This window comes from Maribacter corallii (assembly GCF_047345415.1).
Taxonomy (GTDB): Bacteria; Bacteroidota; Bacteroidia; order Flavobacteriales; family Flavobacteriaceae; genus Maribacter_C.
On record NZ_JBLFEP010000002.1, the window covers coordinates 979,251 to 1,036,921 of the forward strand.

The following is a 57,671-nucleotide window of genomic DNA, read 5'->3' on the forward strand; positions in this document are numbered from 1 at the left end:
ATTCTTTGGTAGGCGTGGAAGGTCATACCGTAATTTTTTTTGAACCACCTTCGGACAATTTCCGGACTCACCTTATTTTGGCGAAGTCTGAAATCCGAGATTTTTTCTTTTGGATGGTTTTTTACCAATTCCATTGCAATTTCCACTTGTTTGGGAGCTTGGTTGGCGTTTTGGGTGGGTTTGCAGATTTTACAGGGTCGGTAACCATGAGCTAAGGCCTCTTTGAACGAAGTATAAAATTCAACATTTTCCAATTTTGGTTTTCTTGCTCTACAAGTTGCGATACAGAAAACCGCTGTGGTTTTTACACCTACAAAGAAAATACCAACAAAACTTTGCTCTCTGTTTAACAGAGCAGCGTAATAGGTTTCTATTTTTTTCTTTTCTGTAATGCGCATTCTAAAAGATCGATTTAAATGAGTTGTCAGTTAGAACGGTTTTTGTGATTTTTTCAAGACTAGAATACATCTTATCAAATAAGAAATTGCCCATGCTTATTCGCTTTACACCTGATTTTTTCAAAGTTTCGAAGGATGGAAGGTTTGGCATGCACATTACATTTATAGGCAAATTAGTTGAACTTACAATTTCTTCAATATCGTCTTTTTTCTCAATACAAGGTGTGAAAATTCCATCTGCACCTGCATTTCCGTATAATTTGATTCGTTTTTTTGTTTCGACGATTACGTTCGGATGGCCTAATAAAAATGTGTCGGTTCTTACATTGATGAACATATTTACATTTGCTTTTTCAAGAAGTTGTCGTACTTCTGAAAGTGTCTGAGCGAATTCATTTTTGTTTAGCAAAGTTCTTTTCTTTACGACAACGCTATCTTCGATATTTATTCCAACCACTCCTAGATCTGCCAAGCGTTTAATATTGTCCGAGATTTTTTTTGGTAGACGGCTGTAACCAGATTCCAAGTCCACGGATAAGGGTACTTTAGAAACTGACGAGATTTTTTTCACAAAGTATTCCAATTCAGAAAACCTCATTTCTTCTCCGTCGTTGTATCCAAGAACACTAGCAATAGCAGCGCTCGAAGTACCAATAGCTTGAACGTTTAATTTTTCTGCAAGTTTGGTGCTCGCCACGTCCCAGACATTGCAAATTAGTAACGGACTATTTTGATGGTGTAGGGTTTTAAATTCCATTTTTCAGTTAAGATTTAGTGATATGTTAAGTATTGTTCTTGTATTCAAACTGATTTTTTTTTGATTGTATGCAACTCCAACACACAATGGAAGTCCAATGGAACCCCAATCGAAACTATAGTTGAGAAAAAAGCATAGTCCGGTTGTGTAGGTAAAGGAATCTGAATCCAACAACTGTTTGGGAACATACGTTACCTCTCCGAACCAATTGGTGTGCAATTTCCAATTACCTCCTAATTCTTTTGTTTTCAGGGTTGTTCCAAAGAAGGTGTAAAATCCATAAACATTGTTGTTATCTATGAACGTTGCAAGTTCGATAAATCTGGATTTGCGCGAAAGTCCAGCTCCTATTGATATAACTGGACTATAGGCTATTTCATTTTGGTTGAAGTTATAGTTGACGACTTGGGGCGTACGTAAAAATAAATTAGATTTTAGTTCCTGCCCAGTTCCAACAATCGGTAGTGGAGCCAGTAAAATGGTCACTAGTACTTTTTTGTATGATTTCATGACGCAAATGAACGCTTATGAAATCCCCTTCGCAACCGAAAACTTGACGACTATTTTTTCAGCTTGAACATAACTACTAGTCTACGGAAAGTAGGTCGGGTAACGAAGCTAAAGCTTATTGTCGGCCTTCCGGCAAGGTAGGTTTTATAATTACTTTTATTTTTTAATTGCAAGCTTACGGCAGTGTTCTCAAGAACTTTCATTGTTAAAAATTGAAATCACATGACTAAATCCAAAAGATTTGGCGGACTTTGCAAACATGCCCAGTCCATTAAATTTAACACTTTATGCCCTATTTGCTATAGGTATTGTTGGTAATTGTTTTTTAGTCAATCGGTTTTTCTTTTTGTAAAAGGGATCATCATAGGTGTTTTCTTCATATATGCTAAATACTTAGATTTAAAATTTGATTTTAAATCTTTTTCCTCGTATAGAGCTCCAATGAAGAAATACACAGTCAGAAGAACAGCGAATACCAAATGTGTTGCTGACATCACTGGTGTAGACCATAGTCCTATAATGCCACCTAAGTACAACGGATGCCTAGTATATTTATAAAACGAAACCACTTTAAATTCTAATTCAGTATATGGTTTATTTACTAATTCTAAATAGGTTTGTCGTAGACCAAATAAATCAAAATGATTGATTAGAAAAGTACTTACAAACAAAATTACCCAACCTAAAAAAAATAAAACGTACATAGTATAAAATAGAATACTTCCTTCTTCAATTGTCCATATGTTACCACCAATTGGTTCCCAGTTCCATATAAGAACAAAGAGCAAAATACCCGCTTGTAGTACATAGGTACTTCTTTCTATGGGTCTTGGAAGAACTTTAGTAATCCAATTTTTAAATGATTTCCTAGCCATTATGCTATGTGGTACTGCAAAAAGTAATACAAGTGCAAGATTTTTTAAAAGCGCATAATAAAATGGGACCTCAGGATTTCTGTCGATTGATATTTCCGGAATTAAATGACTTATCGATAAAATCCAAAATAATAGGGAAGCAAAACCAATACAATAACAGATAATTGAGTAGACGAACATGAATAGCTTTTTCATAATATTTAGTTGAATTAATAATGACTCAAAATTCAATTAAATAAGCGACTACAAATTTGCTGAGCTGTCCTAAAAATATTCTCTAAAGCTCAAAAGTAACCTATGAACTGGCATTTAGTTTCCTAAACTGATTTGGGGGGAACTTGTATTTTTCTTTAAAGGTTCGAATAAAATGAGATGTATTCTTAAATCCACTATCATAACAAATTTCATTGATGTTCAATTGGGTGTTAATGAGTAGCATCTTACTGTAGGTAAGCCTTCTATTAATGAGCCACTTTGATGGTGAGGTTTCAAAACACTTTTTGAAATCTCTCTTAAAACTTGAAAGACTTCGCCCCGATAGTTTTGCAAAAGCTTCGATTGGAAGATCATATTGAAAGTTAGCATTCATAATATTTTCAATACTAGCCTTCTTTTGATTTGAAATCTCGAGCAATAAATTTTTAAATGAGCTATTGTCTTTATTAAGGGTGATATTGTAAATCAATTCTTTGAATTTTAGCTCCACAAGTTCAGCCGGAATAGCTTCATTCATTGTCAGATATTGTAAAATACTCTGTATTAAAATCTGGAACGAATTGTTGGTCTTAATTTTTAAAATGCCATCTTCTATAACTTTGTCTTGAGAAGCTCTTGATGTTAAATGATTTTGCAAAGTAAATTTTCTGATGAACTCATCATTCATAAAAAAAAGCATAACGCAATAGTCTTCTTCAAGATATTGCTTTGTAGCATACACCCCTTTTTTAACAAATAGTGTATCACCTGCAGTAAGACCATAGGTCTGTTTAGGAGTTATCCAATCTTTACGACCGCTAATAACGTATGTGATTAAGTGAGATTTAGTCCATAGTTGAAACTTTTCAACATTTAACGGGCATTTATATTCCACCAAAAGAAAGTCATTTCCAATATGCTTATTGAATTTGGGATGCTTTTTGAAAAAATCATATACATCTATAGTCATAATCTTTCGAAAATATTCTAGCTCAATATATGTATATAAACTATTGAATTCAATATCATATTTTTCTATTTCAATTGGGTTTACGGGAGTGTTAGAATAAATTGAAATTATTCACCGTGTTGGCGGTAGTTTTTATTCTATTCATAAGCCTTTTTTTTCGAATCTTTCTTTTTCCCTTTAGTAATAGGTCCAAGTCACTGGTATTTGCCATTCTATCGGGAATAATTATAGATTCTTCTTTTTTTAAAACTATTTCCATATATGTAAAATCGGTAAAAGGAGGTCCATCCCCGTAAGACTCAAATAGTTTTAAATGTCCAATCTCCGATGTTAGAATTTCTTTTTTATTTGTTCCGTCTTCAACAGTTAGTTTAGGAGTCTCTTTGTCCAGAATAATTGTTTTATTTCCGGCCTCTATTTGATATGCTTGACGATAAGCCACAATTCTAATTAATATAGCCAAAATGAAAATAAAAGGAGATACGCCCAATAATAATTTCCAAAGTTGATTTTGATTCCCTTGAATTCCTATTGCAAGTATAAAAGCTAAAATTCCACCCAAGCATATAGCACTTATTATCCAAAACCATGTGTCTGTATGCTTTTTGTATTTAAAATATTGGGTTTTCATATATGTTCGTTAATATACATTGTTTACAAAAGTTATAGATTAGAGTTTGCACTAAATTGGTTTTAGTACACCTTTCTTATAATTTTTAAAATGATTTCGTAAAAACTAGGGGTGTACCTGTACTGTAAAGGTTTTTTTGTACCATTGTTCAGAACCGCTTGAATGCTTAAGTAATTTAAAGACCCCATTGTATTTAAGACTTTATGGAGGAGTGTTTGATTTACCTATTCGCAGTTGATCGCAACTGTTTTCTTTTTTTTGCAGTCGAAGGTAATCTCTTTTACCAAAATTAGGATGCTTTAAAAACATTGTGATTCTGTACCCATGCAATAAAAAAAGGCTCCCGATTTCTCGAAAGCCCTTTATTTGCTAGTAGCGGGGACTGGACTCGAACCAGCGACCTTCGGGTTATGAGCCCGACGAGCTACCTACTGCTCTACCCCGCGATGTATGTTTACCGGTGCATCGCTACACCTTATTTATTTCACTTGTTTTGCAACTTCAGGCCATAACCCTGACGAAATAAAAACACGCTACTATTTGTAACGGGCGACAAATATACAACGGTTTCTTGGTTTAATCAATACTTGTGCAAATAATATTTCTTCGCATGCCGCTTCTAGAAAACCTGAAAATCCATACCTTCGAAATCATGGAAATACTCAATACTATTCTAGCGAAGGCCAATGACTTTGCGAATTGGCCGATGTTTGTCTTGTTGATAGGGGGTGGACTTTTTCTGGCCTTTTATTCAAAATTGCTGCCGTACCGCTTCTTTGGTCATGCCATTGCAATTGTCAGGGGAAAATATGACGATAAAAATGCGAAAGGTGATGTTAGTTCTCTACAAGCCCTATCAGCGGCAGTGGCTGCCACGGTAGGTTTGGGCAATATTTCGGGAGTGGCATTGGCAATTCATAGAGGTGGCCCGGGCGTTGTTTTTTGGATATGGATGACCGCCCTTATTGGCATGTGTATTAAATTTTATTCCGGTAGTTTGTCCATTATGTTCCGCGGAGAAGATTCGGAGGGCAAGCTGCAGGGTGGACCAATGTTCTATATTACGCAAGGATTGGGTAAAAAATGGAAACCCTTGGCCACATTTTTCTGTATAGCCGGCATGTTCGGATTTTTAGGGGTATTCACAGCAAATCAGTTTACCGAGACCTTTGTGAATGTCATCAAGCCATCCGAAACTTTTTTTCAGATGAGTGAGTTTAACTGGAAACTCACCATTGGTATAGTTCTCGCTATAATTACATCTTTCGTTATTTTCGGCGGGTTGTCAAAAATTGCAAAAGTTGCGACAGCTATTGTTCCGGCGATGGTCATGATCTATTTGGGGGCAGTAATTTTGGTCATGGTAATGAATTCATCGCAAGTGCTACCTTCGTTGAAACTGATTTTTTCAGAAGCTTGGAATTTTAATACTATCATTACCGGAGGTTTTTGGGGCCTGGTCATCGTCGGGGTGAAAAGGGCGATGTTCTCCAATGAGGCCGGTTTGGGTAGTGCCCCTATGTATCATGGACAATCAAAAAATGACGAGCCCATTCGTGAGGGGTTGGTTTCTATGCTGGGCCCTTTTATCGATACCATTCTGGTGTGTACATTTACAGCAATAGTAATAATCTTAAGTGGAGCATATTTAGAAGATACCGATGGCATTGTCATGACGTTAAGTGCTTTTAGAACTACATTATTCGGCTATGGAGATTATTTGTTAATGATTATCGTAGCGGCTTTTGCACTGTCCACCCTCTTTACGTATTCATACTATGGCGTCAAGTGTCTTTCTTTTTTGACCAACGCCAAAATTGGGAAATATTATAACCATTATTTCGTAATAACCATTGTTTTGGCTGCCGTGGTATCTTTGGATTTCGTTACCTATTTGATTGATTTATCCTATGCTTTAATGGTGATTCCGAATATGATAGCGGTATTGTTGCTGGCCCCTAAAGTCAATGTGGCTGCCAAGACCTATTTTGCCAAATTGAAAAAGTCGTCTTGATGACATTTTGTTTTCCTTTCGATATATAGGAAAACAACATCATGGGAAAACCAAATTTGAAGCTTTTTACAATACTGTGCATTACAGTGTTGATTTCTTGTACTAAAGACGATGGCCCTGAAACGAACGCTAATGATCTGCAAGCGGTCCAGGCCCAGTTTTGCAATAACTTTCAAGGCCCGGCCGCCGCGTATTGGAACATGTCCAACGGTGTTTTCTTGCCCCTACCTGAATTTCCGATTATCAAGAACCCGGGCGGGCGTATTACGAACGACCAACAGCCCTTATTAAGTTTGTCCTATCCCGTAGGATATCGGGGTTTTCAGATCATAGACGCCCAGACCGCCACATTAGGATTGGATATTCTCAGAAACGATAACGCCGTTTTCTTCCGATGGGTTCCTGTTTCGACCTCTTTTGGGCTGACCGACTTTGATCAGATCATTGCGCGCGAGATCAATACCATGTTTGCCGTATTGGGCTATGATCCCAATAATGGTTTTGAGGCCGAATGTCGCCGAAGCGTAAATCAACCCTTCGAAGGATTATTGGTGAATTTTAACGCACGTCTGTTGCGCTTTGGAAATTTTACCGCCATTGTATGGGTACGTTCGATACTTGTACCGGGTCTGGGATCTGTTAATTCGGCCATCCAGATCGCTGCGGCACCGACTGCCGAATTTGATGCACGTACCTTGGATACCTTTTTACCCTTCAATTTTCAATTGCACGTACGGCCCGATGGTGGTGGTTTTGTCGATAACGATGGCGATGGCTCCCCGGCACATTTAGACCCTGATGATAATGACCCCAACGTACGTGGAACATAGTCTGAGTTAGTAGTTAGTTGCAGTTGCAAAGGCCTCCCTTTAACCAGTGGAGGCCTTTTTGTTATAGAACAAAAGACCTATAACTGAAACTAGGGCCAGAGCTCCTAACCACCAGAACCAATTGCCCGAACTTGACAATTCAATCGGTGCGGTATCTCCCATTAGTATAAGTCCTGCCCAATATTGTGGGTGTAACGTTCTGCCTTCGGCGACGGCCAAATAATCGAGCTTGGCTTTACGAAGGGCTTCATCCTTGGGTAGTCCCTCTTCCAAATAGTTGTAGAAAAACGTCAAGATTTCTGTACTTGATTGCTCATCGATCTGCCAAAGGCTGGTCAAAATACTCTCGCTACCCGCATAGTTGAAGGCATGGGCCAATGAAATCATTCCCTCTCCCGGTTGATAGGTGGGTTTCCCGGTTTCGCAAGCGGTCAAAATCGCCAAATTTGAATTCAGATTCTGATTGTAGATTTCATAGGTATATAGATAGTTGTCATTGATATTCGTCGAATCCGAGACGTTTTTTGCAAAGACCAAACGTGAAAGTTCGGGACTGATATTATTCGATTCCGCATGGGTGCCGATATGGATGATTTTGTGTTCTTTGGCCTTTTCGGTGAATAGTTGTTTTGAAGCTTTTACATTGAGAAATGAGGTACCATCGTATTTTTTTGAAAATCGTTCGGCAATCTCTGAAATAAAGGGTTGAGGGAGTAATGTCAGGTATGTTTTGTCTAAATCTATAGAGTCGGAAATGGCCAAGGCGTACTCGTTTTTCATTCGCTTGTCAAATGCAGGGGCGAATGCGATAAAATCATTTTCATAGCGAACGGGAGCTCTTTTTTCATCCAATAACAACAGACTGTAGTTGTACGAAATAGAATATGTTGCCATCAAAATTTGTTGGGCCAAAGTTTCGAAGGAGCTTACCTCTTCAGGGCTGAGTAATTCAAAGCTGAGATTGAACAATTCCCTATCTGGAAATATGAGAAGTTTGTTTGTTGAAATATAGGGTTCTAACGGTTTCCAGAGTTGGTTGTATAAGTGATTGGAAGCTCTAGAAAAAATGGAGAGGTTTTGATTGAGATCTGATAGCTCATCGATTTTACGGCTAAGATTTTCCGCGGAAAGTGGCACTAGTTTTTCCAACTTGGAATCTGCCACATAAGCATAAAGCTGTTCGGAAATAAAAAGAAATCGAATTAAAGTGGTGTTTTTCGGGATTTGCTCTTTCAAATTAGCAAGCGGAATGGATATGGTAGCGTATCGCATTTCATAGTACTTGGGATGCGATATTTTTAACGAATCTAGAAAAAGATTCCATGTATGGATGTTTTTTAAATAAGTGGTGTCATTATCGATTTTGGCATTCACTTTTTCACGAAGATAGTTTTCGCGTTGTGCGATTTCCTTCCCAATATGAAATGATGATGTGTTTTGCGATAGATGTAACCGAGAACGAATTTTGGTGTAAATCGATGACTCGTGAAAAGTGAGAATGTTTTTTAAATAATTCGAATTTGGGTTTAGCTGGTGTAACTCAAGATTGATTTTCTTGCCAAAATCAAAGACGTTCTCATGGTCTTGAATAAGACTGCCAACATCATTTTGATTGATACGCAAAGCTTTGCTTTGCTCTAACATGCGAATTGCTTTGTCCAATTGTTTGGAGAGTTTTTTGAGCGATGTCTCGTTTTGTTCGTCGTTCAAGAAGTATATCGCCTTGGTATTCATCGCGATCATTTGCGCTTTGAACATATTCGCTACGCCATTGGAAGTATCTTGGTCTAAAAAATCTTGTGTAGCCGTTTCGACATAGGCGTAATCTTTTAAAATATCACCTGCTTTGGCTTTTGTATATAGTACGGCATCTACGAGCCTACCACTTTCCGAGGCACCTGTATGGGCATTTTCCAATATGCGAATGGCGTCATGTCCTTTTCCAATGTGCGCATAACTAAGCGCAAGGTTCATCATACCGAACAGCCGATCACTGCTAAATGCTTTTTCCTGTGCTTGGCGATGAAATTCATCGCCAAGGGTATAGTATTTTGCCGCCTCGGCATAGTTCTTTTTGCCGTAAAGGGCCCCTCCTAAGATGGTAAAAAGATTGGCTTTTAATAAGGCGTTTTCCCCTTCCATTTGGGCAAGTGAGGCTTCCGCTTCCTTGCAGAGGGCTATAGCGGATTCAAAATCTTTGTTCAAATTTTTTGCTTCCGCTAAGAGGGTGATGGCGGAAAAATACTCCAATAAATGTGGTTCAAAAGTGGCCTTTGCATGATTATAGGCCAAGTTGGATATCCTCTCGCACATCGCATAGTCCCCGGTCTGCTCATATAAAGAGACCAGATTGCGGTAAGCCAACGATAAGTTGCGTTGCGAACGATAGCGTAGCGGATGTTTTTTTTCGGTCCTTAAGAACTTGTTGTTTAAATGAATACAGTCTACTGCGAGGGTCATGGCCTCTTCATATTTGTTTTGACTCTGCTTTAAAAGCACCATATTCGCCTTGACGGCCGCAGGAAAATACAATTGGTTTTCACTGTTGCTTTCCATGACGTCTATTTTAAGGAGCGCTTGATTATAGTAAAAAAGTGCACTATCGGGTTTTGATGTGAGGTACATCAGTGCTCCCATATAATTTAAAACACGTGGTGCGATCTTGAATTTCATTTCTGGGTTCGCCTGTAACTTTTGATGGGCTTTTCTAGTGTTTTCTTCGAACGTAACAATGTTTCCCGAACGTAATCCGTACTCTCCTAAGTAATACAAAACTTCGGTCAGCATTTCTTGATTGTTTAGGGGTACCGCATATGACTTGGCGATGCTGGCGATTTCAAACGCTTTGTTGGCATTTCCCTTTTCATTATAAAGCTTTGATATGGCCAGATGGGAATGAAATAGTGCTTCTTTGGAACGGGATTTCAGTTTAATTTCTTGAAACATATCCAGAGCTCTCGGAAACGATTTTTGAGGGTGGGTCGTGAGTTCGATTTTGCCCAACCAATAGACCACTTTTGCAAGTGCATTATAATCGTTCCGCAATTTTGCCTGCGCTATTCGTGCATCAATCCGCATTTGGGCCTTTTGAATACTGTCTTGAATGACAAGTTGACTGATTTCACTGTTGAATTGGGTAGCTTCGTTTTGAGCATTTCCCACAAGGTGAAAACCCACAAGGAAGAAAACAAATACTATTTTAAATACCCTGTACATTATTGATTTTGAAGTAGCGTTTGAGAGAGCTCTTTGGCTTTCTTGAGGTCACTTGACTCCAAGAAGTCAATTGCTTTTTTTCGATTCCCTGATTTCAAATGAATCAAACCCAAGTAGTAATAGGCTTCCATTTCAAAATGGGTGCCTTTTGTTTGGATGGTATTTTCGAAAAAGGGAGTGGCTGTATTCGTGCTTCTATTGCCCAAGTGGGCCGAGCCCATAAAATAATTCAACGTATCGTTTGTAGGTTTTTTTTCAAGCAATTTTCCCCATTTCTCGATGGCAATATCGTAATGGCCTTGTTTGTAATCTACCATGGCCTCATAAAATTCGTAGTTGTCATTCGAGCCCATTACGGTAGGTAAACCGGGGTCTTGTGTATAGTAATCATCGAATAGTCGTTCGTTAGGGGCGGTGCGATTGAAAAACCAAAAACCGCCTACGGACAGTAAAAGGAGTACAGTAGCAGCAATACGGAAATTGAACTTTCTTTTGGGACCGTTCAGCTGCCGTACGGGAACGCCATCCTCATCCATGTTCTGATGAAATTCTTGGAGTTTGGCACGCATTCCGGCTTCTTCTACGGTGTGAAACAGTGCTTTGAACGTATCGAATTCGTTCTGAAGATCCTGGTCTTCGATCATCTTGGTCTCAAAAGCCCCTCTTTCTTCAACGGTCATTTGCCCAAGAAGATAGCGCTCAAACAATTCTTGTCGTTCTTCTGATATGTATTTGGGGTACTTATCCATTATTTTTTATTTCCAAGGTCAACTTCCGCAACTTTTCCATACAGCGGTACTTTTGATTTCTTGCAGAGGCCGAAGCCAAATTCAACGTTCGTGCGATAGCATCCATTGACTTTCGTTCAAAATAGAACAGGTTCAATAGTACTTTACAATTTTCACCCAATTGCGCCAAGGCTTGTTGCATTGCCTTTCTTTTGGTTTCTTCTTCGCTTTCATCCAATCCGCTAGTGTCATCCGCCGTAACGGATTTCAGTAGGTCAGGGCCCGACTTCTTTTTTTTGTATTCGGCCGAGCGCAGGTAGTCCGTCCATTTATTTTGGGCTATACGATACAAATAGGCTTCTACATTGGAATCTTCGGCCAATTTGTTGGCCTTGATGTTTTTCCAACACGCGATAAAAGCATCTTGAAAAATATCTTTTGCCTGGGTTTCATTGCCATTATTCTTTAAAACATAAATCTTTATTTTAGGAAATACACGCACATAAATTCCCTCTAAAACGTTGGTATTGTTTTTTCGAAAACCCTGAACGAGCTGCTGGTTGGTTTGTTCTTGTGTATTCCCCATACTCTTGAAAGTACAGGGAATTTACAGATTTTCATTCGGTTATAAAATTTTCTCTATCTAACTCCTTTTTATGTCGATTAAATTCATCATTTAATTAAAAATGGGAGTAATCGCTATGGTTACCGGCTCTATGGTTACTGAATTCACGAATTCTTGGGCCTTGGCTTCAGCTTGCCCCTCATTACAGCTGTTGAAAATTCGAATACTGCCTACGCCCGTGGTAAAGCTCAAAAGTCCGTCACCGAGGTCTCCAACATTCAATGTGATTTCATCATTCACCAGTCCATTGCTTCGGGTAATGATTCCTTTATATCCTATGGCACCATCGACCGCTTCGAATGCGGCTCGGTATGGTACAGGGCTGAACGCTTGAAAACCGATATCATTGGGACAGGTCGAATCGGGGATTTCCCTGAAATTGGGCTGCCTTTCAAAAGGTACTGTAAATGATTCACAGGTTTTGATATTGTTGACGGTCATTTTGTCGCGCCCTGCTTCGGTAAGTACCCCTGTCATTTTGTTTCTGAAATATAGCACTACCGTGACGGTCTCGGGGTTGTTGCCGTTTCCTAAATCAGATTCCAAAGCAGTACTGATATACGAAACAAAGTTGTTTTTTGAGACGATGGATACTCCAAAATTATTGGCGTCATCCCCAATATCCTGAACTCTTCCTCCGAATTTGTTGCTAGTACTCCAATGAAATTCGAATTCTTCGACTTCTGGGTCGAAATCGGTAATAACGGTTACCCGCAGTTCTGTGGCCTCTCCTAGGCATAGTTCGACATTATCTTGTTGCATTTCAACCACAGCATCAATTGATTTTACCGACCAGCTTTCAAAGTTGAAGGCTTCGGTACGCAGATTGCCAAAGTTCGCTCGGGTGTTGGTCGCCTTGATATTTTGGTCTATCGTACGCAAGATGACCTTTGTTCTGTCCAATCCGGTTTCGATAAGTTCTTGACTCTGAATGAATGTGTTTGGGAATTCCCCGTTTCCGGAAAGCGTCTGGTATACTTCCTGGAGCAGGTTCCTTAGATCGTTGCTAAGCCTGATATCATCATAGAGTGCCGGTAAGAATAGTTTGGTGGCTTCCTTGAATTCATTTTGGATGACCCGCTGCATTACATCGGGATATTGCTCTAAAACGGGAAGAACACTATTGACCAGCGCGGCTTCCTTAGTACTCCCGAAAGGAGGCAACAGCGATTTGTTTCCACCGACATCGAGTAAGGTCGGAAGGAAGTAGTCAAGTATATAGGTCTTTTTGGTCAAATCGGTATAGATGCGCAATTCTTCTGCCGTCATGTTCCTTGCGTCTGCACGATCAAGGCCCGAGCCGATAAGAACTACCTCGTATTCAGCTACGAACTCGGTTGCCGGGTTTACCGGAAGTAAGATCGGCCCGGAGTCGGAGGCATTGTCAATTGATGCCTGTTGTGTGCTGATTTGTGCTAGTGGACTGCCAACTTCCAATTCGGCAATTTGATTTAACTTACCGGTTTCCAATTCAAAATTCCCCACCGGATTGTCCAAATAATTCGCGATGTCCATGACATTGCCATTTCGGTCCGTAACGGATTTTTTATAGATAACAACTTCCGACCGGCGTGGAAGGGCGTTTTGAAGTCTGATATGTGTAGAGTCCACACTGGAGAGGGTAACACCACTTTTCGTGGCGTCATCCTTGAAGAATATCCTGGCTGATGACAGATTCGTATCCGTTTTTTTAGCTGTGATTTGGCTGACTGTCGTTTCGAGTGCCGAAGTATACGTTCCGGCGCTATACATCATGGGGTCTTGTACAAAAAGATCCGTGATGCCGCTTACAAGACTGCTAAAACTGGGTAGTTTTCGCACATTGTCCAGAAAGGCCTTTTTTCCGCTTTCCGGAAGTAGGTAATAATCAAGGGCATAGTACAGCATTACTTCGGCCGTGGTCTCTAGGTTCAACTCTTTGCGATTGTCGGAGAGAAATCCGGCCAACAACACATTGTTCGAATCGTCAAGAAGGTACCCAAGTTCATAACTACCCGTGTTTATGGGAACTTCCGTAGCGACACCGTTTGTCAATGTAATCGTTTTTCCTAACGATTGGAAGGTGGTCGACATGAGGTTGACGTCGCTCTCGGCCGGAAGGCTCACCACCACATCTGCCATCTGAAATCCTCCTGTTGTAGGTGTTTCTGGTTCATCTGGATTCTCCGGGTCTTTTGGTTCTTCTTTTTGAACGGGGTCGACCACGGTATCGATGGGGTCATCCGAACTGCAACCAAAGGGGAGAACCCATAAAATCAATAAGGTTAAAATGTATGTTGTGCGTTTCATAGTGTGTTTTTTGTTGATTATTTCCAATAGGCTTCAAGCTATCAGTTTCTATTTCCTTCCCAGGTTCCTGAAATCTGATCCGCAGAGTTTTCCCATTCCCCGGAACCCGAATTCTCTGTGAAGGTGCCCGTATAGGTTGCCCCATTTGCAGCAGAACCAGCGGTGGCCCTAAAATCACCACTGGTATCTACCTTGCCGTTTATATCTAAAAACCCTTGGAGGTTCGCTGAAAATACTTCTCCGGAAACGGAACCGCTGTTACTGATGGTAATAGACCATGTTCCACTGTCGCCGCCAGAAAAGGTGCCTGACCATTCTCCGGCAAAAGGTACGTTTATGACTTCATCGTTATCATTCGAACATGCGGTTACGAGCATGCTCATGACTATGAAAATGGAAAGTTTGATTGCTGTTTTCTTCATAAGTATCTGTTATTTTAAGTGGTACGCTTTAGCTTCAATTGTGATGGTTTGTTCTTCTTTTTTAGTAGTCTTCCCAAACCTTTGACCATTCCGTATGGTTTAAAGAGTTATCCGCATTTGGGTTAAAGAATAAGTCATTGCTATTGATGTAATTGCCATCATTATCCATCCAGGTTTCTTGCGCACCTGCCTCTATTTGATAGCTATTTCCATTAGGGTGGGTTACGGTTTCTTCACCATGGATCATGTTTACGAAGTTCTGTTGCCCAGCACTACTTCCACTTCCGAAATTACGGTTCATAAAAGAGGCATGACTGGCATCTTGCGCGGCCCAAATACCTTGCATTTTTTGTTGATGGGCATTAAAACTGGCTTGTCGTTGCGCCATACGTTGTTGGTGGGCAAGGGCCGATTGTTGCATTCGTGCTTCCGAGGCCTGTGCCTGGCGTCGTGTATCCTCTTTCCGTTTGGCCGAGAGTTGGGCCATGTAATTGTCCCATTCGGTGGTAGGTTCACTATCAAGATTGGCCTTGATAAAATCAGCTACATTTTGATCGAAGTCATTGGAGTTTGAGATAAGTACATCGGTGGAGTACATCCAGGCGATTATTGATTGTCCGTTGTCAGTAGATTGGGTCATTTTCCCATGGTTCAGAACAACAAGGGCTTTTTGCCCTTGGCTGTTTTTCCAGATAGTACCGCTAATACTGATATCCATTGGTGCACTTGTATTTTTTCTAGCCGCTTTAAGCGCCTTTTGCTCTAGACCGGGAAAAGTCTTGGAGCTTTCATAGGAGAAGCCTTTACTTTGAAGTTTCGGGGCGATCTCAGATTGTGCCAATTGCTGTGGGCTCAACAATTTTTTCACATTGCTTTTACCTGAATTGCGCATCATTTGTTCAATCTGGGGACTGGTACTGGCGTAATGCATTTTCATCGGTGTATTGAAGGCTTGCATGCCATCGGAATCTTTGATCTGATAGCGAAAGGCGGGAATGATGGGGTCGATTTTGTATTCGGCCTTCGTTTGGATTTCCCAATCGGAAGGATAGGTCGCTGTGGAGACCAATAGCCCTGATTTGGGATCTTTGAATTCATAGGTCTTTTTGGAGTTTCCGAATAAGGAGAAAGAAGTATCGGTCGAACTGGTTTGAGCGGCTTCTTTATCACTGCTGCCACAGGCCTTCAGAATAATTGCCATAGCTATGAAGAGGATTATCTTTGTCGTTTTCATGAGTATCTGTTTTACGGGTTACACTAGGGTATCGCAGAAAAGAAAAAATGTCATCAAGAAATTTTTAGTGATGACATTTTTGAACCTTTGCGATATGAGCATAGAACCCTTAAAAAAAGATGGAATGAAACACCAAAAACAACTTGTATTACTATTGCTCTCTTTGCTCTTGTTCAATTGTAGCAAGGATAACACTCCAGAGCCTGTGAAGGTTATGGAAGTCATCTCGCCTCCAGAGGAAACCACCTTATCAAGTGCCAAGGAGTTAATCGAGTTTTCGGTGACTTCGGCCAATAACCCTGATTTACGCATTGATGGCGATGTACAACAAACGGGAACAAGTTTGAAGCTGTTTTTCCCTTTTGGAATGGATCTTTCCCAACTAAAAGTTTCATATCAGGTGTCCGATAAGGCCAAATTGAAGGCCGATGGCAATGAGGTCAGCAACAACAGTACTGCTCTCGATTTCTCATCGCCCGTGACCCTTACCGTTGAAGCGGAAGACGGTTCTACAAAAGACTATAGCCTGACAGCCGAGGCGAACTTTGCGAATATCGATAGCGCTATTCAAGAACTAATGGAAACCAACAATGCGCCAAGCATGCAATTGGCCATTACCAAAGGGGAAAAACTGGTCTATCAAGCCCATTACGGCACTGCAGATCTATCCAATACCGAACAAGTTACCGATGAATCGGTATATAGGATCGCGAGTGTCTCAAAGGTCGTTACGGCGATTGCCATTCTAAAAATGAAGGATGATGGGCTCTTGGATTTTGATGACACGGTATTTGGGGGGAATGGAATTTTAGGAACCGATTTTGGAAACCCTCCGTATAAAACCAATATTGAGAATATTACAGTGCGCCATTTGCTTGACCATACCTCAGGTTTCACGAATAACCCGAACGATCCTTTCTTCGTCAATTACGACTGGAGTTTACAAGAATTGATAGATGACGTAATCGACAATCGCAATTTGGCAACCGTGCCCGGCCAGACCTATTACTACAGCAATTTCGGGTATTGTATGTTGGGACGAATCATTGAAAAACTATCTGGGATGACCTACGAGAATTATGTGAAGCAGAAGATACTCGCTCCTTTGGGCATTCAAGAAATGAACATCGGTAAGAACGGTATGGAAAATAAGTTGCCGAATGAAGTGGAATACACGGTACAAGAAGCTTTTAGTGCCTATGCCTACAATATTGAGCGAATAGATGCCCTTGGTGGATGGACGGCCAGCGCCACCGATTTGACGAAGTTCTTGATTGGCATTGATCGACAAGCTGGTGTTTCCGATATTGTTTCGCCAGCCGCTATGACGGGTAGTTATTTTATGTTCGACGAATGGGTTTTCTTCGGGTCGTTGCCAGGCACCTCGGCCGTCGTGGGTAGGCTTAATGAAGAGTTTAATTATTCCATAGTGACCAATACGAGGTTGATTCCCATAACATTGAACCAAAAAATGTACGAGACCATGAAAGCCGAGATTTTGGCACGTAGTTCTTGGCCAAACTATAACTTATTTGAGTTAGATTGAGCACTACCGTATCGGGGGAACTCGGTAGTGCAATAAAAAGGCGGGAACTCCCGCCTTTTTCATTTAGAAAAGGTCGGGAAGAGTTCATAGTTGTATCTTTGAATTATGGACAAAAATCATAGATCAGGCTTTGTTAACATCATTGGTAACCCGAATGTGGGCAAGTCTACCTTGATGAATGCCTTTGTCGGCGAAAAGTTGTCGATTATAACGTCTAAAGCGCAAACCACGCGCCATCGCATTTTGGGTATTGTCAATGGTGCCGATTTTCAGGTCATCCTTTCGGATACCCCGGGTATCATAAAGCCCGCTTACGAACTTCAGAATTCGATGATGAATTTCGTGAAATCGGCCTTTGAAGATGCGGATGTCTTACTATATATGGTCGAGATAGGAGAGAAGGCCTTGAAAGACGAGGCTTTTTTCGAGAAAATCTCAACGAGCAAGGTGCCGGTTTTGTTGTTGTTGAACAAAATCGATACTGCAACCCAAGAATTGTTAGAAGAACAAGTGCAATACTGGCAAGAACAATTGCCCAATGTGGAGTTACACCCTGTTTCGGCCTTGTCTAATTTCAATGTTAAAAATGTATTCGAACGAATTTTGGAACTACTTCCCACAGCGCCCCCATACTACCCTAAAGATCAACTGACCGACAAGCCAGAACGTTTTTTCGTCAACGAGACGATACGCGAAAAAATACTGCTGCACTACAAGAAAGAAATACCCTACGCGGTCGAAATCGATACGGAAGAATTTTTCGAAGATGAAGCTATCATTCGTATGCGGTCGGTAATTATGGTAGAGCGCGATTCTCAAAAGGGAATCATTATTGGCCATAAGGGAAGTGCCCTGAAACGTGTGGGAATAGAGGCTAGAAAAGACCTCGAAAAGTTCTTCGGTAAACAGGTACATCTTGAGCTCTATGTGAAGGTGAATAAGAACTGGAGAAGCAACGAAAGACAACTAAAACGTTTTGGATATAATCAAAAATAGAGCAGTACTGATCCAATAGCTCATGTTTTCCCGTACATATTATAGCGTCATCGAACAGATTTAAAAAAAGTGCAATAAATCTGAGGTTTAATAGTTCTCTAGATGAAGGCGATGAAATAGACTGAAAAAACATTTCAACGAAAAAAGAGGACTTATTAACAATTTACAGATTACTTTTTTTATATTTGAATCATCGATGAAATGCATAAAAGCCCCGATTAAATGCAGAACATAGTTATTTTTGGAGCCTCCGGACATGGAAGTGTAGTCCTTGACTGCATTGAAAAAGAGGCAAAGTACAAGGTTGTTGGCTTTGTAGATTCTTTCAAAAAGAAAGGAACTGAGGTAAATGGCTATGAGGTACTTGGCAGTGAATACGACCTACCGCTGCTAATCGATAAATACCAGATTTATGGTGGAATCGTTGCTATTGGAGATAACTGGACACGTAATCTAGTCGTGGACAGAATTCTGAAAATCGTACCTGAATTCAACTATGTAAGTGCGGTACACCCCAATGCTCAGGTAGGTAAAGACGTGCAAATCGGTCGTGGCTCTGTTGTAATGCCCGGTGTTACGATCAATGCAAATGCGATTATCGCAAATCACTGCATCTTAAATACCAATTCTTCTTTAGACCACGATGGTTTTATGAATAATTTCTCAAGTTTGGCCCCCAATGTATGTGTGGGGGGCAATTTTATCTTAGGAATGGGTTCTGCCATCTGCTTGGGCACCAACGTTATCGAAAATATTACGGTTGGTGAACATTCTGTTGTAGGAGCGGGATCGTTGCTCGTAGGCAATGTGTCCGATTGTGTCGTCGTTTACGGAGCGCCTGCCAAGATGGTGAGAAAACGTATTCCTAGTGAACCATACCTGTCAGGTAATAAAAATCCTTCTTCGGTAATTCCCTTGTTGGCCAAGGAAATTTGATTTCCTTTTTTTCAGAAGAAAAGCAAACATAATACTCCGATTCAAATTTCGAGGAGTAGTCCTCAGTTAACAGTATCAAAACTTTCATAACCTTAGTTTTTCATTTTACTAAACGTTCGTTGTTTTTAGCCTAACTTTTGATTTAAGTGGGAAACTCATCTTTGGAGTTAACTAAAAACTGATCTGTAAGATGAAAAAAACCCAGATGCTATCCGTTGCGGCCGCAGCCCTATTCCTTTCTTCATGCGAATTAATAGATGATTTTATTGGTGATCCGGTTCAGCCATCATCCGCGCTAAAATTCACAAAAGTTACTGCCTTTTCCAACGGTTCCGGAGACGAGGGCTTCGCCGAAATAAGTGCTTATGACCAAAAGACCAAAAAACTCTTTGTCGTCAATCCGAACGAGACCGAGGTTTCGGTATGGGACATTTCAAACCCCCAATCAGCTAGTAAGCTGTCGGGAATTGCCCTACCCGCAACACCGAATAGTGTCGCCGTAAGGGATGGCTTGTTGGCCATTGCTGTCGAAAATCAAGATAAGCAGGCCGATGGTAGTATCATTACCTATGATACGGAGACTATGGTAGCCCAAAACACTTACCCTGCAGGAGCCTTACCTGATATGGTCACTTTCAGTCCGGATGGAAAGTATATTGTCGCGGCCAACGAAGGAGAGCCCAATGATGACTATACGATAGATCCCGAAGGGAGTATCACCGTGGTCGATGTAGAAAAGAATCAGGTGAATACTCTTTATTTCTCCCAGTTCAACGGAACTGTAGTGGGAAATGATTTTCGAGTTTTCGGTCCCAATGCATCGCTTTCCATGGACGTGGAACCAGAGTATGTGGCCATCAGTGACGATAGCAAGTATGCCTACATCGCCTTGCAAGAGAATAATGGTATGGCAGTAGTCGATTTGAAGGCCATGACCATTAGTCAACTTTTCGGCTTAGGCGTCAAGGACTTTACAAAAAACGGCAACACGATGGACGCTAGTAATCGGGATAATATCATCGGCAACTTCAAGAACTGGCCCGTGTTGAGTTTTTACCAACCCGATGCCATTACCTATGCTACTATAGACGGTGGTGGGTATATCATTTCGGCCAACGAAGGTGATGCCCGAGACTATGATGGCTATTCCGAAGAAGAACGGGTCAAGGACCTACTTTTAGATCCGGTTGTTTTTCCAAACGCAGGGGAATTGCAGAAAGATGAAAACCTTGGAAGGCTGAAAACGACAACCGCCAATGGTGATATTGACGGAGATGGGGATTTTGACCGGATTTATGGATATGGAGGTCGTTCGTTTACCATCTGGAATACCCATGGGGGACTGGTCTATGACAGTGGTGATGATATCGGACGAAGAACCTTCGAAATCAATGCCACGCTATTCAACAATGATGAGGGTGAGGCAGATGGTCGAAGTGATGACAAAGGTTCCGAACCTGAAGCAGTAGCTACACTTGAACTGGAAGATGGGTCCGTTCTTCTCTTCGTGGGCCTCGAAAGAACTGGTGGCGCCATGGTATATGACATTAGCAATCCCTATGCGCCGGAATTTGTCGAATGGCTTGTCGATGCTTCTGATGTCGGGCCTGAAGGGTTATTGGTTATTCCTGCAAAGGAATCCCCCTCTGGTGAAAACCTCCTAGTACTCACGCATGAGGTCTCCAATACCATTTCCATTTACGAAATAAAATAGTATTTGTTACAAGTAGTATGGCCCCTAGGTTGCTAATGGAAGAGCCTAGGGGCCTTTTTTTACACCCAACCTGTTGATTGTTTTTACTTTGCAAAAGACGTTCCTTAAACCAAAACACTTAACTTCAATAAAATAGAATTACTTTTGCACCTCAAAAAATAAATGGGATGAGTGCTATTGTCGCTATCGTTGGAAGGCCAAATGTGGGCAAATCTACTTTCTTTAATCGTTTGATTCAACGAAGGGAAGCCATTGTTGATGCCGTAAGTGGGGTCACCCGTGACCGTCATTATGGAAAAAGCGACTGGAACGGAAAGGAGTTCTCCTTGATCGATACCGGGGGGTATGTACTTGGGAGTGAGGATATTTTTGAGCAAGAAATCGATAAACAGGTAGAGTTAGCGATTGAAGAAGCGGATGCGATTATCTTTATGGTCGATGTTGAGGCAGGGGTAACCGGAATGGATGAAGACGTGGCCAAGCTATTGCGTCGTGTTGATAAACCGGTATTTCTGGCGGTGAATAAGGTGGACAATGCCAAACGTGGCGAAGATGCCGTGGAGTTTTATTCCTTGGGACTTGGCGATTATTTTTCCCTTTCCAGCATCAACGGCAGTGGAACCGGTGAACTTCTTGATGCCTTGGTCGAGGTATTGCCCGAAAAGGAAGCCGAAGAAAGCGATTTGCCGAGATTTGCGGTCGTCGGACGACCCAATGCCGGCAAGTCATCTTTTATCAATGCGCTGATAGGGGAAGAGCGTTATATCGTTACTGATATCGCAGGAACTACGAGAGACAGCATCGACACCAAATACAATCGTTTCGGGTTCGAATTCAATTTGGTCGATACGGCAGGAATCCGCAGAAAGGCCAAAGTGAAGGAAGATCTGGAGTTCTATTCGGTAATGCGGTCGGTTCGCGCCATTGAGCATAGTGATGTGTGTCTGTTGTTGCTTGATGCCAGCCGTGGCTTTGATGGGCAGGTATCCAATATTTTTTGGTTGGCGCAGCGGAATAACAAGGGTATCGTCATTTTGGTCAATAAATGGGATTTGGTAGAAGACAAAGAGACCAATACCATGAAACAGTACACCCAAAAAATTAAAAAAGCGATTGAGCCTTTTGTCGATGTGCCTATTCTTTTTATATCCGTATTGACCAAGCAGCGTATTTACAAGGCTATTGAAACCGCGGTGGAAGTCTTTAAAAATAGAAGTAATCGTATTTCAACGAGTAAGTTGAACGATACGATGCTTCCCATAATTGAAAACTATTCGCCTCCGGCCTATAAAGGCAAATACGTAAAGATCAAGTTCTGTACACAATTGCCGACGCCTTATCCGCAGTTCGCTTTCTTCTGTAATTTACCCCAGTATGTGCGCGAACCGTATAAACGATACTTGGAAAATAAACTACGGGAACAATTCGATTTTTCAGGAGTACCTATTTCGATTTTCATGCGAAAGAAGTAGTTTTGTTAAGCGTTAAGCTCTAGGTCTTGGATATTTGATATTTCATAGGAAAAGGACTAGGTAACCTCCAAACCATCACCACCCTCCAGAAGCACCTCCGCCACCGAAGCCACCACCACCAAAACCGCCTCCGAAGCCTCCAGAACCGCCACCGAAGCCCCCGCCAGAACCGAAACCGCCACTAGAACCACTACTTCTTCCCATATTACTGAGGATGATGATATCCCAAAGATCGAGTCCGCTAGAACGTCCTCCGCCATTACGGCCACCTCCTCTTCGATTGCGACGTGAGAGAATAATCAAAATAACAAAGAAGATGATAAAAGGGAGGAGCGTATCCAAAGGAAAGTCCTGTTGGTCAGAGAAGTCACGAGTCTCCTTGAATTCACCGTTCAACACCTGAAAAATGGCATCTGCACCCGCATTCAGTCCACCATAGTAATCATCTTGTCGAAATCGGGGCACGATCACATTGTCGATAATACGTTTTGACATGGCATCGGTGAGGGCAAACTCAACACCTTGACCTGTATTGATGGCGATTCTTCGATCATCCTTTGCCAAGAGTATCAGTACGCCATTGTCTTTATCCGCTTGCCCGATACCCCATTTTTGACCCCATTGGGCCCCGAGATAGTTGATGTTTTCTCCTTCTGTCGAACGAATAATAGCGATTACGATCTGCGTGGAAGTACTGTCCGAATAACGGATGAGTTTTTGTTCTATAGTATTCTTCCGATCTGCGGATAGTAGATTGATATAGTCATAAACGCTGGTTTCCTTTTCCGGTTTTGGAGGAATTTGAAACTGCGCGAGGGCCAATCCACAGAAAAAGAAGACGATGAGGTGTAAATTAACCTTTAGATACCTCATTGCTCAGTTCATTTAGATCCCCATGCTGCCATGGAAAGTGTGCTTCAAGTTCTTTTCCCGCATTAAGGATTCCTGCTATGATGCCCTGTTTGAAATTACCTTGGTGAAAATGCTCTTGAATGATATCTTTGGTCGTATTCCAAAAGTCTTGGGGTACCGCCTTGTCAATACCGCGGTCACCGTAAATTACAAACTTTCGATCATTGACCGCCACATAGAGAAGTACCCCATTTTCATCTTTGGTGTTGTCCATTTTAAGCAGGTGAAAAACCTCTTTGGCACGCTCAAAATGGTCAAGTCTTGTATGGGATTCGATATGCACCCGAATTTCACCGGAGGTATTTTTTTCGGCCTCCAGTATGGCCTGAACAATGTCTTGTTCTTCCTCCTCGCTTAAAAATTTTTCGACGCGCGACATGAAGATCGATTATTGAAAATCGAAATCTACGTCGGGTGCGTTTTCAGAGCCGGGGTCGGCCGAGTAGCGGGCCATTTCTTCGAAACCGAATAGGCCTGCCAACAGTTTTCCGGGGAATTTGGTGGTATGAATATCGTAGATGTTCACCTGCTCATTGAAGCGATCGCGTGCCACATTGATCCGGTTTTCCGTGCCCTCTAACTGTGATTGCAGATCTAGGAAATTTTGATTGGCCTTCAATTCGGGATAGCGCTCCACAACGACCATCAACTTGCTCAATGCACCCGTCAAGCCACTCTGTGCCTGTTGAAAGGCAGCCATGTTCTGAGGAGTTAGGTTGTTGGCATCAATGGAAGTCGAAGTGGCTTTTGCCCTGGCCTCGATGACATCTTTCAGTGTACCTCTTTCAAAATCAGCAGCTCCTTGAACGGTCTTGACCAAATTGCCTATTAAATCGTTTCTGCGCTGGTACGAGCTTTCGACATTCGACCAAGCGGTTTTGGCATTTGCCTCATAAGTGACCGCAGTATTATTAAAACCCACGGCCCATTGGTACAATCCTATTCCGAGAATCGCAACAACAATCAGTACAATCAATCCTTTTTTCATAATCAGTGTTGTTTAATGTCATTCTTGCCGAAACAAGAATTTCTAGTGTTTACAATGGTATTTATAGTTGTTCTTTGATTTTTACAAGTTCGGCCCGCACGCGCTGAAGTTTATCGATAATATCGAAATTGGTAAGGGTCTTTTGCTTGCTTTCCTTTAGATGGGTCTTGGCCCCTTCGAGCGTGAAGCCACGTTCTTTTACGAGGTGATAGATAAGCTTGAGGTTTTTGATATCCTCAGGGGTGAATTTTCGGTTGCCCTTGGCATTTTTTTTTGGCTTTAACGCATCGAACTCTTTTTCCCAAAAACGGATCAGCGATGTATTGACATCAAAAGCCCTGGCGACTTCACCAATACCGTAATAGCGTTTTTCGGGTAGCTCTACTTGCATTAGTCCAGCGATTGATTTTCTTGATTTGCGTATTTCAGCATGTTCTCGAATTCCTCGGCGGTCAAACTGCCATAGTAGAAATTGATGGGATTGATCTTTTCCTTGTCCTTGAATACTTCATAGTGCAGGTGAGGCGCCTCCGATCGTCCGGTACTGCCCACAAACCCGATCAAATCACCTCGTTTCACTTTTTGACCCCTCTTGACGTTGTACTTGCTCAAATGGGCATAAAGACTAAGATAGCCATAGCCATGATCGATTCGGATATGCTTTCCGTACCCAGAGGAATTATTATCGGCCCTGGTCACTTTGCCATCTCCTGAGGCATAGATGGGCGTACCCTTTGGCGCTGTGAAATCCATACCCCAATGCATTTTTCTTGCCTTAGTGAAGGGGTCGGAACGCCAACCATAACCTGAGGCCATTCGGGTGAGTTCATCATTGTTGATGGGCTGTATGGCCGGAATGGCAGCTAACAGTTTTTCTTTTTCAGCGGCCAATTTTGTAATCTCATCCAAAGACTTTGATTGAATGGTCATTTGTTTCTTGATGATATCCAAACGTTTGGTCGTAGCAATGACCATTTCCGAATTGTTGAAACCTTCGAGTGATTTATAGCGGTTGATACCTCCAAACCCGGCACGACGTTGTTCTTCAGGTATCGGATTTGCTTCAAAGTAAAGCCTGTAAATATTATTGTCGCGGTCCTCGATATTGGCCAGTACATATTCGATTTGCTCCATTTTCCTGTTGAGCAGTTCAAACTGAAGTTCGTAGTTTTTCAGTTCGCGGGCCAGAGAAAGTTCTCTAGGCGTGTTGATCAAATTGGTGTTCAGAAGTAAAATCAATCCTAAAAGTCCAAAAAGCAAAGAGCCCAGAAAAAACAAAGCAATATTTCGATAGCGGCGCGATTTATTGGTCTCTATCTTTCGGTAAGAGAGCGTGTCCGGATCGTAATAGTACTTTACTTTAGACATGAATGTATTTTATTCTATTTTTGTGCATTCGTTTTAACAGAACAAACAAATATAAAAATTGTTTTGTACAAACCGTTAATTTTTGTCAAACCTTAGCATTTTCTATGAATTCCAAAGAAATCAGGAAGCGGTTTTTGAACTTTTTCGAAGGGAAAGAACATAAGATCGTGGCCTCTGCGCCCATGGTCATCAAAGATGATCCCACCTTGATGTTCACCAATGCCGGAATGAACCAATTCAAGGAGTTTTTTCTTGGGAACACGAGTTCAAAACACAAGCGTATCGCGGATAGCCAAAAGTGCCTTCGCGTAAGCGGAAAGCACAATGATCTGGAGGAGGTAGGCAAAGATACCTATCATCATACGATGTTCGAGATGCTGGGGAATTGGAGTTTTGGTGATTACTTTAAAAAAGAAGCCATAGCATGGGCCTGGGAGTTTCTCACCGAGGTCTGTGAAATCGATAAGGATAGTCTCTATGTTTCCGTTTTTGAAGGAAGTGATGATGCCGATGATCTAGCAATGGATTCGGAAGCTTTTGATTTATGGAAGGCCATCGTGCCCGAAGACCGCATCATCATGGGCAATAAAAAGGACAACTTTTGGGAGATGGGTGATCAGGGCCCATGCGGACCTTGTTCGGAAATACATGTCGATATTCGTTCGAAGGAAGAAAAGGCCAAAGTACCTGGAGCTTCTTTGGTGAACGAAGACCATCCGTTGGTTGTTGAGATATGGAACCTGGTCTTCATGCAATACAACAGAAAGGCGGACGGAAAGTTGGAAACCTTGCCTGCAAGGCACGTCGATACCGGAATGGGTTTCGAACGACTTTGTATGGTGCTACAAAATGTGGAATCGAACTACGACACGGATGTTTTTACCCCGATAATTCGTGAAATAGAGACGATCACGAATTCGAAATACGGCCAAGCCGAGGATACCGATATCGCGATTCGGGTTATCGCAGACCATATCAGGGCGGTCTCCTTTTCTATTGCGGATGGTCAACTGCCCAGCAATACTGGGGCGGGATATGTGATTCGCAGAATTTTACGGAGGGCCATACGTTACGGATTCACTTTTTTGGATACAAAAGGGCCATTCATGTTTCGTTTGGTCAGAGTGCTGACCGATACTATGGGCGATGCCTTTGCAGAGTTAAAGGAGCAGCACCAACTTATCGAGAACGTTATCAAGGAAGAGGAGCATTCGTTCTTGAAAACCTTGGAACAAGGGTTGGTGTTGTTAGATAGCGTTATTGTCAATACCCAAGGGAAACTGGTAGATGGCCGAAAAGCATTTGAACTCTACGACACCTATGGTTTTCCGATCGATCTTACCGCTTTGATTTTGCAAGAAAAGGGGTATGAATTGGACGAAAGCGGTTTTAAGACCGCAATGCAGGAGCAAAAAAGCCGATCGAAATCGGCGTCTCAAATTTCTAAGGAGGATTGGATCGTTCTTCTTGACGATGTGGAGCAAGAATTTGTTGGGTATGATGTCTTGGAAGCTGATGTGACCCTCGTAAAGTATCGGAAAGTGACTTCTAAAAAAGATGGAGAACACTATCAAATGGTATTCAATTTGACCCCGTTTTATGCTGAAGGCGGTGGTCAGGTCGGTGACAAGGGCTATTTGGAATCCCCAAATGGTGATGTCGTCTATATCATCGATACCAAGAAGGAGAACAATGAGGTCGTTCACTTTTCAAAGAACCTTCCCAAGAAGACAGGCGAGACCTTTAAAGCTTCCGTAGATAAAAAACAACGTTGGCGAACCGAGGCGAACCATACAGCTACACACTTGCTGCACCAAGCGTTGCGAGAGGTTCTTGGAACCCATGTAGAGCAAAAAGGGTCGGCTGTACATTCGAAATACCTGCGTTTCGATTTTTCGCACTATGCTAAACTGACTGTTGACGAGTTACGGGAGGTAGAGAACTTCGTCAATGCGCGAATTGCGGGTCAATTGCCTTTTGAGGAAAACAGGAGTGTTCCTATGAAAGAGGCCTTGGCGCAAGGGGCCATGGCTTTATTCGGGGAAAAATATGGAGACGCTGTGCGCACCGTTCGTTTTGGTCAGTCTATTGAACTCTGCGGAGGTACACATGTAAAAAATACCGCTGACATATGGCATTTTAAAATCCGGTCGGAAGGAGCAGTAGCAGCCGGGATCCGTAGAATCGAGGCCATAACCTCCGATGCGGTAAAGGATTTCTATTTTGAGAACAATCGTGTGTTGTATGAAATAAAAGACCTGTTGAATAACGCACAAGATCCGCTGAAAGCCGTTACTTCATTGCAAGAAGAAAACATCAAGCTCAAGAAAGAGGTAGAGCAGTTACTAAAGGACAAGGCGAAGAACCTAAAAGGAGATTTGGTAAACGAACTGGAAGATTGCAACGGGATTCAATTTTTGGCCAAGAAGGTGGATTTGGATGCTGGTGGAATCAAAGACCTTTGCTTTGAGATGGGGCAGAATAGAAACGACCTGTTTTTGCTCTTTGCGACCGAACAGAACGGAAAAGCCCTATTGTCTTGTTACATTTCCAAGGAAGTGGTAGCCGCTAAAGAGTTGAATGCCGGCACCATAGTTCGAGAACTGGGCAAGTTCATTCAAGGTGGAGGTGGAGGACAGCCTTTTTTTGCTACCGCGGGAGGTAAGAATCCCGGTGGTATTGCCGAGGCCTTGTATAAGGTAAAAGAATATCTTCAATAAGACTTGGGATTTTTGAGTCCTAGAAGGTGCTCGTTTATTCGTTCCAAACCGAAGTTTTAAGCCACGAAATGGCATCTTCGAGGTATGGGAGGTAATTACAGGGTTCCCCATGGGTCAAACCTGTGGCTTGTACCAAAGTGACATCACTACCGACACTTAAGGATTGTTCAACATAGGTTTCGGTATTGGTATATGGGAACAATTCATCCAATTCACCCTGGATCGCATATATAGGAATTTCCGTTCTTTGAAGAAGCCCGTTTTCATAGGATAGGCCATATGCCGTAGCCATGGGTATTCCGGCCGAAAACAGTTCGGGGTATTCGTCCGATAAAAACCAACTCCCATTGCCTCCATCACTGTATCCGGTGACAACCACCCTTTCCGAGTCGACCTGTAGATATTTTAGCGCAAAATCAACGAGATTGACGACCTGCCACTGGTTCAACGCATCATACCATAGGAGGCCCTTCGAATTCGGACTTAAGATATATGCCTTCATGTCTTTCAAGGCGGGTTCTATCAAACAAGCCGTTCCCTTATGTGCATCCGCTCTTAGCGTAAGGGCCCCACCATGAAGATTTACGAAGAGCGGAACAGTTTCATTATCCAATACTTCAGGGGCAATGATCCGGAAATCCCAGGTTTGATTGTTCGCAATACGAATTGAAAAATCATTAATGCCCGTTTCAATAGTAAGCTTGGCGAATTCTTCTTCAATTTCTTCAATGGTCAGCGGTGGAAATTCCACAGTTTCAGGAATAGGCACCGTCTTATTCTCCAAAAAGCTATCACTGCAGCCAAGAAGGAGTACGCCGAGATAGGCTAAAAATAGCAGTACTTTTACGTTTTGCTTCATAGGTTGATCGGTGTTGAATGTAGTGAAGATACAATATTCTATCCTAGTGTGTTAGTAGGGAATGTTAATTTAAAAACGGCCATACGCCTATGAATACTCCATAATGAAGATTAAGTTTGTATTTTTCAAGAAGCAGTTTTCATAGCGATGAAATTACAGACCACCATACCGTTGAAACCGGTCATTACTCAGATTGATTATACGAGCGCTATAGTGCTACTGGGGTCCTGTTTTTCCGAAAACATGGGATGCAAATTGGAGTATTTCAAATTTCAGTTGTTGCAAAACCCATTCGGAATTCTGTTTCATCCGCTAGCCATTGAAAAGTTGATTGCAAAAGCCGTTCAAAAGAAAGCATTTTCAGAGGAGGATATTTTCTTTTTAAATGAGCGCTGGCATTGCTTTGATGCGCATTCCGAATTGAGTGACCCGTCTCCAGAAAAATTACTTCAAAAACTAAATCAGGGTCTTCAGGAAACGAATCAGCAAATCAACAGATCAACCCATATCATTATTACACTTGGAACAGCATGGGTGTATCGAAAAAAGGAATCCAACTCGATTGTGGCAAATTGCCATAAAGTTCCGCAACAGGAGTTTTCAAAAGAGTTGTTAAACGTTGAGGAAATTCGGAAGGGTTTAGAAAACATTGTGAACTTGATAGGTTCACTTAATGAAAAAGCGCAAGTAATTTTTACCATTTCTCCTGTTAGACATCTAAAGGATGGGTTTGTGGAAAACCAAAGAAGCAAGGCGCACTTAATAACGGCAATTCATGATTTCCTGTCATTTCGAGCGCAGACGAGCAACTGTACCTATTTCCCATCGTACGAAATCCAAATGGACGAACTTAGAGACTATCGGTTTTATGAAGCTGATATGATTCACCCGAACCAACTAGCTATCGATTATATTTGGGAAAAGTTCAAAACAGTTTGGATTTCCCAAGAAGTATATCCGCTTATGAACAAGGTGGAGGCCGTTCAAAAAGGACTAGAGCACCGGCCTTTTAATCCCGATTCCGAACAGCATCAACAGTTTTTGAAGTCTTTGAACGAGAAAATTAAGTATCTTCAAGACCGGTATTTCCATATGAAATTTATAACTACCTAAAGGCAAACAGGCGCGTGACTTAAGATAGGCCTCATGTCCATTACAGTATAGATAAACCCCCTAGCGTATGAAAAAAGTAGTAGCTGGTATGCTGATTACCTTGTCAGGAGTCCTCATTTTCCGTTCTTGCGCAGCCGATAAAAAGCAGGAATCCATCCTTCAAGAGAATACCATGCTGATTCAACAGCAAATTTCGAATGTTTCGAAGCTGATCGTTACGGAAGGTCATTTTGCGGAAGTATACAACTACAAAGATTCACAAGAATTATTCGGGCCGCTGATTACCGCGGACAAAAAGGCCTTGGTCGTTGTCAATGCCGAAGTAGCTATCGCCTATGATTTGAGCCAAATCGATTTCGTGGTAGACGAGGTGAATAGAACACTTTATGTAAAGAGCATTCCAGAACCCGAAATCAAGATCAGTCCCGATTTTGAATACTATGATGTGACTGCCGATTATCTAAATCCTTTTGGTGCTTCCGATTACAATAAGATCAAGAAGAATATCAATGCTTCTTTATTAAAAAAAATCGAAGCTTCAAACCTAAAAGGGAATGCCCAAAACCGTCTGTTGAGCGAGCTTCAAAAGTTTTATGTGTTGACAAATTCCTTGAATTGGACATTGGTTTATAAAGATCAACCCATCGATAATTTCGAGAAACTCCAGTTCAGGGATTGATGTTGAACATCTTATGGGCCCATATGAGATACTGTTCCCAATCATACTCCGTTACATCATGCTTTCCGGCTCTTAAGTGATAAGCGACTGTGTTTTGTATCGGTTGTTGTATTTCGGGTAGTTGCGCTTCCGAAATTCCCTTTTTATGAAATAGTTCGTATACTTTTGACGTATGGTATGCCGATAAAAACTCCCCTTGGGGGTCTGCCCACTGGTCTTCTTTGGCACTGGCCACATATAAGGGTCTTGGGGCGACGAGCGCGAGCAAGAGGTGTTGATCCACCGGTAGGGCTTCTTCGTTGTTGTTGTACCCCTTGAAATTATGACAAAACCAATGTGGAAATTGGGTGTTGATAACGTTGATGGTCTCTCCGAATCTACGTTTGGACAGCGCCGCTCCGCCACAACCTGAATTATTGCTGATTGCGCCTGCGAACCTTTGGTCACTTGCCGCCGCCCATAACGCCGCCTTGCCCAGACGGGAATGGCCGAACACGATTACTTTTGTCGGATCGATAGCGTCATCCGTAAGTAGGTAATCAAGAGCCTTGCTATACCCAAAGGCCCAAGCCGAAAGACTTCCCCATTCGTCACGTTTCGGTCGCTCTTGTCCTTTTTCGTAAAACAGCGCATGAATACCGTCGTTCATATCACTCTTGTCTGGGTCAATTTCCCCGTAATAGATTGTCGCCAAACCAAAACCTTTTTCGATGATGTTGTCAACCGCCCAACGGTGGGCCCTACCCCCTCGAGAGGCTGCAGTAAGTTTGTGATTGTCGATGTTTAGCGACGCGTTGTTCATTGACCAGGCGTTGGATATCAATACCTCGTCCTCCGCTGTGACGGTGTGATTTCCATGAAAATTATAGCCTAAAAAAATAGGAATGTAAGACACTCCTTTAGGCAGATAAATGAGCAGGGTAAAGCGAATCGATTTTCCATTCTTCAGAAGTGTAATTTCGACCTGCTTTCTCAGGGCTTTTCCGCCCAAGGCGTTATTGCCTTCCTCCAGAGTCTTGAAAGTGACCTTATCAAGCGGCCCGGGGACCTTACCATATACTTTTCTTTCGAAGAATTCATAAACTTCAGGCCTCCGTTTGGTATCCCATTCCTGGGGAATACTGATTCGCTCCCCAGAAAAAGTGGTTAGGGGCTCTGGCACCTTGAATTCAGGTACTTCGGTTTCTTCATAATTGATATCGAATTGGGCAGATGACATAGCGCAGAGAAAAAAGGCGATTGAACATTGAACGAACACTTTCATGTACATGATTTTGAGTCCCATTAAAATACTGTTTTTCCTCGAATTACCGGTATGGAATGGGCGATTACCCTAAAATCGAAACGGTGTTACCCGTACAGTCGCTGAATTGTAGTACATTCATGGGGAATCAAAACCACAACCCATGGAAACAACCAACCACAGAAGAAATTTCATCAAGACAGGGAGCCTTTTCGGGGCCGGTCTGTTACTACCCCAAATGTACTTCGCCAGTTCGCCAATGTCCAACTTGAGTGAGGGCATGCATATATTCGGTAAACGAGAAGGTTTTACGGATCAAATCAGCATTTTGGTCTCTATGATGGACTGGATGCGTTTTACGGTCTTGCGCTCAGTCAAAGGCATGTCACAGAAAGAACTTGACTTTCTCTTGGACGAGGAATCAAATTCCATAGGAGCGATGCTGATGCATCTGGCGGCTACGGAACGTTTTTACCAAATACATACGTTTGAAGGCCGAAAATGGGGTGATTTCGATAAAGCGGATACGGACATTTGGAATGTCGGTAGTCGCTTGGGGGATCGTGCCCGAAAGGAGCTAAGGGGTAATCCGCTGTCCTTTTATACCGATAAACTCGAAATGGTTCGTGAAAACACCAAAGAAGTATTGAAAAAGAGAGATGATAGTTGGTTGATGGAATCTACGGAGTTTTTTGCGAATGAACCTACAAACAATTATTGCAAATGGTTTCATGTAGTGGAACATGAATCGAACCACAATGGGCAAATAAAATATATCAAGAGCAGGATGGCCTAGGCGTAGCGATTACTTCGGGATCAATTGTAAATCGACCAATTGCAGTCCATCATCTATCAAATGCCCAAATCGGGGATGGTTTTGCTTTACGATTTCAAGGTGCGAGGCAATTTCCATGGCGAAATCCAGATCGCCGTTGGTCTTGGCCAATTCATACAGTTCAATGGATAGTAACCAGTCACCGGGGAACTCAACGGCAAGCTGTTCAAAAACCTTGTGTCTCGATATCGTTGTATTGCTACCCTCTCGAAATTCACGTACCTGTTGGTAGTACTTCTCCAGTTTCTTTTTCTCGGGAGCTATTTCTGTTTTTGAAGTGGTCGATGTAATCTCATGATCGATCAAATCAAAGCTTTGTAAGTCCGCTGGGCCGTTGAATGCCGAAACGATATGTTCGCCCACGGCCATGTTATAAAGCCGTTCGTCAGATTTAAAAAGTATTTTTTGCTTATGGTTTACAGTACAATTCCTGAAGGTAATCAGTATGATCTCGCCTTTCAGGTTACGGGTACCGGTAACGATTTCTCCCGATATGGTAATGCCGCCCTCGAATTCAAGGGTTATGGTCTGTCCCTCAAATATATTGTAAGCTTTTAGGTCTCTCGGACTCATCGCTTCTATAGCCAAGTTGATGCCTTTTAATTTTCCCATGGGTGAGCCAAAACCATCATAATGGTGTTGTGTACTGTGCCCCACTAACTCTTTTTCGCGAAAGGCGAGTGCGGTGGGTCCCTTGGTTTGAAAAAACACGGGCTTGCCTTCAAAATCGATGGCATTTTCAAAATTACCTGAGACTTGAAGACCGGTGCTCAGCTCAATGGTGCCAAGCTCTTTTGAATTGATGAGTTTTCGTAGGGCGCTCAAGCCCCCTTTTCGAACGGCCATGCTGTTTGCAAATTCTTCCAGCACCTGGCTGAGAAATGCAAAATCGGGAGTCACAAAAAGTTGCGGTTGTGGTTGGGTAATATCGAAGGAGGTATGCGCCGCTTCAATGGAATAGGGTATTTTCCTTACTTTATCGGTCATGCACCATGCACTTTCGCCAATTGAAGAAAGGAGGCCGGCTCCGTAAATTTTAGGATCGTCGACCGTTCCGATCAGTCCGTATTCCACCGTCCACCAATGTAGATTTCGAATCAGGGCCATTTCACTGGGCTCGCCCATATTGTTTTGAAGCTTCGCAATATGTTTTTCTGCCTTTTCGATATCCTTTTTGGGTGTTCCAGAAGCTTCCTTGATGATCGAAAGGTGCCGCACTGCTTCGTACAATTCAAAATCCTTGGCACTTGAAATCGCCTTGCAGCCTATTTCGCCAAAGCGCCGTAAATATTCCGCATACTCAGGATTGGCAATAATGGGGGCATGTCCTGCGCCTTCATGGATGATATCGGGTGCTGGGGTATATTCGATATGCTCCAACTGACGAATGTCTGAAGCAATGACCAATACATTATAGGCCTGAAATTCCATAAAAGCGGCCGGAGGAATAAACCCATCTACGGCGACGGCTGCCCAGCCGATTTCCTGAAGAATACGGTTCATGCCATACATATTCGGAATACGGTCTATGGATATCCCCGTTTTTCGTAAGCCCTCGACATATGATCTGTGGGCAACTTTGCTGAGGTAATCCACATTTTTTCGCATGACATAGCGCCAAACGGCTTGATTGATAGCGGTGTATTCCTCGTAGTCTTGAGGCTTTATAAATTGCTTCAGATGCTCTGGAAGCTTATCGAGAATAGGATTACTTTCGAAAGACATTCTTACCTTGATTTGCGATAAGTAAAGTTACGAAAATTGAAAATGGAATTGGGTTTATAGAGTGGGCAATGGGCTAAAAAAAACCGCCCTGTTGGGCGGCCTATAATTTATTTTGATGCGATTGCATTGGGGGGATATTCCTCTAAAATTTCGGAGACGAACTGTTGTATTCGAGCTTCCTTCTTCTCTATATTTTTGTTGTTGCCTAAGGTACCGACACCTTTTCCTTGCCAGATCAATTCTTTTTTCTTTGCGTCGATCAAGTCGATATAGAGTGATCCTTCCGTTCTTGTACTGACAGCGTTGCCGCCCCAGCCCCAACCAGGACCCCATCCGCCCCAGCCCCAACCGGGTCCGAAGCCTCCCCAGCCCCAGCCTCCCCAGCCGCCCCAACCGAAGTTGTTATTGTAGACGTCTACTTGCTCGCTCTCTTTCGTGAAAATACTCACCAAAATATCAGGGGAATCCGATTTTACAAAACCACGTGAACCCATTTCAGTTTCAATGGCCCGTAAAATACGTTTCTTGTCCAAATCGGAAATCTGTGCCTTGTCGATGCCTGTCTTATAGAAGGCATACGACTTAAACTCATTAAAATCTGCTGCCCTATCATAATCGGATAAGACCCTGACCGAGGTGCAGGAGCTTAAGAAGAGTAGGAGTAGCAACGGTAGGGCAAGAATCTTTATCTTTTTCATAGTACAAACTGTTTAAGGAATTCGTCAAGTATTTTGTAGTTTTAGTCTCAAAAACCATGCCGAAACCTTAGGTTTCTAGCCTTGACTATTTTTCTTGATATCGTAACCATAAGGGCAATGCCTACAGCCACTTTCACAACAATAACCTCTTTTGAGATGGTATTGTTTGGTAAAAACGCGATAGCCTTCTTCCGACCAATAAAAATCCCCTTTTTCGATAGGAATGATTTCTTTCATTTTGCTTGCGATTCAATCATAAAATTAGTCGATTTTGTTGATAATACTTCCATCTATTGCTCCAAAACGTCCATTTTGCGGACATATTTGTGCTATTCAACGGATAAATACAATTGTTGGCAACATATTTGAGTTCTATCCGACACATGCGCCGATAACAATTAAATTTGTGAATCGTCGTTTTAAAGCTGATACATGATTTTAGTCTTTAAACATCTTTTCTATAAAAACTACGTCGGTCTTTCGGTGTGGCCGTTCATTATTTTAAAAAATGATGCCCTCAAGGAAGATGGTGTTCTGATCAATCACGAGAAAATACACTTAAAGCAACAATTGGAATTATTGATTCTGCCTTTTTATGCAGTATACATTACCGAATGGCTTTTTCGGAGTCTTTTTCATTTGAGCTTTTACCGAGGGTATCAGAACATTAGCTTTGAACAAGAGGCCTATGCGAACGAGCACAACTTAAATTACCCAAACGAAAGAAGGCCATTCAGCTTTATAAAGTACCTTTGAGAAGTTTAAACGACTTCCGTGAAGATCCAAAATCAGCAGATAAGCCTCCCCATTTTACAAGAAAAAAAGGTACTTCTTTTTATCAAGCGTGAAGACCTGATCCACCCCTTTATTTCGGGAAATAAGTTTCGTAAGCTAAAGTATAATTTGCTGGAAGCTAAAAAAAAGGGGCACGATACCTTGCTAACGTATGGTGGGGCCTTCTCCAATCATATTGCTGCCACCGCCTATGCGGGTAGAGAAGCGAAAATGAGGACCATCGGCGTTATTCGAGGCGAAGAACTGCGCACCAAATGGCATGAAAATCCAACTTTGGCATTCGCCGGTCGACAGGGGATGCAATTCCACTTTTTATCAAGGGAGGCCTATCGAGAGAAGACCACTTCCGCTGAACTGCAAAAATTGGAGGCGCTTTTTGGCCGATTTTATGAGCTGCCCGAAGGAGGTTCGAATAGTTTGGCGGTAAAGGGATGTGAAGAAATGCTAACGCCCAGAGACCTTCAATTTGATGTGGTCTGTGCAGCGGTCGGCACCGGTACGACCCTTGCAGGGATATCCAATGCTGCTAGCTCGGAGCAGTCCGTTTTGGGCTTTCCTTCCTTGAAGGGCGATTTTTTAAAGGAAGATATTCGTAAATTTGCTTTCAAGGGAAATTGGAACTTGCAGACCGAGTACCATTTTGGGGGGTACGCCAAAGTTACTCGTGAACTGATCGAATTTATGAATAGGTTCAAGCAAGAAACCCAAGTTCCATTAGACCCTGTCTACACCGGAAAGCTGCTGTATGGCATACTGGATATGGTCAAAAAAGACCGATTCAAACCGAATTCAAGCCTGCTGGCCATTCATACTGGCGGCCTTCAGGGAAGGATAGGAATGAACATGAAATTGAAAAAGAAAAATTTGCCATTGATTCAACTATGATACAACGACTGGCTACAGTAGCGATACTCCTTTGCTTTTTATCCGGATGCAAGGTGAAGCAACGGGCGACCCGCCAAAGTGAAACCCAACGGACGGTAGTGCGGTCTGATAACGACACTGAAGAAACAGAAGAGGATGACGGATCATTGGTGCTGCCCAAGGACACCGGTAAGTTCGTCCGATTCGAAATCGGTTCGGTTATCGAATACGTGCAGACGTTTTCGGAAATAGCCCAATTGGAGATGAAAGCGTATGGCATACCCGCTAGTATCACCTTGGCACAGGGGCTATTGGAAAGTGGCTTCGGCAAAGGGGAACTTGCTAGGAAAACCAACAACCACTTTGGAATCAAATGCCATACAGGCTGGCAGGGAGATTATGATTTTCATGATGATGATGAAAAAGGGGAGTGCTTTCGCAAGTACAACCACCCCATGTATTCCTATCGCGATCATAGCGTCTTTCTCAAGAATCGTTCTCGCTATGCTTCCCTGTTCGATTTGCGAAAAGATGACTACAAGAAATGGGCCTACGGACTTAAAAAAGCGGGGTACGCTACCGATAAACGCTACCCGTCCAAACTTATCAGTATTATAGAGAAGTATGATCTACATAAATACGATCAGGCTGTTTTAGGTAACCGTTACAAGGCGAATACCCATACAAAACCAGTGACCGCTAGCACACCGTCTATCGATAAACATGTGGTGAAAAAGGGAGATACACTATACTCCATTTCTAGAAAATATGCGGTCTCTGTAGATGATTTGAAACGCTGGAACTATCTGTATGACAATTCGATCAAGGTAGGGCAGAAATTGACCGTGAAAACCAAAAACTTCAATTGAGGGAATAGAAATGGGCAGTTGATGTGCTATCAAGGTAGCTTAGAACGAGCTTTTAAGAAATTCTGAGTGAGATTTCAACAAGCGACATGATAAAAAATATATCCAGGTACCACCTTATTGTTCTTGTGTGTACTACCCTTTATATGGGAGTAGTAAAAGGACAGCAGAAAATAAGCTTTTCGTTTGATGACGGATTAATTACCGACAGACCCGGGTATTCACTACAGGAGTGGAACCAACTTTTATTGGACAAGTTGCAGAGGCATAAGGTGAACTCCATTTTGTTCGTAGCGGGATATAATAAATTTGGTGAGAAAGGCAGATACGTATTGCAAAGTTGGAATGATAAAGGACACCTTATCGCCAATCATACGACCAATCACCCTAATTATAACAATGACGAAAGTACCTATCGTAAATTCTCGAGAGAACTACTTTCGAACGATAGTTTGATCAATGGGTATTCGAACTATGTGAAGTTGTTTCGGTTTCCGTACTTGAAAGAAGGAAATACTCCAGAGAAAGTCGATTCCTTTAGGTCTTTTATGGAAGAGATGGGGTATCGAAACGGATATGTGACCATTGATGCTTCCGATTGGTATATCGATAGTCGTTTGGTAGAACGATTGAAAGAAAACCCCAAAGCTGATGTGACGGATTTCAAGAAATTCTATCTAGAACATATCTGGGAAAGGGCCCAATTCTATGAAAAGCTATCCTTTGAACTGAACGATAGGCATATCGCCCATACCTTATTGTTGCACCATAATTTGGCAGCGGCACTTTTTATAGATGACTTGATTCAAATGTTCGAAGCTAAAGGGTGGCAAATTGTATCGTCGAAAGAGGCGTATACGGACCCGATTTATGCGGTAACTCCGGAATATGCGGGGGAAAGCCTCATCTATGCCCTGGCCAAAGACTCTGGGAAATACGAACACCTATTGAGGTATCCGGCCGAAGATAGTAGGTACGAAAAGAAACGAATGAATGCCCTCGGATTATAACTAACAAAGTTTAACTATACTATGATTTACCAACGAAGCAGTGCACTTTTCCAAGAAGCCAAGAACTATATCCCGGGAGGAGTAAATTCTCCGGTACGAGCTTTTAAGGCAGTGGGCGGAGATCCTATTTTCGTAAAGGAAGCCAAAGGAGCCTATCTATATGACGAAGACGGTAACCGATTGATCGACTATATCGCTTCATGGGGCCCATTGATTTTAGGGCACGCATATGCACCCGTAATCGATGCCGTCATCGAAAAGGCGAAGAAGGGAACATCGTTCGGAATGCCCACGGAAATTGAAACAGCGTTGGCGAAATTAGCGGTTTCCATGGTGCCGAATATTGACAAGATCCGTTTCGTGAATAGTGGTACCGAGGCCTGTATGAGTGCCGTTCGCTTGGCGCGCGGTTATACCCGAAAGGATAAAATCATCAAATTTGCCGGCTGTTATCACGGTCATTCCGATTCTTTTTTGATTCAAGCAGGCAGTGGGGCTGTTACGTTCGGAAGCCCTAACAGTCCGGGTGTGACACAGGGTACTGCAAAAGATACCCTATTGGCAGACTACAATGATTTGGAGGGCGTGCAACAGTTGGTCGAGGCCAATCGAGGTGAGATAGCCGCCATTATTATCGAACCGGTCGCCGGTAATATGGGCTGTATTGTTCCCACAGTTGCGTTTATCCAGGGATTACGGGAGGTGTGTAACCAAGAAGGCATACTATTATTGTTCGATGAGGTGATGACCGGATTTCGATTGGGAAAAGGGGGCGCACAAGAAGTTTTAGGTATAAATGCGGATATCGTAATGTTCGGAAAGGTGATTGGGGGTGGACTTCCAGTCGGCGCCTTTGCCGCGCGAACCGAGATTATGGATCATTTGGCTCCGGATGGACCCGTCTATCAAGCAGGTACCCTCAGTGGAAACCCTCTGGCCATGAGCGCTGGTTTGGCCATGTTGACCGAGCTGAATTCCAAACCGGAAGTCTTTGAGAGTCTTGCGGACAAAACCGAACATTTGCATGAAGGGTTTGATAATGTCATGCGACGGAAGGGTATTCCTTATCAAATCAATCGTTTTGGAAGTATGATATCCTTGCATTTCACAGATGAACCGGTCGTCGATTTCAAATCCTCGGCCAAGGGAAACAACGACACCTTTAAAAAGTACTTTCACGCTATGCTTGAAAAGGGTATTTATCTTCCACCTAGTGCCTTTGAAAGTTATTTTCTAAACGATGCGTTGAGCTATGCCGACCTGGATGAAACCATTGCCGCGTTGGATGCTATTTTTTAAGGACGTTTCCCTAGAATTGGATTTCTGATCGATGGAAAAGGGTATTTCATCGCAAATATGTGCGATTCACCAATTTATCGTAAGTATTTACCCCTTAATCGAGTTATCATAATACCAAGTCAAGTATACCAAAATTGTCCCCTATGAGATTGAACGTTATTGTAATTGATGATAGTGTGCTACAGCTCACACTCTCTTCGCAGTTAATCAAGAAGAATCCGAATCTAAATCTTTTAGGCGCATACTCTGATCCTTATTTAGGTCTAGAGGCTGTAAATCAGCAAGATGTCGATGTGGTTATTTTAGATGTAGAAATGCCGGAAATCGATGGTTTTTCACTTCAAAAGCTATTTAAAGATTCTGTTGAGGTCATTATGAACTCCACTAAGGCATGTTTTGAGCTTCAAGCCTATGTCAACGGGGCAATAGATTTTATATTGAAACCATTATCAGCTTCAAAAATTACTCGCGCGGTTCGTAGAGTTGATGAAATCAAGGAGATCATGGCTACGGAAAACGCGGTTATAGCAAATATTGCCATTTGATCGATCTCGTTTCATTCTATGGTAATGGTGCCTAAATGTACGGGTATGATTACCCTTGTTTCAGGTGAGCGTTGTCGCACATCTTTTTGAAAGGGAAGGAGTTTTTGGGTTACACCAAGCTCTTGTGAAAACCCATAGGGCAGACGAAAATTATCCCAATGTGTCGGGATAATGATGTTCGGGTAATTGGTCACTGCCAACAAGCGTTCATTGTACTTGTAAAGCCCCAACTGAGACCGGTTGACTCCTGCCAATAAAATATCCGGTTTTTGACCTATCAATTCTCTTTCCACAAAGTTCATCGAACCCATAGTAAGTACCGTATGTCTGGCAAAACGAGCCAAGAACATTAAAGAGCCACCTTCGATAAATTCAGATACTTTAAGGGGTGTTTTCGGTGTCTCGGTATACGTTCTTGAATCAATATAATGTTTGTCATTTAACGCCGAATGAATCGAGGGAATGACTTGAACCGAAAAATCATCGAATTGATAGTCTTCTCCACCTTTCACTGGATATAGCTGTTCTTCAGGGATACCGTAGCCACGTAGAATATTCCGTGTGGTCTCGGTTCCGATGACTTTGGCGCCTGTTTTTTTGGCGATATAGGGCACGTCGGCCAAATGATCAAAATGCGAATGGTGTACTAAGATGAAATCAGCCTTGGTGATCAAACTATCGATCAAGAGGGTGTCGGAGACAAAGATATCTGAGCGTAATACGGTTTTTCGCGTATCCTTTTCGCTTACCCCCGGCCCTGTACCCAGTTTCATTCGAGTTAGATACGGATCGACCAATACCGTGATTTTTCCATCTGAAATTTCCCAGCCGGCGGTTCCGAAATAACGAAGTTGAATAGGTTCTTCCTGGGCCGGAGCGGAAAAAGAACTGAAAAGGACCAAGACTAGTAGGCCGATTGTCGTGTTGATTTTGGTTTGGCTCAATGCTAACATAAGATGGTTCATAATGGGTTTCTATTTGCTCGATGGTCGAGATGTATACCTGCCTAATGTCGGGCGGACGTCAATTTGGTTAATTTAGTTTTTCGGTCGAGCTATATAATAGCGATTAAGGCCGTCGGAATTCGCTTCTACAATATCAACAAATCCGTCACGGTTGACATCCGCAGTGATGATATCATATGTATGTAGCGTTTCTTCATTGAGTTGATGCGCCTTCCATTCTTTTCCTTTGGCGTTGTTGAAATATACCCAATTGGTACTTCCCGAATTCGCGACAATGATATCCAAATCGGTATCCCCATCCAAATCGGCCAAAGCCAGTGCATAGCTATCCGATTCGGTTAGGTCGAAGATGACCGATTCTTCGTAGGACCCTGCCGTGGTTCCAAAATGAATTCGGTTCGGTTCTCCGATATTCGCGCTTACAATATCCAATACACCATCTTGGTCGATATCACCAACACCCACGGAACGTGTTTGGTCATCGCCTGTACCATAGGGTATTTTGGACTCAAAACCCATCTTTCCGTCGTTGAGGTAGATGAAATTAGGTTGTCCATCCCGATTGGCCAAAACGAGGTCAAGATCTTGGTCCCCGTCCATGTCGGCGACTTCCACATCTATGGTGGAGTCCTTTGAAGTTCCAAAATTCATCGTTTCCATAAAGTTCCCATTTCCGTCATTTATGCAAATCTCATTGGCTCGCCCCCGATTGGTGATTAAGATATCGATAAAACCATCTTGATTAAGGTCGGCAAGTGTCAAATTTCTTGTTGGGGTATATGACTTCCCGAAAGTGCTATAATGAGAAAAGTTACCGTTCCCATCGTTTCGGAAAAGAGCATTCGGGGCCATATCATTACCCACGGCGATATCAAGATCTCCATCGTTATCGAAATCCCCCAGTTCGGTGGCATAGGTGGTCTCGCGTTGTGCTCCCAAGTTCATTTCCACCGTAAAAATTCCTTTGCCGTTATTCAGAAATATTCTGTTTTGGCCTGGCCAATGTCTACCATTCGCTACGAGAACATCGATATCCCCATCATCGTCTATATCACCTGTGGCCACTGAGGCAGTGCGTTCTTGATAGGTGCCCAGAATACGACGGCCATTGGTTTCAAGTGTCATCTCCTGTGCCATGCAACAAGCGCATGTCATCGTAAGAAAAACAACAAATTGTACTCGTGTGTTTTTCAAGTGCGGTCTTTTTCAAGCTTTGGTTTCAAAGCTAGTTCTTTCTAAATATATGAAAAAAGGAGGTGGAAGTATACAGTGGTCGCCTGTAAAGGTGTTTTTCTAAGAGTTCAAGCTGTTGAGAAACGATTTACGCATACGCCAGCTAAAAATGAGGCTACAAAAAATAAAGGCCCCCAAAGCCAAATAATGTCCCCAGAACGGTTCTGCTCCTTCAAAATCACCTTTGATACGGGCAATGTAGGTTATGATCATCACGAGGCTTACATAATAGAAATAGATCAATTGCCAGAAGTACTTCAAACGATGCAATTTGAAAGGGGCCATTACGATCATCACATAGGCCAAGGCTCCCCCGACCAATTTAACAGGCACTACGGGTAGGGCATTCAGATACATGTTCATAGCCAAAAAAACGAAATGAATCAGGTGTACTGCAGCAAAAAGGGTGAGAAGATTGCGTAATTGAAGATTGGTCTTTAAAGGAGATGGAAACGACTTGGCATAGTTATAGAAGGCGCACAAAAATACTACAGCCGATAAGCGGCCAGAATAGCGGGCGGCATGCCTGAATGTCTCTGTGTAATCTTGGTGGACAACATATGAAACCAATATTATCACGGCTTCGAGGACAACGCCCCAGAACAATAGTTTTTTCAATGAAGGGTTCATCTTTATATGCGGTTTCATAACGGTCGTTGTATTTACCTAAGATCGAAATCAGTGCTTACCCAATTGCAAATCCGATTTCTCATAGCGTACAAATCCGTTCTTTGTTGGCAACTGTTTTTTTAATTGCCAGTACTTCTGCACATCTTTTACGGTCTTACCCTCATTATCCGCTAAAAAGTCACGGGTGTATTGTGCAAGCATATTGTTGGCTGCTATGGTTCTTTTAAAGTTCGGGTCTTCTTTTCTCTTTTCCAATGCATACCACTTTTTGACCGCATCACCCAAATTTTTTCCCGCACTTGTTTTGACCCAATCCATGAAGTCACTGTGACATGTGAATTTACTCCCGATTTGGCTCTTCATGAACCGTCTAAAATTGGGTCCGAAAGAGACATTGTCCGTAATTATCGTTTCGGGGGTCAATTCAGAATTCACCCAATTGAATTTTGATACGGTTGGGTTTTTCTTTGGCTGGGGTTTGATTTTTCCCTCATTGTCCAAAGCGTACATGATTCGATCTCTCAAATCAAATTTGCGCCCATGAGAAGGTAAGTTCAGGAGTTTACAGATGGACACCATTTCTTCTTTGAGCCAATACCATTGGTTAAACTCCCGCCCTGATTTTATAGTTTCGATTTCCGGTCGTTGCATCGATTCATATTTGGTTGGTATAATTGCACCGCAACTCCGAATATACAACAGAATGAACATTTCTAGGGAGTTTTTAAGGTGGACGAGAGCAAAAAACACTCTTGCGATGGTCCGACAGTGGTAGGACCGTACTTAATGGACCCGTTTCAAATAGCACGACGTGAGTTTGAAATCCATTTTGGTCGAAATTATATTCAGAGGTGCGAAAATGAAGTACTTGTCAAAATGTAAGGAGGCTGATTTCAGGCTAGTGTCACCCTAGGGCAAATGATTCTCATTTTGGTTTTTTGAGACTCTTTTTGAGAAAGTCGCGGTGATTTTATCTCTAATTTTCGGAAAAATACGTTGTTATGAATTATTTGAGATTAGTAGGTAGGTCCATGACATTGATTGTGTTGTGTATGGTCGTGTTCTCATGTTCTTCCAGTGAAAATGATGATGACACAGGAGATGTTACAAATACGGCTGTTGAAGGCCGCTATTCGGGTACGATTGAAATCACACTTTCCGGGGATATGATATCCGTCCCGATTACGATGACGGTAAGTGAAAATTCGCCCACCAGATTTTCCGGAGATTTTTTTGAAACCGGCAATTTTGTACCCTGCTGTAGTACAAACCCGCAGGATGGAACGTTTACGTTCAATTTTGATCCGGCGAGCATGACTATCGACAATTTTGTCATCCGAGTGGATTTCAATATCAATCCTGATATGCCCTGTACGGGCGTATACAGGGGTTCTGGACGAGTTGAGTTCGATGAAAGAAGTTCAATAGAGGCCGAGATGCTTTTTAATGATTGTAATGTTTCCGATACTACCGGAACAATTTCCCTCACTCGAATCGGTGGTTTGTGATGAATTGATACCAGTTAATGAGGTTAGTGGTTATAGCGGTCTTTTATTTTCTGTGCTTTTCTGAAACGGATGAAAATGGTAGTAAGTATTTGATTGAATGCCACCATCAGCACCTTTTAAATTAGTTTAAACAAAAAAGACCGCATTGTAAATTGCGGCCTTTTCAAACTATTCATCCACCGGAACTATTTCTTTTTACCGTGGCGATCACGACTTTTTCCGTTCTTGCCATTTCTGTGCCTGCTTTTTCGGTGTTGCATTTGTTGCCATTGGGTATACTGTTCTTCAGACAGTATTTTTTTCATTTCCGCCTTTTGGGCAATTTGATGATCCAATCGGGCGTTGGCCATGGCATAACGTTCTTCGGATGTGGGCTTTTTAGCCTCCCCATCTTCTTTCGATGCTTTGCGTTCTTCCATTTTGGCTTTATGCATTTCGGCATTTTCCAATTGAATCACCTTGATCTGTTTCTGTTGCGCCTCGGTGAGGTCTAGAGCCAAGGTCATTTTCTTGGTTCGCAAGGTGGCCACTTGTTCCGGGGTCAAATCTTTCATGGCATCTCTATGGGTTCTTTCCCCTTTTTGGGCCGTTGCTGTGAATCCCGCAAGGAGCAGGATCATCATTACTGTTTTTTTCATCTGTATGGTTTTAAATGATTTCTGCAACTTTGACCCGAGTGTGCGCCATTGGTTTAATCTGGGAAGAACAATTGTGATTTTTTTAACTGAACATTTTTATTTTCCGGTTCTCTTAGCAGGGTTTTCTGTTGTTTACAAAAGGAAAGTGGCATGAGTTTGGGGAAACTCATGCCGCTTTTTCAAGTAGGTGTTTTCAAGGTGAACACAATTTGGGTTTTGGAAAGCCCTTGAATGTGTTCAAAATATTTTCTAGTTCAACACGTCGTCGGTTGAAATCTGTTCTATTGTGTTTTCCACTAATTGGGTATTCTCGATCGTCTCGGTAGTATCAATACTGTAGTAGGTCATTACAGCTAATACTAGACTTGAGAAATATAGGGCACTTTTTATTTTATGTGACATGGTGATTTGGTTTTTAATTCTGAAGCTAATCTACTTCGGATTTGTGTTCAAAAAAGCCGATTGTTGCGAAATGGGCCATTTCTGATGTCAAAATCACGTATGTTGTTGAATAGCGTTTTTTTTTACCGAACTTATTTTCCGTTCAACGATGCTTAGGGAAAATTACATTTTGACGACTCTCTGGTTCACCCTCGATTTTATTGTCAGAAATAGGACTATAGCCTACAAAAAGGGAATAAAACCTTTATCTCTTTTTTTGTTTCTTGATGAATTGGTCTAGAGGGCTAGTTCCTGACTATTTTATAAATTTTTAAGTCATTTGAAGTAGCGATGTTGAGTAGGTATACTCCCTTTGCCAATCCTGTCACGTTTATGGTGATCCTATTATCATTGACCTCGTACAACTTTGAAGAGACCCGTGTACCTCTCATGGCGAACATCGAAACGACCAACTCACTTTCAAGACCGCCTTCCAATTCAATGGTCAACTCATCACCTGCTACGGGGTTCGGGTAGACCGCTACTTCGGGAATCAAAAGAATGGTCTCTTCGTAGGGAGTGTCACAATCCCTGCCAGAGGTAACCGTTAACTCATTACTCGTAGCGGTTAAGGGAAGCCTGACCTCATTATCGGTAAACGTCTCCATTTGCCCATTCAAGGTCACGGTGTAAGTGTCGCTTCCGGTTAGGGACAGGGTAAGCTCATTGGTGCTTAGGCTCAATTGCGTGGTCACGGAGAAGGCTTCGAGGGCTTCAACAGTAATATCAAAGCAGGCCACATAGCCTTCTTCACCATCCACTGTAATACAGACGGTGTATATTCCCGGATCCAAACCTTCAAAAAAGACCGACTCAGTAAAATCCTTTGAACGGCCAACATCATCTTTCGATAATGTGGCCTGATAGCGATAATCTTCAGCAACATCGATTTGAAGAGCACCCTTCCCGGGTTCACAGTCTGAGCGTACCGTAAAGGTGTAATTGGTATCCGGAAGATCAAAAATTGTATCACATACATCACCGATGCCGTCGTTGTTGGCATCCGCTTGATCTGTATTGGCTACCAACGGGCAGTTGTCCACAATGTCTAAAATGGTATCATTATCGTCATCCGCGTCACAGGCATCACCAATACCGTCTCCGTCGGAATCCAATTGATCGGTATTGAAGGTATTCGGACAATTGTCTTGGTCGTTCAAAATGCCATCACCGTCAAGATCATCGGCGACGCTGTCGCAACTGTCACCTATGCCATCATTGTCTGCATCTGCCTGATTCGGATTTGCTATTAGCGGACAGTTGTCATCAATGTCCAAAATACCATCTTGATCATCGTCTTTGTCACAAACATCACCTATGCCGTCGTTATCGGTATCCAATTGATCCGGGTTGTACAAAAGAGTACAATTATCCACAGCATCCAAAATGCCGTCGTTGTCATCGTCAGTGTCGCAACTATCACCTAAATCATCTCCATCATTGTCTTCTTGATTTTCGTTGGCAGTATCAGGGCAGTTGTCCTCTGAATTAGCAATACCATCGCCATCCATATCGTTCGGGTCTTCACAAACATCTCCGATTCCGTCACCGTCAGAATCCGCTTGATCAGGGTTGCTGGTGAGCGGACAGTTGTCATCAACATCCAAAACACCATCATTGTCATCATCTTCGTCACAGACATCGCCCATACTATCACCATCGGTATTCAATTGATCGGCATTACTGGTCAGCGGGCAGTTGTCTTCAACGTCCAAAACGCCATCATTGTCATCGTCGTCGTCATCGATTGGAGTGCCCTCGATTACAAAATCATCGATAACCACCCCTTCTTGGTTTACAAACTCGTCGGAGTGAAAAACAAAGCGAAACATAATATTGGGCTCATTTGACAAGTCGGTCTCGTTGGCGGCATTCGCTTCGAAATCATACCCATACTCTTGAAATTGAGATCGGGTACCGGTCCACTGTCCACCAGGACAGTTTTGGCAATCATTCGCACCTCCCGAACTCGCATTGGTCCGGTTACTGGTATACCAATTGGGTAGACTAGAGGTGTTCCCTAAATTGCTCCAGCTTCCCCCGGCGTCCAAAGAATATTGTACATAAAGAATATCAAAATTGATTTCAAGACTATAGGCCATCTGGAACTTTAGTACCGGAGCTTGCATGGCCGAAAAGTCATAGCAATTGGTGACTAGGTAGCTCAGTTTTGATTCAGGATACGATCCCGACAAAACCGTTCCGTAGGCATTGGAGCCCGTATGAGCTGTATTTAATAGGGCGCCGTTGGGGGTGCCTCTTTCCCAAACGGAACCGGCACCGAAATTATCATAACTGATAAGGGCATCATTCGATGTTTCGAAAGAATTGGTCTGCTCGGCAACTCCTGAAGTATTGGCGAAGAAATTCGTTACGATGGTATTATTGTTGGGCAGATCATCATTCGTTATTTCGGCAATGACTTCAATATTGGTTTCGCCCGAGGTACTTAATGTGATTTCGTCTAAGGTTAACGTGAGGGTTTCCTGTGGTGCTATCCCGTTCGAAAACGATTGTGTTTGTTGTGTTCCTTGATCAATACGGTAAAGGATATCAAAGTTGGAAATGGGGTTCAATCCGTTATTGATGAGGGTTATGGAGGGTGAGACACCTCCACAAATCAAATCTCCTTCGTCGGGAGTCATGGAGAGTACTCTCAAATCGTTTTCCGGGGTTTGTACGGCATATTGTCCGGAGATGGAATACTTGCCAATGGAAGCATAGTCGGAATAGCCATTATCTACGGTACCGGAACCCACCCCTTGAATTTCTAGAAAATAAAGTCCAGCTGAGATATTCTCGGTTAGCGTGGCGCTCAACCCTGATGGATTACTCGAGGCCAGTTCACTGCCTGTTTCATCCAATAGGCGTACTTGAATGTCCAGATTTGGATGTACTTGATTGGGATTAAGGGTAAATGTAGCCTCTCCGGCTTGGGCCAGAAAAGAGAACAGGTCGATATCATCGCGATCATGGATAATCCCACTGTTCTGTGCCTCAACAATGGCACCCGAACCGTCGGCTTCCAATTCTGTTGCGGTATTGGTCGTATTGCCATGATCATCGGGAATGAAACCAAAATTGTTTTGATTTCCGGCGATGATAAGCAAATCGTTTTGGTTGTTGGAGGCATTGCTGTATTCGCCAAGACTCCACTGTGCGACAGGTTTGCCCAAACTGAAACCCATAATCGGGGCCCAATTGCCATGCCCAGAATAATATTCAGTGGATCCCCGGCCATCATGATTCAGGCCCATTGTATGCCCGATTTCGTGTGAACCGGTGTCTCCGGCCTGTTTTCCATTTCCAATATTGTATACCCAGCAAGGATCATCCGTATTCCAAGAGAAGGAATTGAGAAAGGCCACTCCTCCTGAACCAGGCTCGGCTGTGTCGGTAGGAGTAAAAATACACATCATTCTTCTGTTCCTGGGTGTCGCATCAAACACGGATCTATCGGTAACGATATTCACGTCGAACGGACTAAAATCCTCGGCCATGATTTCCCAAGTAGCTACGATTTCGGCATCCGACAAGCCGGCGGCTTGGGCGTTTATGGTATTTCCATTATTCCAATTGGTGTTGCTCACGGTTTCCCCATCGAAATCCAAATACACTACTGCTGAGGCAGAGGGTCGACTTTGAAGGGTGAAGGGTGAGCTTTTACCTAAGGGGTTGGAGATCGTTGACGTTTTGGAGGCTGGTTTTCTGGCTTTTTCAAAGGCGATGCAGAGAATAGCATTGATATCGGTCTCTTCAATAAATACTTTTCTGTTCGGTCCGGTAAATAGGCGATAAGCCCTGCTCTCCTCTCTTTCTATAATATGCCCTTCAATCTTGCCATCGGCGTAATTGAACCCAAAAGAGCCGCTTTTTTTATCGTAAATGACACCTATATATGAGCTGGTCTCACCAACGGTATTTTTGACATTGAGCTGTAGGTCAAGAGTTTCGGAATCAGATACGGCGATGGTCATCCGTTGCGGGTTCTTGGCAGAAACACTGGAGGCGGACAAGTCATTCATGAAAATAGAAGGATTATCTGCCACTGCTTTAGGGAAATCAATCTTGTTCTGGGCATGAACAAGAAAAATCGGGCCCAATAAAAGGGCAAAAAGCGAAAAACGCTTTGCAAATTCGGTCATGATAAGGGGTCGTTACCCTTCGTGAACGTCTATCAAGCCTTTTTATTTGATTTATTGGATGAACGGGAAAAGAAAAGGGCCCGAAATTCTTCGGGCCCTTTTTTGGGTAAGTAGGTGTTTGTTCTTGGAGAATACCAGAGCACCATAGGAAAATGCAATAGGTATTCAAAATATCTTCTAGTTCAACGCATCGTCGGTCGATGGCTGTTCTATGGTGTTTTCCACTAATTGTCTGTTCTCGATTATGTCAGTAGTATTGGTACTATAGTAGGTTACAACGGCGAGTAATAGACTTGCGAAATACAGGGAACTTTTTACTTTATGTGACATGGTGATTTGGTTTTTAATTCTGAAGCTAATCTAGTGCGTATTCGGGTTCAAAAAAGCCGATTGTTGCGAAATGGTCCTTTTATGATGTCAAAATCGGGTATGTTGTGGAATAGCGCTTTTCTTTATCCGATTTATGTGTCCATACAACGATAGGTCGATAAAAAGACTATTTGTCGGGTCATTGATTTTGTGGTTAAGAATACGGTTTGAATAATAAGATCAATTATAAAGAAGAGTAGATTGAAAAAGAACTCAGCAGAAAACCACTACCTTAATTTGGACTTCCCATCGAATGGTTATCGTTTCAAATGAAGTTTTTTTTCTTTCTACTGTAACATTTTGGTTTTTCAACAGTCTTATAAGTAGTGAATTTTCATTTAGTGTCCCGATGCAAATCGGGATTGAATTAGTCAAGATAAAGTCGCATACTGTGGTTGGTGTTTGCGGCTTTATTTTTTTTGCTGGTTTTAATTAAAGGAAAATTTATAATGATCCAATTATTCCGCGCGAGGATAATCAAGAGAACTCATCTGGAAATAAGCCCATGATGCTCGATTTTAAACACTCTTTTCCCATAAAATCGTGGGTAAAGTGTTTTGATATTGGTAGTTCATCGAAAAACCGGAAATGCTTCATCATAAAAATTCTCGGAGACTTTTGTTGAAATAGCAAGAAATCAGCTATTAAATTATGGATTTGATAGTTCTCATGTTCTCTTCTTGTATAAGCCTTCGTTTTTCTCAAAAGCCGATGAAATGCCCTGCTAAGTAAATAGGCAATAACGCGACAAACCAGCGTTATTATAATTCATATATAATCGAATATCGATATGAACAAAAAGAATTTAGCTTTAGCTATAGTAATGGGACTGACATTTGCGAAGGGAGTTTTCGCCGCGGACCCTGAAACGGAAAAAGAAGATTTTGATATTAATTCAATTACTTACATACAAGAGGAAGACGAAATCGAATTGGGTTTTGATGTCGCGGATTACTTACCTGAAGGGTTCGATCCGTACGCATTCTATTTCAATTTGGATTCCGTTGAATTCATCGAAGAAGAATGGTCACTTGATTTCGACACCGCTCAATACCTTCCAGAGGGTTTTGATGCCTATGCAGATCCTGTAGGAATTGAAGGAATCAATTACATCGATGAAAATGATGCCATCGAATTGGATCTAACTACTGAGAATTATCTTCCAGAAGGTTTCAATGCCTATTTGTAAGTAAAAACCATTTTAATATAACCTATAAAAAGGCCCCTGAAAGAGGGGCCTTTTCTTTTTCAACAATTACTTTGCTTATCAAGTTAAATTCCTAAGACCTCAGTGCCCCCCATATAGGTATCCGTAAATCTGGTAGATGAAAAGACCGATACCGGCAATGACCAAATACAGGTTGGCCGCTTTGTAAAAAGCGGCATAACTTTTTTTGTTTTGCCATTTTGTTATGATAAATACAATGGGAATCAGAGCCAAAATCTGACCCAATTCCACTCCGATATTAAAACTTACGATTTTGGCTAAAAACTGTGAAGTGCCCACATCGAAAGACTGTAACCTAGTGGAAAGTCCGAAGCCATGGATCAAGCCAAAAATAAACACCATGAACAAGAGGTTCGGTGATTTGCTCTTGAAGTATTTTTCAAATCCTCCCAAATTCTCGAACCCTTTATAAAGCACACTGAGCGCAATGACCGCATCAATGAGATGCTCATTGGCCTGGATGCCAAGATAGGTTGCCCCAATGAGGGTAATACTATGGCCGATAGTGAAAACGGTAATGAAGCGTACAATATCCTTAAACCCTTGCAAGTAGAATATAACACCGGCCAAAAAAAGCAGATGATCATAACCGGTGACCATATGTTTGGCACCAACATAGATATAGGATAGGAGCCCACCATTGTTCAAAATCTCCTGATCTCCAGCACTGACACCATGCGCCATGGCCAATACGGGAAACAAAAGCAGGATACAACCGATAAGTTTCTTCTTAGTCAACTTCATAGCCTACCGCTAATTTTTTCTGTTAAACCAGAAGAATAACAAACCGATCAATAAGACACTTAGAATCCAATAAACATAAGAAGGGATTCCACCTTCTTCATGAGTATGCGTGTCTTCTCCGTGAGCGTGAACCACTTCAAAGGTCAAGGTAGTCCAATTTGATTCATGAGTGTAGTTTTCCTCATCGGTCTCTACCAAATGTATGGTTTGTACATACCATATACCATCAGCGGATAAGCTCACCTCGATTACACCGTCGGCATCCGTGCGCATTTGTTGGCCAGAAGTATGGGTATGGGGTTCGATGTCGTCTTTTGTATCATTATCGTGCTCGTGGGCCTCATCTACTGAATGACTGTGTTTGGCCTGGGTTTCTTCGGCATGGGTATGTGAAGTGCTACCGTCTTTATGGGTGTGGGAGTGTTCATTCGCTTCCGATGTTTCCGTTTTATGACTGTGTTGGGTGGTTTCACCATCATGCGTATGCTTGTCCTCCGTTTTTGCTTCATGGGCGTGCCCTTGCACGGGATTTTCATCATGATCATGTGCCTCTTCCTTTTTCGTGTCATGTGAAAGTCCGTGTTCCCCTGCGTCAGTATGCGTATGCTCGGCCCCGGTTTCGGTACCATGGGTATGTCCATCTTCGGGCGCCTTGAAATTGGCATAGACCAACTGGTTGGCCAACGGCGCACCATTTAAAAGTAGTTTGATCCTTAAGGTATCCCCTGTATTCAACTCATAAGGATTGTCAAGCGGAACAAACTCAATCGGATACCCCAACGCTTTTTGCCAGTCATCTGACTTTTTATCTCCAACTTGAAAAATGGTCTTTACATGTTTGGAGTATTTTTCGACGGCACTACTGTCCATTTTATTATTCTCGTGACGCCAATCGATCATGTCTAGGATGCCTTCATGTTCGAGGTAGGTGTTGAAGGCGTCAGCATCCATTTCTATCGCACGGGGCGCAGTGGAAATACCTGCCACCCAAGTACCCGCTTCACCGGTCTTAAAATTCAATACAGTAACACTGTCCTTTTCGCTCCATTGCGATTCGGCTACTTTTATTCGTTGCCCGTTACCTAACAAACTAGCATCAAGCATGCGGTCGCGGTCGATAACATTTTCACTTTTATCAAAAGTTCCGTTGAATAGTTGGATGGTGGCAGCCGTGTTGGGTTCAAGAAAATAACCCTCTAACTTGAGATACATGACATGGCTGCTGAACAGTACAAAGGCAATTAACGCAATAAAAATCTTTTTCATAGGGACGTATTAAGTGAAGACCATATTGGCCATCAGGTGTATACTACTTGTAACATAGCACCTAAAAATAGTGAAAAAAGGTTGATTTGGCTCGATACGCTCATTCTCAGGGGGTATACACCCGCTATCTTAACGCTGGTGAACTTGAGGATGTCGCTTTATATTTTGATTTAGAATATCATGGGAATCACATATTGAAACATAAGAATCAATAGGGCTACGGCAATAAGATTTAGGATAACCCCAACTCGCGCCATTTCATGTACCTTGACATACCCACTGGCAAACACAATAGCATTGGGCGGAGTGGCCATGGGAAGCATGAAGGCACAACTGCTCGCAATAGTCACCGGAATGAGCAGATAGAGCACAGGAATTTCCAAACCAATGGCGATACCGGCCACGACTGGTGCTAGAACTGCAACGAGGGCTACGTTGCTCATGATTTCCGTCATAAAAAGCATGAGGAAAATAAGTAAGCTGGCCATGACCAAAATCGAAATATCGCTACTTGCGATAAGATTCGCGACAAGATCGACAATACCACTGACCGACATGCCTTTGGCGAGGGCCAATCCGCCGCCAAAAAGAATCAAAATACCCCAAGCCAGTTTGGAAGTGTCTTTCCACACAATCAAAAAATCACCTTTTTTTAGATTGTATGGTACAGCAAATAAGGATATGGCCGCAAAAATACTGATCATCGTATCGTTTAATTTGAGGGCAGGAAATAGATCATTGATCAGGGCCCTGAAAATCCAAAGGGCTACCGTGATGCCGAAGATAACGAGCACCATGCGCTCTTTTCCTGACATGGGGCCAAGTTTACGCAGCTCTGTATTGATCACCTCTTTCGATGCAGCAAATTTCAACTGTTTATTGGGAAACATCCATTTGGTCAACACGACATAGCTGATACCGATCATCGTAGCGGAAAACGGAATGCCCAATAACATCCACTTAAAAAAAGAAATCTCGATATCATATTCATTTTCCAGGAGCCCGATCATCACCATGTTCGGAGGTGTACCGATTACCGTGGCCACTCCACCTGCATTCGCTGAAAAAGCAATACCTAACATAACACTCAGAGCGAAGTTTTGATCACTCTTCGTAAACCCATCCTCGTCGTTCACCAATAAACCGATCACTGACATGGCGATAGGAAGCATCACCACTGTAGTAGCCGTATTGCTGATCCACATGCTCAGGGACGCAGTGGCGATCATAAAGCCCAAAACCACCTTATTGGGAGTAGTACCTGTGAGCTTGATGATATTTAGAGCTATTCGTCGATGGAGGTTCACTTTCTCCAAGGCAAGAGCCATGACAAATCCTCCAAAAAACAAGAATACGATAGGACTTCCATAGTTGGCGCCGACATCGGCAATGGGCATGACTTTAAGCAAGGGAAACAATAGCAGTGGTAGCAGCGCGGAAACCGAAATGGAAACAGCTTCGGTAATCCACCATACAATCATCCATACCGCCACCGCGATAACGTGGTCCCCTTGTTCGGAAACCATGTTAAAAGGTAGACTTAGAATGATCAAAAAAAGAATCGGCCCCAGAAATAGCCCTAGTTTTTTGCTTAGATGCATAGTTGGTAATTGCTAGCCCTAAGCTATGTTTTTTCTTTTGGATTTAGAAACTATTGCACCAAAAGTAATTCAGTAAACGATCGAATCGGAGGCAAGGGGCGGTAGTTCATAATTGCCGTAGTCGATTTGAATCGCTTCATTCGTTAAGGTTTGTATTTCTTTAGCGGCAACTTTGCTCTGAAAGAGGTATATTTTTTCCAGGCTTTGAAAATCGGAGAGGTCGGAAAGGTAATCTCCTTCGAAATCCGTATGGGTCAAATTGATCGATTTTAAATGTTCCAAGATTGTCAAGCTCTTGATTTGCCTACCTGTAATCGAGGTATGGTCCAATTTTAAAATAGTCAAATTTGGCAGTTGTCCCAGTTTTTCGAAAATGATATCAGTGACTTGGGTGCCACCTAAATCCAAACGTGCGATTTGAGTCTTGAGAGGAAGAAGGATTTCGAAATCATCATCTCCGAATGTAGGCTTGTTAATGGCCGAAACACTAAGAAAGTTTGATTCCTTACTGATAAGATCCACATGTATCCCAGCTTTTTCAATAGTCAGAATACTGTCTTGCGACGCCTCCGTTATTTCCATATCTGGATAATCGTTTTCTACTTTTCTAGGGAAAAAAGCAGCGAATAGCTCCTTCGGCAAGCCCGTGGTTTTTATAGTGCCATTGAAAGGGTGCCCAGCATCGATCCATGCCCCGACCAATTTGATTTCTTCTTTCGTAGGTTGTGTTTTTCCTTCTGGGGGCATATGATCATCATCATCCATAGGCAGGGTCATACGCGAAAATAACTCGCTTTTTTCGGCATTACCTTGGAGGATAACCGCACCATTTTCGCCCCCTTCTTGGATATCTTCGGGTGTATGCAATTGTAACGCACCCTTAGTTTTCTTGGGATTGTGACAACTTACACATTTATTATTTAAAATAGGTTTGATGACATCTTCGTAAATCAAGGCGTCCTCCCAATTGGTATCGTTCAGAACAATTTCTTTTTCCTCGAACGTTTCAAAACCCAAGGCCGATTTTACCGAATTGGGTAAAGGTTCGACCAGATAATCATCTCCATGGGTAATATTTCCGCCTTCATGTCCGGTAAAGGAAATCAAAACAAAGAACAGTACTGAAAGAAGTGCTGTGGGTACTTTATGGAGAAAACGGATGGTGCTTGTCTTTGAGAGTTTGGCGAACATGATAAAGGAAAACAAGGCCGTGGCTATACCCAACCACAGATGCCATTTTACCGTTTCAAAAGAATAGCCTTCCCCTAAGTATTGAAGATACCCGGTAATACAAGCCAATACGGCACTGAATCCGCCCCATAGGAATATTAACGGTACCACTGGGGCATACTGCTGTCTTTTTCGGGCATACCACTGCACTAGAAGGCCTAAAGTGATAAAACCGATGGGCAAGTGAACAATGAGCGGGTGAAGTCGCCCTATGAGTTGTTTGATAACTTCCATCTATTTCAAAGATGCTTTTAAATTAGTAAGAGAATTCAGCATTTTGGATTATTCAACCTGCAACCTGTCCTTCAGAACCTTCATCATGTACACGTTGGCTTTCCATTGATCTGCCACAGGCACTTGGGTGTAGGGTAGGGTCGGCATGTAATCCGCGGGGCCGAATTCCGTTGTAATCGTATATAAGTCCTGCGTTTCCCATTTCTGACGAATGACCTTTTCCCAAATGTCCATATGTCTGTTGACGGCTTTCTTCCATTCGGGGGCTTCCGGATCATTGACCTGAGGCCCTTCTGCATGACCCACTCGGGCATGAATGTGATAGGAACGTTCCAAGACTTCAGCCAGTTCTTGGTCTTGACCGCTCAATAACGATTCATGAACGACCATCCAATGGCTAATGTCAAGCGTCATCTTCAATTCTGGTATGGCCTCAATATAGTTTTTGGTATCCGGTAGATTGTAACTGAATCGTCCGCGGTGTGTTTCATGATAAATAGGAATGTTGTACGCTTTCGCCATCTTATTGGCGGCATCGATAAACGCTTTGTTCTGTTCAAAG

Annotated in this window: 54 protein-coding genes and 1 tRNA gene (2 of these 55 cut by a window edge); 19 read left to right on the forward strand and 36 right to left on the reverse strand. The window is 42.5% G+C overall.

Annotated features, from left to right (window positions below):
• From ACKWCA_RS09505 to ACKWCA_RS09535, 7 genes are all read right to left on the reverse strand, one after another.
• Positions 1-398, reverse strand: partial view of a bifunctional transcriptional activator/DNA repair enzyme AdaA gene (locus tag ACKWCA_RS09505; protein ID WP_413977947.1) — the beginning only. The gene continues 673 nt to the left of window position 1, outside the view; the window shows 398 of its 1,071 coding nt (coding positions 1-398); its start codon is at positions 396-398; its stop codon lies beyond the left edge, outside the window.
• A gap of 1 nt (position 399) precedes the next feature.
• A complete protein-coding gene (locus ACKWCA_RS09510; protein WP_413977948.1) occupies positions 400-1,155 on the reverse strand; it encodes an isocitrate lyase/PEP mutase family protein in 756 nt (251 codons plus the stop codon).
• A 3-nt stretch (positions 1,156-1,158) separates the two neighbouring features.
• Positions 1,159-1,665: a hypothetical protein gene (locus ACKWCA_RS09515; protein WP_413977949.1), complete on the reverse strand. Its 507-nt coding sequence runs from the start codon at positions 1,663-1,665 to the stop codon at positions 1,159-1,161.
• Positions 1,666-1,994: 329 nt separating this feature from the next.
• Positions 1,995-2,735: a methyltransferase family protein gene (locus tag ACKWCA_RS09520; protein ID WP_413977950.1), complete on the reverse strand. Its 741-nt coding sequence runs from the start codon at positions 2,733-2,735 to the stop codon at positions 1,995-1,997.
• A gap of 100 nt (positions 2,736-2,835) precedes the next feature.
• Positions 2,836-3,705 (reverse strand): helix-turn-helix domain-containing protein, encoded by an 870-nt coding sequence (locus tag ACKWCA_RS09525; protein ID WP_413977951.1) that lies wholly within the window; start codon positions 3,703-3,705, stop codon positions 2,836-2,838.
• Positions 3,706-3,796: 91 nt separating this feature from the next.
• Entirely contained in the window at positions 3,797-4,336 is a 540-nt protein-coding gene (locus tag ACKWCA_RS09530; protein WP_413977952.1) for a hypothetical protein, read from the reverse strand.
• Positions 4,337-4,709: 373 nt separating this feature from the next.
• A tRNA-Met gene (locus ACKWCA_RS09535) sits at positions 4,710-4,782 on the reverse strand.
• 206 nt (positions 4,783-4,988) lie between these two features.
• On the opposite strand from ACKWCA_RS09535, the gene ACKWCA_RS09540 reads away from it, so the two are divergent.
• Complete coding sequence (locus tag ACKWCA_RS09540; RefSeq protein ID WP_413978033.1) at positions 4,989-6,350, forward strand: alanine/glycine:cation symporter family protein; 1,362 nt, start codon at positions 4,989-4,991, stop codon at positions 6,348-6,350.
• A gap of 41 nt (positions 6,351-6,391) precedes the next feature.
• Positions 6,392-7,180 carry a hypothetical protein gene (locus tag ACKWCA_RS09545; RefSeq protein ID WP_413977953.1) on the forward strand — a complete coding sequence of 263 codons (789 nt, stop codon included), beginning with the start codon at positions 6,392-6,394 and terminating at the stop codon, positions 7,178-7,180.
• 39 nt (positions 7,181-7,219) lie between these two features.
• On the opposite strand, the gene ACKWCA_RS09550 is transcribed toward ACKWCA_RS09545, so the two are convergent.
• The 6 genes from ACKWCA_RS09550 to ACKWCA_RS09575 all read right to left on the reverse strand — a co-directional run bounded on the left by ACKWCA_RS09550 (position 7,220) and on the right by ACKWCA_RS09575 (position 15,694).
• Positions 7,220-10,396 carry a CHAT domain-containing protein gene (locus tag ACKWCA_RS09550; protein WP_413977954.1) on the reverse strand — a complete coding sequence of 1,059 codons (3,177 nt, stop codon included), beginning with the start codon at positions 10,394-10,396 and terminating at the stop codon, positions 7,220-7,222.
• Entirely contained in the window at positions 10,396-11,145 is a 750-nt protein-coding gene (locus ACKWCA_RS09555) for a tetratricopeptide repeat protein (protein WP_413977955.1), read from the reverse strand. The genes ACKWCA_RS09550 and ACKWCA_RS09555 overlap by 1 nt, the downstream gene beginning before the upstream one ends.
• On the reverse strand, positions 11,138-11,710 hold the full coding sequence (locus tag ACKWCA_RS09560) for an RNA polymerase sigma factor (protein ID WP_413977956.1): 573 nt from the start codon (positions 11,708-11,710) through the stop codon (positions 11,138-11,140). The genes ACKWCA_RS09555 and ACKWCA_RS09560 overlap by 8 nt, the downstream gene beginning before the upstream one ends.
• A 90-nt stretch (positions 11,711-11,800) precedes the next feature.
• Positions 11,801-14,038: a hypothetical protein gene (locus ACKWCA_RS09565; protein ID WP_413977957.1), complete on the reverse strand. Its 2,238-nt coding sequence runs from the start codon at positions 14,036-14,038 to the stop codon at positions 11,801-11,803.
• 41 nt (positions 14,039-14,079) lie between these two features.
• Positions 14,080-14,460 carry a hypothetical protein gene (locus ACKWCA_RS09570; protein ID WP_413977958.1) on the reverse strand — a complete coding sequence of 127 codons (381 nt, stop codon included), beginning with the start codon at positions 14,458-14,460 and terminating at the stop codon, positions 14,080-14,082.
• Positions 14,461-14,521: 61 nt separating this feature from the next.
• Positions 14,522-15,694: a hypothetical protein gene (locus ACKWCA_RS09575; protein ID WP_413977959.1), complete on the reverse strand. Its 1,173-nt coding sequence runs from the start codon at positions 15,692-15,694 to the stop codon at positions 14,522-14,524.
• Positions 15,695-15,818: 124 nt separating this feature from the next.
• Here ACKWCA_RS09575 and ACKWCA_RS09580 point away from each other — a divergent pair, with 124 nt between their 5' ends.
• The 5 genes from ACKWCA_RS09580 to der all read left to right on the forward strand — a co-directional run bounded on the left by ACKWCA_RS09580 (position 15,819) and on the right by der (position 22,358).
• Positions 15,819-17,240 carry a serine hydrolase gene (locus ACKWCA_RS09580; protein ID WP_413977960.1) on the forward strand — a complete coding sequence of 474 codons (1,422 nt, stop codon included), beginning with the start codon at positions 15,819-15,821 and terminating at the stop codon, positions 17,238-17,240.
• 105 nt (positions 17,241-17,345) lie between these two features.
• Entirely contained in the window at positions 17,346-18,236 is an 891-nt protein-coding gene (era, locus tag ACKWCA_RS09585; RefSeq protein WP_413977961.1) for a GTPase Era, read from the forward strand.
• A 222-nt stretch (positions 18,237-18,458) separates the two neighbouring features.
• Entirely contained in the window at positions 18,459-19,172 is a 714-nt protein-coding gene (locus tag ACKWCA_RS09590) for a NeuD/PglB/VioB family sugar acetyltransferase (RefSeq protein ID WP_413977962.1), read from the forward strand.
• 190 nt (positions 19,173-19,362) lie between these two features.
• Positions 19,363-20,886, forward strand: a complete 1,524-nt coding sequence (locus ACKWCA_RS09595) for a choice-of-anchor I family protein (RefSeq protein WP_413977963.1) — start codon at positions 19,363-19,365, stop codon at positions 20,884-20,886.
• Positions 20,887-21,053: 167 nt separating this feature from the next.
• Entirely contained in the window at positions 21,054-22,358 is a 1,305-nt protein-coding gene (gene der, locus ACKWCA_RS09600) for a ribosome biogenesis GTPase Der (protein ID WP_413977964.1), read from the forward strand.
• Between the two features lie 75 nt (positions 22,359-22,433).
• Here der and ACKWCA_RS09605 read toward each other — a convergent pair whose 3' ends face one another.
• From ACKWCA_RS09605 to ACKWCA_RS09625, 5 genes are all read right to left on the reverse strand, one after another.
• Positions 22,434-23,231, reverse strand: coding sequence for a TPM domain-containing protein (locus ACKWCA_RS09605; RefSeq protein ID WP_413977965.1), 798 nt, complete (start codon positions 23,229-23,231; stop codon positions 22,434-22,436).
• Positions 23,212-23,649: a TPM domain-containing protein gene (locus ACKWCA_RS09610; protein ID WP_413977966.1), complete on the reverse strand. Its 438-nt coding sequence runs from the start codon at positions 23,647-23,649 to the stop codon at positions 23,212-23,214. Before ACKWCA_RS09610 ends, ACKWCA_RS09605 begins: the two co-directional genes overlap by 20 nt.
• Before the next feature lie 9 nt (positions 23,650-23,658).
• A complete protein-coding gene (locus ACKWCA_RS09615; RefSeq protein ID WP_413977967.1) occupies positions 23,659-24,258 on the reverse strand; it encodes a LemA family protein in 600 nt (199 codons plus the stop codon).
• Positions 24,259-24,319: 61 nt separating this feature from the next.
• Positions 24,320-24,649: a MerR family transcriptional regulator gene (locus ACKWCA_RS09620; RefSeq protein ID WP_413977968.1), complete on the reverse strand. Its 330-nt coding sequence runs from the start codon at positions 24,647-24,649 to the stop codon at positions 24,320-24,322.
• On the reverse strand, positions 24,649-25,626 hold the full coding sequence (locus ACKWCA_RS09625) for a M23 family metallopeptidase (protein ID WP_413977969.1): 978 nt from the start codon (positions 25,624-25,626) through the stop codon (positions 24,649-24,651). Before ACKWCA_RS09625 ends, ACKWCA_RS09620 begins: the two co-directional genes overlap by 1 nt.
• A gap of 104 nt (positions 25,627-25,730) precedes the next feature.
• On the opposite strand from ACKWCA_RS09625, the gene alaS reads away from it, so the two are divergent.
• Positions 25,731-28,346: an alanine--tRNA ligase gene (gene alaS / locus ACKWCA_RS09630; RefSeq protein ID WP_413977970.1), complete on the forward strand. Its 2,616-nt coding sequence runs from the start codon at positions 25,731-25,733 to the stop codon at positions 28,344-28,346.
• A gap of 34 nt (positions 28,347-28,380) precedes the next feature.
• Here alaS and ACKWCA_RS09635 read toward each other — a convergent pair whose 3' ends face one another.
• Complete coding sequence (locus ACKWCA_RS09635; RefSeq protein WP_413977971.1) at positions 28,381-29,205, reverse strand: dienelactone hydrolase family protein; 825 nt, start codon at positions 29,203-29,205, stop codon at positions 28,381-28,383.
• A gap of 147 nt (positions 29,206-29,352) precedes the next feature.
• On the opposite strand from ACKWCA_RS09635, the gene ACKWCA_RS09640 reads away from it, so the two are divergent.
• Positions 29,353-30,318 carry a GSCFA domain-containing protein gene (locus tag ACKWCA_RS09640; RefSeq protein WP_413977972.1) on the forward strand — a complete coding sequence of 322 codons (966 nt, stop codon included), beginning with the start codon at positions 29,353-29,355 and terminating at the stop codon, positions 30,316-30,318.
• A 67-nt stretch (positions 30,319-30,385) separates the two neighbouring features.
• Positions 30,386-30,997: a DUF4230 domain-containing protein gene (locus ACKWCA_RS09645; RefSeq protein WP_413977973.1), complete on the forward strand. Its 612-nt coding sequence runs from the start codon at positions 30,386-30,388 to the stop codon at positions 30,995-30,997.
• On the opposite strand, the gene ACKWCA_RS09650 is transcribed toward ACKWCA_RS09645, so the two are convergent.
• Complete coding sequence (locus tag ACKWCA_RS09650) at positions 30,987-32,282, reverse strand: glucuronyl esterase domain-containing protein (RefSeq protein ID WP_413977974.1); 1,296 nt, start codon at positions 32,280-32,282, stop codon at positions 30,987-30,989. The genes ACKWCA_RS09645 and ACKWCA_RS09650 overlap by 11 nt on opposite strands.
• A gap of 121 nt (positions 32,283-32,403) precedes the next feature.
• Here ACKWCA_RS09650 and ACKWCA_RS09655 point away from each other — a divergent pair, with 121 nt between their 5' ends.
• Positions 32,404-33,036, forward strand: coding sequence for a DinB family protein (locus ACKWCA_RS09655; RefSeq protein WP_413977975.1), 633 nt, complete (start codon positions 32,404-32,406; stop codon positions 33,034-33,036).
• A gap of 9 nt (positions 33,037-33,045) precedes the next feature.
• Here ACKWCA_RS09655 and ACKWCA_RS09660 read toward each other — a convergent pair whose 3' ends face one another.
• From ACKWCA_RS09660 to ACKWCA_RS09670, 3 genes are all read right to left on the reverse strand, one after another.
• Positions 33,046-34,800 carry an aromatic amino acid hydroxylase gene (locus ACKWCA_RS09660; protein WP_413977976.1) on the reverse strand — a complete coding sequence of 585 codons (1,755 nt, stop codon included), beginning with the start codon at positions 34,798-34,800 and terminating at the stop codon, positions 33,046-33,048.
• Between the two features lie 107 nt (positions 34,801-34,907).
• Complete coding sequence (locus ACKWCA_RS09665) at positions 34,908-35,498, reverse strand: DUF4136 domain-containing protein (RefSeq protein ID WP_413977977.1); 591 nt, start codon at positions 35,496-35,498, stop codon at positions 34,908-34,910.
• A 75-nt stretch (positions 35,499-35,573) separates the two neighbouring features.
• Positions 35,574-35,735 carry a DUF5522 domain-containing protein gene (locus tag ACKWCA_RS09670; RefSeq protein ID WP_413977978.1) on the reverse strand — a complete coding sequence of 54 codons (162 nt, stop codon included), beginning with the start codon at positions 35,733-35,735 and terminating at the stop codon, positions 35,574-35,576.
• Positions 35,736-35,930: 195 nt separating this feature from the next.
• Between ACKWCA_RS09670 and ACKWCA_RS09675 the strand changes: the two genes are divergently transcribed.
• The 6 genes from ACKWCA_RS09675 (at position 35,931) to ACKWCA_RS09700 (ending at position 40,877) form a co-directional block, all read left to right on the forward strand.
• Positions 35,931-36,254: a hypothetical protein gene (locus ACKWCA_RS09675; protein WP_413977979.1), complete on the forward strand. Its 324-nt coding sequence runs from the start codon at positions 35,931-35,933 to the stop codon at positions 36,252-36,254.
• A gap of 18 nt (positions 36,255-36,272) precedes the next feature.
• On the forward strand, positions 36,273-37,178 hold the full coding sequence (locus tag ACKWCA_RS09680) for a 1-aminocyclopropane-1-carboxylate deaminase/D-cysteine desulfhydrase (protein ID WP_413977980.1): 906 nt from the start codon (positions 36,273-36,275) through the stop codon (positions 37,176-37,178).
• Positions 37,175-38,026, forward strand: a complete 852-nt coding sequence (locus tag ACKWCA_RS09685; RefSeq protein ID WP_413977981.1) for a glucosaminidase domain-containing protein — start codon at positions 37,175-37,177, stop codon at positions 38,024-38,026. Before ACKWCA_RS09680 ends, ACKWCA_RS09685 begins: the two co-directional genes overlap by 4 nt.
• 143 nt (positions 38,027-38,169) lie before the next feature.
• Complete coding sequence (locus ACKWCA_RS09690; protein WP_413977982.1) at positions 38,170-39,033, forward strand: polysaccharide deacetylase family protein; 864 nt, start codon at positions 38,170-38,172, stop codon at positions 39,031-39,033.
• Between the two features lie 21 nt (positions 39,034-39,054).
• A complete protein-coding gene (hemL, locus tag ACKWCA_RS09695; RefSeq protein ID WP_413977983.1) occupies positions 39,055-40,332 on the forward strand; it encodes a glutamate-1-semialdehyde 2,1-aminomutase in 1,278 nt (425 codons plus the stop codon).
• A gap of 143 nt (positions 40,333-40,475) precedes the next feature.
• Positions 40,476-40,877, forward strand: a complete 402-nt coding sequence (locus ACKWCA_RS09700) for a LytR/AlgR family response regulator transcription factor (protein ID WP_413977984.1) — start codon at positions 40,476-40,478, stop codon at positions 40,875-40,877.
• An 11-nt stretch (positions 40,878-40,888) separates the two neighbouring features.
• On the opposite strand, the gene ACKWCA_RS09705 is transcribed toward ACKWCA_RS09700, so the two are convergent.
• From ACKWCA_RS09705 to ACKWCA_RS09720, 4 genes are all read right to left on the reverse strand, one after another.
• Positions 40,889-41,842: an MBL fold metallo-hydrolase gene (locus ACKWCA_RS09705; RefSeq protein WP_413977985.1), complete on the reverse strand. Its 954-nt coding sequence runs from the start codon at positions 41,840-41,842 to the stop codon at positions 40,889-40,891.
• 72 nt (positions 41,843-41,914) lie between these two features.
• Positions 41,915-42,979 carry an FG-GAP repeat domain-containing protein gene (locus ACKWCA_RS09710; RefSeq protein WP_413977986.1) on the reverse strand — a complete coding sequence of 355 codons (1,065 nt, stop codon included), beginning with the start codon at positions 42,977-42,979 and terminating at the stop codon, positions 41,915-41,917.
• Between the two features lie 156 nt (positions 42,980-43,135).
• Positions 43,136-43,723 (reverse strand): hypothetical protein, encoded by a 588-nt coding sequence (locus ACKWCA_RS09715; protein WP_413977987.1) that lies wholly within the window; start codon positions 43,721-43,723, stop codon positions 43,136-43,138.
• Positions 43,724-43,753: 30 nt separating this feature from the next.
• The gene (locus ACKWCA_RS09720) at positions 43,754-44,356 is read right to left on the reverse strand and encodes a DUF6434 domain-containing protein (protein ID WP_413977988.1); all 603 of its coding nucleotides are present in this window, start codon (positions 44,354-44,356) and stop codon (positions 43,754-43,756) included.
• A 350-nt stretch (positions 44,357-44,706) separates the two neighbouring features.
• Here ACKWCA_RS09720 and ACKWCA_RS09725 point away from each other — a divergent pair, with 350 nt between their 5' ends.
• Complete coding sequence (locus ACKWCA_RS09725) at positions 44,707-45,213, forward strand: hypothetical protein (RefSeq protein WP_413977989.1); 507 nt, start codon at positions 44,707-44,709, stop codon at positions 45,211-45,213.
• A 185-nt stretch (positions 45,214-45,398) separates the two neighbouring features.
• Here the strand turns inward: ACKWCA_RS09725 and ACKWCA_RS09730 are convergent, their stop codons facing one another.
• The 4 genes from ACKWCA_RS09730 to ACKWCA_RS09745 form a co-directional block, all read right to left on the reverse strand.
• Positions 45,399-45,851: a hypothetical protein gene (locus ACKWCA_RS09730; RefSeq protein WP_413977990.1), complete on the reverse strand. Its 453-nt coding sequence runs from the start codon at positions 45,849-45,851 to the stop codon at positions 45,399-45,401.
• Between the two features lie 249 nt (positions 45,852-46,100).
• Complete coding sequence (locus ACKWCA_RS09735) at positions 46,101-46,253, reverse strand: hypothetical protein (protein WP_413977991.1); 153 nt, start codon at positions 46,251-46,253, stop codon at positions 46,101-46,103.
• 284 nt (positions 46,254-46,537) lie between these two features.
• Positions 46,538-50,437: a thrombospondin type 3 repeat-containing protein gene (locus ACKWCA_RS09740; protein ID WP_413977992.1), complete on the reverse strand. Its 3,900-nt coding sequence runs from the start codon at positions 50,435-50,437 to the stop codon at positions 46,538-46,540.
• Positions 50,438-50,614: 177 nt separating this feature from the next.
• Positions 50,615-50,767 carry a hypothetical protein gene (locus tag ACKWCA_RS09745; protein WP_413977993.1) on the reverse strand — a complete coding sequence of 51 codons (153 nt, stop codon included), beginning with the start codon at positions 50,765-50,767 and terminating at the stop codon, positions 50,615-50,617.
• Positions 50,768-51,596: 829 nt separating this feature from the next.
• Here ACKWCA_RS09745 and ACKWCA_RS09750 point away from each other — a divergent pair.
• Positions 51,597-51,995, forward strand: coding sequence for a hypothetical protein (locus ACKWCA_RS09750; protein ID WP_413977994.1), 399 nt, complete (start codon positions 51,597-51,599; stop codon positions 51,993-51,995).
• A 99-nt stretch (positions 51,996-52,094) separates the two neighbouring features.
• Here ACKWCA_RS09750 and ACKWCA_RS09755 read toward each other — a convergent pair whose 3' ends face one another.
• The 5 genes from ACKWCA_RS09755 to ACKWCA_RS09775 form a co-directional block, all read right to left on the reverse strand.
• Positions 52,095-52,778, reverse strand: coding sequence for a HupE/UreJ family protein (locus ACKWCA_RS09755; RefSeq protein ID WP_413977995.1), 684 nt, complete (start codon positions 52,776-52,778; stop codon positions 52,095-52,097).
• Positions 52,779-52,787: 9 nt separating this feature from the next.
• Positions 52,788-54,044 (reverse strand): DUF4198 domain-containing protein, encoded by a 1,257-nt coding sequence (locus ACKWCA_RS09760; RefSeq protein WP_413977996.1) that lies wholly within the window; start codon positions 54,042-54,044, stop codon positions 52,788-52,790.
• Between the two features lie 170 nt (positions 54,045-54,214).
• A complete protein-coding gene (locus ACKWCA_RS09765) occupies positions 54,215-55,645 on the reverse strand; it encodes an SLC13 family permease (protein ID WP_413977997.1) in 1,431 nt (476 codons plus the stop codon).
• A 69-nt stretch (positions 55,646-55,714) separates the two neighbouring features.
• Positions 55,715-57,109 carry a c-type cytochrome domain-containing protein gene (locus tag ACKWCA_RS09770; RefSeq protein WP_413977998.1) on the reverse strand — a complete coding sequence of 465 codons (1,395 nt, stop codon included), beginning with the start codon at positions 57,107-57,109 and terminating at the stop codon, positions 55,715-55,717.
• 48 nt (positions 57,110-57,157) lie between these two features.
• Positions 57,158-57,671, reverse strand: partial view of a sugar phosphate isomerase/epimerase family protein gene (locus ACKWCA_RS09775; RefSeq protein WP_413977999.1) — the 3' portion only. Its footprint extends 359 nt past the window's final position; 514 of the gene's 873 nt are visible here — the last part of the coding sequence; its start codon lies beyond the right edge, outside the window; the stop codon is at positions 57,158-57,160.

Excerpts from the sequence above, each read along its gene's own strand:
- ACKWCA_RS09635 (WP_413977971.1), bottom strand. The coding sequence starts at position 29,205 with ATGAAGCAAAACGTAAAAGTACTGCTATTTTTAGCCTATCTCGGCGTA.
- ACKWCA_RS09520 (WP_413977950.1), bottom strand. The coding sequence starts at position 2,735 with ATGAAAAAGCTATTCATGTTCGTCTACTCAATTATCTGTTATTGTATT.
- ACKWCA_RS09605 (WP_413977965.1), bottom strand. The coding sequence starts at position 23,231 with ATGAGGTATCTAAAGGTTAATTTACACCTCATCGTCTTCTTTTTCTGT.
- ACKWCA_RS09765 (WP_413977997.1), bottom strand. The coding sequence starts at position 55,645 with ATGCATCTAAGCAAAAAACTAGGGCTATTTCTGGGGCCGATTCTTTTT.
- ACKWCA_RS09510 (WP_413977948.1), bottom strand. The coding sequence starts at position 1,155 with ATGGAATTTAAAACCCTACACCATCAAAATAGTCCGTTACTAATTTGC.
- ACKWCA_RS09580 (WP_413977960.1), top strand. The coding sequence starts at position 15,819 with ATGAAACACCAAAAACAACTTGTATTACTATTGCTCTCTTTGCTCTTG.
- ACKWCA_RS09595 (WP_413977963.1), top strand. The coding sequence starts at position 19,363 with ATGAAAAAAACCCAGATGCTATCCGTTGCGGCCGCAGCCCTATTCCTT.
- ACKWCA_RS09645 (WP_413977973.1), top strand. The coding sequence starts at position 30,386 with ATGAAAAAAGTAGTAGCTGGTATGCTGATTACCTTGTCAGGAGTCCTC.
- ACKWCA_RS09730 (WP_413977990.1), bottom strand. The coding sequence starts at position 45,851 with ATGAAAAAAACAGTAATGATGATCCTGCTCCTTGCGGGATTCACAGCA.
- ACKWCA_RS09760 (WP_413977996.1), bottom strand. The coding sequence starts at position 54,044 with ATGAAAAAGATTTTTATTGCGTTAATTGCCTTTGTACTGTTCAGCAGC.
- ACKWCA_RS09655 (WP_413977975.1), top strand. The coding sequence starts at position 32,404 with ATGGAAACAACCAACCACAGAAGAAATTTCATCAAGACAGGGAGCCTT.
- ACKWCA_RS09615 (WP_413977967.1), bottom strand. The coding sequence starts at position 24,258 with ATGAAAAAAGGATTGATTGTACTGATTGTTGTTGCGATTCTCGGAATA.
- ACKWCA_RS09625 (WP_413977969.1), bottom strand. The coding sequence starts at position 25,626 with ATGTCTAAAGTAAAGTACTATTACGATCCGGACACGCTCTCTTACCGA.
- ACKWCA_RS09720 (WP_413977988.1), bottom strand. The coding sequence starts at position 44,356 with ATGCAACGACCGGAAATCGAAACTATAAAATCAGGGCGGGAGTTTAAC.
- ACKWCA_RS09570 (WP_413977958.1), bottom strand. The coding sequence starts at position 14,460 with ATGAAGAAAACAGCAATCAAACTTTCCATTTTCATAGTCATGAGCATG.
- ACKWCA_RS09560 (WP_413977956.1), bottom strand. The coding sequence starts at position 11,710 with ATGGGGAATACACAAGAACAAACCAACCAGCAGCTCGTTCAGGGTTTT.
- ACKWCA_RS09690 (WP_413977982.1), top strand. The coding sequence starts at position 38,170 with ATGGGAGTAGTAAAAGGACAGCAGAAAATAAGCTTTTCGTTTGATGAC.
- ACKWCA_RS09550 (WP_413977954.1), bottom strand. The coding sequence starts at position 10,396 with ATGTACAGGGTATTTAAAATAGTATTTGTTTTCTTCCTTGTGGGTTTT.
- era (WP_413977961.1), top strand. The coding sequence starts at position 17,346 with ATGGACAAAAATCATAGATCAGGCTTTGTTAACATCATTGGTAACCCG.
- ACKWCA_RS09540 (WP_413978033.1), top strand. The coding sequence starts at position 4,989 with ATGGAAATACTCAATACTATTCTAGCGAAGGCCAATGACTTTGCGAAT.
- ACKWCA_RS09725 (WP_413977989.1), top strand. The coding sequence starts at position 44,707 with ATGAATTATTTGAGATTAGTAGGTAGGTCCATGACATTGATTGTGTTG.
- ACKWCA_RS09705 (WP_413977985.1), bottom strand. The coding sequence starts at position 41,842 with ATGAACCATCTTATGTTAGCATTGAGCCAAACCAAAATCAACACGACA.
- ACKWCA_RS09640 (WP_413977972.1), top strand. The coding sequence starts at position 29,353 with ATGAAATTACAGACCACCATACCGTTGAAACCGGTCATTACTCAGATT.
- ACKWCA_RS09575 (WP_413977959.1), bottom strand. The coding sequence starts at position 15,694 with ATGAAAACGACAAAGATAATCCTCTTCATAGCTATGGCAATTATTCTG.
- ACKWCA_RS09590 (WP_413977962.1), top strand. The coding sequence starts at position 18,459 with ATGCAGAACATAGTTATTTTTGGAGCCTCCGGACATGGAAGTGTAGTC.
- ACKWCA_RS09565 (WP_413977957.1), bottom strand. The coding sequence starts at position 14,038 with ATGAAACGCACAACATACATTTTAACCTTATTGATTTTATGGGTTCTC.
- ACKWCA_RS09735 (WP_413977991.1), bottom strand. The coding sequence starts at position 46,253 with ATGTCACATAAAATAAAAAGTGCCCTATATTTCTCAAGTCTAGTATTA.
- ACKWCA_RS09755 (WP_413977995.1), bottom strand. The coding sequence starts at position 52,778 with ATGAAGTTGACTAAGAAGAAACTTATCGGTTGTATCCTGCTTTTGTTT.
- ACKWCA_RS09610 (WP_413977966.1), bottom strand. The coding sequence starts at position 23,649 with ATGTCGCGCGTCGAAAAATTTTTAAGCGAGGAGGAAGAACAAGACATT.
- ACKWCA_RS09660 (WP_413977976.1), bottom strand. The coding sequence starts at position 34,800 with ATGTCTTTCGAAAGTAATCCTATTCTCGATAAGCTTCCAGAGCATCTG.
- ACKWCA_RS09545 (WP_413977953.1), top strand. The coding sequence starts at position 6,392 with ATGGGAAAACCAAATTTGAAGCTTTTTACAATACTGTGCATTACAGTG.
- ACKWCA_RS09770 (WP_413977998.1), bottom strand. The coding sequence starts at position 57,109 with ATGGAAGTTATCAAACAACTCATAGGGCGACTTCACCCGCTCATTGTT.
- ACKWCA_RS09710 (WP_413977986.1), bottom strand. The coding sequence starts at position 42,979 with ATGGCACAGGAGATGACACTTGAAACCAATGGCCGTCGTATTCTGGGC.
- ACKWCA_RS09530 (WP_413977952.1), bottom strand. The coding sequence starts at position 4,336 with ATGAAAACCCAATATTTTAAATACAAAAAGCATACAGACACATGGTTT.
- ACKWCA_RS09620 (WP_413977968.1), bottom strand. The coding sequence starts at position 24,649 with ATGCAAGTAGAGCTACCCGAAAAACGCTATTACGGTATTGGTGAAGTC.
- ACKWCA_RS09670 (WP_413977978.1), bottom strand. The coding sequence starts at position 35,735 with ATGAAAGAAATCATTCCTATCGAAAAAGGGGATTTTTATTGGTCGGAA.
- ACKWCA_RS09515 (WP_413977949.1), bottom strand. The coding sequence starts at position 1,665 with ATGAAATCATACAAAAAAGTACTAGTGACCATTTTACTGGCTCCACTA.
- ACKWCA_RS09700 (WP_413977984.1), top strand. The coding sequence starts at position 40,476 with ATGAGATTGAACGTTATTGTAATTGATGATAGTGTGCTACAGCTCACA.
- alaS (WP_413977970.1), top strand. The coding sequence starts at position 25,731 with ATGAATTCCAAAGAAATCAGGAAGCGGTTTTTGAACTTTTTCGAAGGG.
- der (WP_413977964.1), top strand. The coding sequence starts at position 21,054 with ATGAGTGCTATTGTCGCTATCGTTGGAAGGCCAAATGTGGGCAAATCT.
- ACKWCA_RS09525 (WP_413977951.1), bottom strand. The coding sequence starts at position 3,705 with ATGACTATAGATGTATATGATTTTTTCAAAAAGCATCCCAAATTCAAT.
- ACKWCA_RS09745 (WP_413977993.1), bottom strand. The coding sequence starts at position 50,767 with ATGTCACATAAAGTAAAAAGTTCCCTGTATTTCGCAAGTCTATTACTC.
- ACKWCA_RS09750 (WP_413977994.1), top strand. The coding sequence starts at position 51,597 with ATGAACAAAAAGAATTTAGCTTTAGCTATAGTAATGGGACTGACATTT.
- ACKWCA_RS09740 (WP_413977992.1), bottom strand. The coding sequence starts at position 50,437 with ATGACCGAATTTGCAAAGCGTTTTTCGCTTTTTGCCCTTTTATTGGGC.
- hemL (WP_413977983.1), top strand. The coding sequence starts at position 39,055 with ATGATTTACCAACGAAGCAGTGCACTTTTCCAAGAAGCCAAGAACTAT.
- ACKWCA_RS09715 (WP_413977987.1), bottom strand. The coding sequence starts at position 43,723 with ATGAAACCGCATATAAAGATGAACCCTTCATTGAAAAAACTATTGTTC.
- ACKWCA_RS09685 (WP_413977981.1), top strand. The coding sequence starts at position 37,175 with ATGATACAACGACTGGCTACAGTAGCGATACTCCTTTGCTTTTTATCC.
- ACKWCA_RS09665 (WP_413977977.1), bottom strand. The coding sequence starts at position 35,498 with ATGAAAAAGATAAAGATTCTTGCCCTACCGTTGCTACTCCTACTCTTC.
- ACKWCA_RS09555 (WP_413977955.1), bottom strand. The coding sequence starts at position 11,145 with ATGGATAAGTACCCCAAATACATATCAGAAGAACGACAAGAATTGTTT.
- ACKWCA_RS09650 (WP_413977974.1), bottom strand. The coding sequence starts at position 32,282 with ATGGGACTCAAAATCATGTACATGAAAGTGTTCGTTCAATGTTCAATC.
- ACKWCA_RS09675 (WP_413977979.1), top strand. The coding sequence starts at position 35,931 with ATGATTTTAGTCTTTAAACATCTTTTCTATAAAAACTACGTCGGTCTT.